The organism is Campylobacter sp. US42a (assembly GCF_004379055.1).
GTDB lineage: Bacteria > Campylobacterota > Campylobacteria > Campylobacterales > Campylobacteraceae > Campylobacter_D > Campylobacter_D jejuni.
The window spans coordinates 1-56,400 of record NZ_RYYK01000002.1 but is presented as its reverse complement, the minus strand read 5'-3'; the positions used below and the strand labels follow the sequence as shown (position 1 = coordinate 56,400).

Here is a 56,400-nt window from a genome sequence, read left to right as displayed (position 1 = left end):
CAGCCTTAAAAAGTTTATTTACTATTACGCCACTAACTTGAGGTTTTATAATAACATCATAATCGCTGACAAGTTTAGCAGGGTAAGTAAAACTAAGTGGTAAATCTTCAGATTTAGCACTCATGGTTGTTACAGGTTGAGGCGGCATTTGTATTTTTGGTGCTTCTTCTTTGCTGCAAGCAGTGAGTAAAAGCACAACACCTAAAGCTAAAATAGTATTTTTTTGAAATAATTTCATGGTTTTGCCTTGAAAAATTAAATTAAAAATTGTAATATTTATTACAAAAATTTTTGGCTAATTATATCTTAATTTTGGTTAATAAAATTATTTTTAAGCTTTGGAGCCATTGATCCCATTTAGAAAAACGTTTACAACAAATTCAACATGTTCTTTTTGTTCTTTTTTATTTTTCAAAGGAGCATTAATTAAAACATTAAGATGATGATAAGGTTCTTTTAACATAGTGCAAAAAAGAACAGCAAGTTTTTCTGCATTTTTTTTCATATAAGAATTATTTTGTTGCTTGAAAAAATCCATAAGTATGTTATAGGAAAAATTTTGTTGATTATTTTCTATCCAATTGGCAAGATGTCTATCTTTGTCATAAACTTGAGAATAGATAATTTTACCAAAAGCTACAGTTTCTGGTTGATTGAAAATTTCTATAAAAGCTAAACCAAAAGAAGTTAAAATTTCTTTTAAAGTGCCATTTTCAATTTCTTGTGTTTTGGAATAAATAAGATGAAAGTGTTTTTTACATATGTCATCTAAAATTTCAAAGAATAGCCCTTCTTTACTTTTAAAACCATCATAAATATTAGAATAAGATCCTCCAGATAATTTAATAATATCACTCAAACTTGTTTCTTGGTATCCTTTTGTTAAAAAAAGCTCTAAGGCCACTGCTTTGATTTTTTCTTGTCTGGCTAAAACTTTTTGTGATGGTGTTCTATTTGAGTTCATTTTTATCCTTTATAAGAGTGCTTTTAGGGTATACAAATATACTTTTTCTAAAAACCGAAATTTTTTCATTATCTTTTGCGTAAGCTTTTATATGTAAAGGAAAGATTACATCTTTTTTATCATTATTTGCTAAATTTTTTGTAGCCCTGATAACAACTATTTTTTTGACTTGTTCTCCTGCTTTTAATTTAAAAGGTTTGTTTGGTCTTATGATTTCAATTCCATCATTTATTCCTTCTAAATTTGCTGTAAAATAATATTCATGAGGTTTAGAATCTGTATTTTGAAACAAAAAGGTATAAGCATTTGAAATGACTAATTCACCTTTAACATTTGAAATATTATATAATTCACTACTACGATTGATGTTTAAAAGCATGCTTTCTTTTTTGCTTCCCATGATGATTAAAGCCAATAAAGCAATTAAAAGAACTATAAAATATGCTACCGTTCTAAATCTTAAATAATGAACCTTAGAACGCGTTTCAATAGCTTTTGCACTTGTCCAATTGATCAAACTTGGACGATTAAATTTGCTTTGTACTTTAGAGCAAGCATCGGCACATTCAAGACAATTAATACATTCAAGTTGCATTCCTTTGCGTATGTCAATATGAGTTGGACAGATGCTAACACAGGCTTCACAACCTATGCATTCTCCCTCAGGCGGTTTTTTATGAAGTTTGGTGTGTCCATCATAGATCAAGCCCCCGCGTTTTTCATCGTAGATCACTTGCATTGTATCATGATCGAACATTACAGATTGTATTCTTGCATAAGGACAGACATAAACACAAAATTTTTCTTGTAAGTAGGTAATATCCAAAGTAAAAAGTAAGCTAGCACAAAATAAAATTCCAAGTAAAAGTAGATGCTCGCCAGGATTTTGAATATAATTGAAAAAATCTTCAGGAGGAATAAAGTACCAAAGTAAATTACTAACAGCAACTAAAGATATAAAATAAAAAATTATTACTCCAAGAAATTTTTTAAAATATTGCCCCTCATATTCTTTTTGTTTGTTATTGATATTTTTGCGAATTTTAAGAAATTTAGTTTGTATGATATCTCTATATATAACTCTAAAAATCGTTTGTGGACAACTCCAAGCACACCAAATTCTTCCACCTAAAGTTGTAATAAAAAAAATAAATAAAAAAAGAAATATAAGAACAAAAGGCATGAGATAAAATTCTTGTGTTGAAAAAGAAATAAAAAATAGGTTTAATTTAGAATGATCAAAACTTAAAAGAAAAAAATGATTCTCATTAATTCTTATGAAAGGTAGGGCAAATATGATAATACTTGCAATTAAATATACAAAATATCGTTTTTTTGTATAGTTTGTAATGTGTCCTTGCATTTTTAGACCTTAATTATAATTTTTTAGCACTTTGTAATTAAGGATTATAACCGATAAAAACTAAAACAATTTTTAAATGCTTTCTAAGTTAGAATTAATAAGAAGTGTTTTATAATTATATTTCACAACAAAAATTTACACAGAAAGGTGGTGAGGACTGTGCCAGGAATCAAGGTGCATCCTAACGAGTCTTTTGATGAAGCGTATCGTAAATTCAAAAAACAAGTAGATAGAAATCTAGTTGTAACTGAAGTAAGAGCAAGAAGATTTTTCGAGCCTATGACTGAAATTCGCAAAAAACAAAAAATTTCAGCACGCAAAAAAATGCTTAAAAGACTTTATATGCTTAGACGCTACGAGTCAAGACTCTAACCCAAAAGCCCGAAAGGGCTTTTTTTATATCTACGAACTTCATTTGGTATTAAATTAAAAAGTATTTATTATTTTTTGTTAAAATTTCTAATTTAAATTTTCTGTTTTTAGGATAAACTCTATGAAAAAAATCAAAAAAATCATTCAAATTGGTATGATAGGTGGTTTAGCAGCTGTTGCTGGAGGTGCTTTAGCAGGTTGTGGAAGTAATAATGACAATGCAGATACTTTAAATCAAGCAGCTAATGCTCAAGGAGCTTTTGTAATTATCGAAGAAACAGCTCCAGGGCAGTATAAAATCAAAGATCAATATCCAAGTGATGAAACAAGGGTAGTTTTAAAAGATCTTAATGGTACAGAAAGAATTTTATCCAAAGAAGAAATGGATGCTTTGATTAAAGAAGAAGCAGCTAAAATTGACAATGGAACTTCAAATTTAACTAAAGATAATGGGCAAATCAGTAGTGGGGGATTGAGTTTAGGAGAAACTTTACTCGCAAGTGCCGCAGGTGCTATTTTGGGAAGTTGGATAGGTTCAAAACTTTTCAATAATCAAAATTTTGCTAATCAACAACGCGGTGCTTTTTCAAATCAAAGTGCTTATCAAAGGAGTGTCAATAGTTTTAATAAAGCAGGCACAACAAGTTCTACTTCAAGTGCTAAAAAATCAGGTTTTTTTGGTGGAGGCTCTAAAGCTGCAAGTTCTAGTTCCTCTTTTGGCTCTTAAGGATAAATAATGCAATTACTACAAGTAGATAAACTTCAAAAAGATTATTTAGAAAATATAGGTTTTTCTTGGCATACAGATGAAGATGGAAGTGATTATATTAGCAATAAGTTAGTTTGTGTTAAAGAAAGCGAAGCTAATGCTTATTATGAAGCAGTAAATGAACTTTATGATATGTTTATTGCTGCAGCGCAAGAAGTGATTGATAATGATCGTTTTGATGAGCTTGGAATTCCTTTTAATCTTATTGATGCGATTAAGATGAGTTGGGAAAATGAAGTGCATTGGCATTTATATGGGCGTTTTGATTTAGCGGGTGGACTTGATGGCAAGCCTATAAAACTTATAGAATTTAATGCTGATACCCCTACTGCTCTTTTTGAAAGTGCGATTTTACAATGGGCGCTTTTAAAACAAAATGGAATGGATGAAAGTGCGCAATTTAACAGCATTTATGAAAGTTTGATGGATAATTTTAAAAGACTTATTACCCTTGATGAAAGTGTTGAAGGGTTTGAAGAGCATTATCAAGGATGGAAAATTCTTTTTTCAAGTGTTGCAGGAAGTAAAGAAGAAGAAATCACTACAAAATTGCTTGCACATATAGCCAATGAAGCAGGTTTTCAAACTAATTTTTCCTTTGTAGATGAGGTGGAATTTAGTGAAGAGGGTGTTTTTAAAGAGGGTGAAAATTATGAGTATTGGTTTAAGCTTATTCCTTGGGAAGATATAGCCATAGAAGAGGGTGAACTTGCCATGCTTTTAACTCAAATTATGCGTAATCAAAGAGCAATTATTTTAAATCCTGCTTATACGCTTTTATTTCAATCTAAGGGAATTTTAAAAATTCTATGGGAACTTTATCCAAATCATCCATTACTTTTAGAAACAAAAGATACTCCTTTGGAAGGTAAAAACTATGTTAAAAAACCTGTTTTTGGTAGAGAAGGCGCAAATATCAGTATAATTAAAGATGGAAAAACTTTGCATGAGAATGTAGGTCCTTATGGGAATAATAAGGTTATTTATCAAGAATATGTAGAGTTTAATTCATGTGAAAACGAATACTATCAAGCAGGTGTTTTCTTTGCTTATGAAGGGTGTGGCTTAGGATTTAGAAAAGGAGGACTTGTGCTTGATAATTATTCTAAATTTGTAGGACATATTATAAAGGATTAGAAATGAAAATTGTTTGTTTAGATGCGGCAACTTTAGGGGATTATGATTTAAGTGTTTTTGAAAAATTTGGTTCTTTGCAAATTTATACTACAACAAATAAAGAGCAAACCATAGAGCGTTTAAAAGATGCTAATGTCGCCATGACAAACAAGGTTGTAATTGATAAAGATGTGATTGATGCTTGTAAAAATTTAAAACTCATTTTAGAAACTGCAACAGGGGTTAATAATATCGATATTGAGTATGCTAAAGAAAAAGGTATTATTGTAAAAAATGCTGCTGGGTATTCTACTATGAGTGTGGTGCAACATACTTTTGCGTTTATGTTTGCTTTTTTAAATCAAATACCTTATTATGACAAATGGAGCAAAGAGGGTAAATGGTGTGAAAGTCCTATTTTTACAGATTATAGTAGAATTTTAAACACCTTAAGTGGTAAAAAACATGGTATTATAGGTTTAGGAACCATAGGTAAAGAAGTGGCAAAAATTTCAAAGGCTTTTGGAGCCGAAATTTATTATTATTCTACGAGTGGAGCTAATAAAAACGCAGATTTTGTACATTTGGAATTAAAAGATTTATTAAAAACTTGCGATATTATAAGTATCCACGCACCTTTAAATGAAAAAACCAAAAATTTACTCGCCTTTGAAGAATTAAAGCATTTAAAAGATAATGTGATTTTGATTAATGTAGGAAGAGGTGGGATTGTCAATGAAAATGATTTAGCTAAAATCATAGATGAAAAAAATATTCGTGTAGGGCTTGATGTTTTAGAAATTGAACCTATGATGAAAAATCATCCACTTTTAAGCATTAAAAATAAAGAAAATCTTATTATCACTCCTCATGTTGCGTGGGCGAGCAAGGAGGCTTTAAATACTTTAATGGATATAGTTTATAATAATTTAAAAGAATGGATAGAAAATGGCAAGTGAACATAGTTTTGATATTTCAGCAGCTTTAGATAAACAAGAGTTAAAAAATGCTTTTGAACAAGCTAAAAAAGAACTTGATAGTCGTTATGACTTAAAAGGAATTAAGTGTGAGATTGATTTAAGCGAAAAAGAGAGTATTTTTAAACTCAGTTCTTCTAGTGAAGGAAAGCTTGATGTTTTAAAAGATATAGTGATTTCTAAACTTATCAAAAGAGGAATTAATCCTAATGCTATTAAAGAGCTTTCTCGTGAAAGTGGAGCAATGTTTCGTTTAAATTTGAAAGCAAACGATGCTATTGATAGTGAAAATGCCAAAAAAATCAATAAAGCTATCAAAGATAGCAAACTTAAAGTTAATTCTTCGATTCGTGGTGAAGAAATTCGTGTTGTAGCAAAACAAATTGATGATTTACAAGCTGTGATGAAGCTTGTAAAAGAGCTTGATTTAGAGTTAAATATCAGTTTTAAAAATCTTAAATAAGGTCAAATTTGAAGCATTGTTTAGCTCTGTGTTTTATTTTTTTTCTTTGTGCTTGTAGTGTGAAAAATCAAAATTTTTCGAGTCAAAGCTTGATGGTTTTGATTGCTTCTCCTATGATAAAAATCAATGACGCAGCTTTTTTAAAAAAAGAAAATAATGCTTTAAATTTAGAAGTTTATAAACTAGGGCAAGCTTTTTTTGAACTCAAAATCAAAGATAAAATTTGTATCAATGCAGTGTGTTATGATAAAAAAGTGTTTAATCAAAAATTTTTTAAAAATGTATATTATGATGATATTTTAAGTGATATTTTAAAGGCAAATGCTTTATGGCAGGGTAAAAATTTAGAAAAAACTGATTGTGGTTTTGAGCAAAATTTAAAAGCAAAAAATTATGAAATTTTTTATCAAGTTTGTGATAATAAAGTAAGTTTTTTTGATAAAATTTCACATACTAAAATTATCTTAACGCATATTCAAAATTGAAGGATAGAGTTTGAAATTTTTTTTACTGGTATTTTGCTTTGTAAATCTAGCTTTAGCGCAAGTTTATAAAGGTGAATTGTATTTTTATCATTTGCAGGATAAAGAAATTTTTGCCATAGTTTATGATAATGCACCTATGACTCCACTTTTTGACAGGGATAAAAATCAAACAAGTTCTAGTTTTTTAATTATTGATGATATAAATGGAAATTTAGAGATTCCGCTCGTTAAGACAAATGATTTTTGGCAGGATGAGCGTAAAAAATATAAAATCAATTCTTCTAAAATGCTTACATATGATAATAAAAATTTTCAAGGAGAAAATTTAGGAACAACTACTTTAGAACTTGTCGAAACGCAAGATGGCATTCGTATAAAGCGTAGTCTTGATTTTATAGGTTTTAATGATGATTTTAAAGAATTTCATCCTGTTCATAAGGGTGTATTTAGCTTTGAGCAAATTCGCCAAAAACCTATTTTTTTACAAGATGGAAAAATTAGTTTTGAAGAATGGTATTATTTTTATGAAGATGGTATGAGCCGTGCTATTTTAGAGTTAAATAATTTTGTTTATGATATTAATGCTCACGCATTTGTAAAACTAAATGATTTGTATAATACTGAAAATCAAAAATTTCAAAATCTTTTACATGAGAAGCTTAAAAATACATGTGATGAGTGTTTTGAAGATCTGCAAAATTTACAATTTAATAATAATTTTTTGCTTAACAATGGAAAACTAAAAATTTGTTATCTACCTTTTGAAGGTCATTTTTTAGATGAAAATATTTGCGTAGAATTTAATGAAGATGAGCTTAAGGAATTTAAAAAATAATGGAAAAATTAAAAAATTTTTTAAGTTTGAAAAATATAGAAGATACTCAAATTTATAAAGAGCTTAAGTGTGCTAAAAATGAAGCTTTGATTCTTAGAGAGCTTTGTAGAAATTATGTCGTTTCTATTTCTTCTATCAATGCCTTTACTTTATTATCGACAATTTTTGGAAATGATAAGTATCTTTATCTTGATGCTTTGGAGGATTTAAAAAAACTTATCGAAAGAGGTTTTGTAAATCAAAATTCGAGTTTTTTTAAAAGTTTGGAAAATAATAAAACTCAAACATTAACTCTTGCCTTATTGCAAAGTGAGCTTAGTTTAAGTGAATATTTTTTAGAATTTTTAGAAGCAAAACCTCGTTTAAACTTTGAGAAACAAGAGGCTTATGCAGATTATTTAGAATATTTAAAAGATGAATTTGTGCGTATTCAATTATACGAAAGATTAAGTTTTATACAAAAAAGTGCTTATAATAGTGAAATAAAAAATCAAATTAAACTTTATGAAAAACATATCAAAGAAAGACTAAAAAAAAGTAAATTTTATAATGTATTGGCTGATATTTTTAAAGAATACAATCTTGAACATAAAGAACAAATTATTTTTCTAGCACTTTTAAAAGAAGAATACGCCTTAAGTAATGAAAGTTCGATTTCTAGAGAAATGAATTCTTTACTTTCTTTAATCAGTGAAAATGATTTAGAAAGACACAAAAACAAAAAACTATTACAAGAAAATGCTCCTCTTTTAAACTTAATCGAGTATGATGAATATTTAAATGCTTTTGGAGATATTTCTAAAAGTTTTTTTATTATTGATGAAATTTTACAAAGAATTATAAATTTTGAACCAAAACAAAGTAAAAAAATCAAAATTGAAAGTGTTTTAAAAGATCAAGATATTTTCGAGCTTATAGAACCAAGCACTGACATCAATGATATTATTATGCCTGAAAATACAAAAGAGCTTTTAGAAAATATTTTAAAACAACAAGATAAAAAAGTCCTAGAAAGACTTCATTCTTGGGGTATAAAGAGTAATAAAAATATAGAAGCTAAAATTATTTTTTATGGTCCTGCTGGTACTGGAAAAACTATGTCAGCTTTAGCTATGGCTAAATCAATGAAAAAATCTGTTCTTAGTTTTGACTGTTCTAAAATTTTGAGCAAATGGGTTGGAGAGAGTGAGCAAAATGTAAGAAAAATTTTTGATACTTATAAAAATATCGTGCAAACTTGTAAACAAAGTCCTATTTTACTTCTCAATGAAGCCGATCAGTTTTTAAGTACGCGTGTAGATGGAAGTAGTGGTAGCGATAAAATGCATAATCAAATGCAAAATATATTCTTAGAGCAAATTGAGCGTTTTAGTGGTGTAATTATCGCTACGACAAATTTTTTAGAAAGCTTAGATAGTGCATTTTCAAGAAGATTTGATTATAAGATAGAATTTAAAAAACCTGATTTTAAAGATAGGCTTAAAATTTGGGAAAAATTTCTACCTAAAAAAGCATTATTTGAAAAAGATTTTGATATAAATATTTTATCAAATTATGAATTAAGTGGAGCACAAATTTTAATGGTGGTGAAGAATACAGCTTTGAAAGTAGCTGTATCAAAAGATGGGGTTTTTAAAATGCAAGATTTTATAGAAAGCATACAAAAAGAATTAAATTCAAGTTTTGATAAAAGTAAGATTGTTGGATTTTAACTTTTTTAATGTTTTTGTATAGCGAACTATAAAATAAAACAAAGCTATAATTAAAGCACTCCATTCCCAAAACATAGGAATTTTTGGGGTTAAAAAATAATGATAACTTGCCAAAACTAAGCATAAATATCCTAGTTTTCTGATTTTACTAAGTTTTTTAAAGATTTTAAAAGAACTTAAAAGCATTAAAAATATGATTAAAAATGCGATAAATCCACTTGCTTCTAATAAACGATGTGAAATATCATCGAAAAGCCTTAAAATTTGAGCATTTCTATCAAAAATAAAATAATTTAAAAAGTGCAAAATCGCCCAAAAAGCTGCAAAAATACCTAAAATTTTAGGATAATTTTTTGTTTTTTTAAATTTAAGTAAAGAAAATAAAAGACTTAAATTTAAAAAGATTAAAGCAAATATTCCAGTGTAAATATAGGCTTCTTTTACAAAATCAAAGGCTTTTATGATATGATAAAAGCCATAGATTAAACTTATGATAAAGCTAAAATAAGCAAGAAATTTAAAGTATTTTGTCTGCATTAAAAATTCACTTTCAAGTCCATGTTTTTATATAAACTTGCCACTTCTTTTTCATATCCATTAAACATTAAAGTAGGTTTGGTAAAGAAGTCTCCTAAAGCCCTCTCGTTAGCTTGAGACCATCTAGGATGAGAAACATTAGGATTGACATTAGCATAAAAACCATATTCACTTGGAGCGTAACTTTCCCAAGTGGATTTAGGCTGTTCTTTGGTAAATTCTATTTTAACTATAGATTTAATACTTTTAAAGCCATATTTCCAAGGAACAACAAGGCGTATTGGAGCACCATTTTGAGGCTTTAAGGCTTTTTTATACATTCCTACTGCAAGCAAGGTAAGAGGATGCATAGCTTCATCCATGCGAAGTCCTTCTACATAAGGATAGTCTATAGTTGGAAATAAAGCGTCTTGATCGGGAAATTGGCTCTTATCTAAAAGAGTGGTGAATTTAACAAATTTTGCCTCGCTTGTAGGTTTTGCCATTTCAATCAAACGACGCAATTCAAAGCCTACCCAAGGTACCACCATAGACCAAGTTTCAACACAGCGAAAACGATAAATTCTTTCTTCTAGTGGGAATTTTAAAATATCTTCCATGCTTAAAGTTAAAGGTTTTTCTATTTCTCCACTGATATCGATTTTCCAATTTTGAGTATTGAAATTTTGTGCCAATGATACAGCCTTTTTTTTATCTGTTGAAAATTCATAAAAATTGACATAATTTGTAGCAAGTTCTTCATCGCTGATTTCAAGTTTGTTTGGATTAGTATCGCTTGTGAAATTTAAAGCAGATAATTTAGAAGCAAGCACGCTTGAACTTATTAAAGCACCTGCTCCAAGTTTTAAAAAATCTCTTCTTTTTTTATATAAATTCTCAGGGGTTATAATCATAATTTTTCCTTGTTAAAAATTTTTATTATTAAAACATAACAAGGATAATGATTATTAAATTTCTTGTAGAATTTTTTCGCAAATTTTTCTAGGATTATTATCTTTATAAATAGGGCGTCCAACTACTATAAAATCGCTTAAATTTTCTCTAGCCATTGTTAAATTAGCGACGCGTTTTTGATCATCATTTTTCTCTCCAAATGGACGAATTCCTGGAGTGAGAGTTAGGAAATTTCTTTGAGTGTGTTCTTTGATGATTTTACTTTCAAAAACAGAGCATACCATACCATCAAGTCCATTTTCATAGGATATTTTTGAAAAATTAATTACAGCTTCTTCGATTTTTTGTCTATAAATACTAAAGAAATTTTCTTCATCAAAACTCGTAAGAGCAGAAACTGCTAAAACTAAAGGTCTTTTTGAAAATTTGCTAAGCCGTGTCATAACTTCTTGCATAGCTATTTTTCCAGCACTTGCGTGGATATTGATCATATCAACACCAAGTTTTGATATTTCTTCGCAAGCATCTGCCATAGTGTTGGGAATATCATGAATTTTAAGATCAAGAAATATTTTAAAATCATCAACTTTTTTAAGTTCTTCTATGAATTTAAAACCATCTCTTAAATATGCTCTTAAACCTACTTTTAACCATATGTCTAAATTTTTTAATTCTTTAGCAAGTTGCAAGCATTCTTCTTTTGTAGAAAGATCAAGTGCGACACAAAGCTTCATTTTTTAGCCTTTATCAAGGCATCTAAAACTCCATTTATAAATTTTGGAGAATTATCATTAGCAAGTTCTTTGGCAAGTTCTATAGCCTCATTGATAACAATGGCGCTAGGAGTATCGGTAAAAAGTAACTCATAAGCTCCAAGTCTTAGTATAGCTCTTTCTACATGTCCTAAAGCTGTAATTTGATTATCATTTAGAAATGAATTTAAGGTTTCATCAATATTGTTTAAATTGTCTAAAATTCCATGATATAAATTTAAAGTAAAATTTTTTTGTTCATTGCGTATTTTTTTTTCATCTAAAATTTCATCTACAAAAACGTTGTTTTGAGAATTTAATTCAAAAGCATAAAGCAAGGAGATGACGCTTTGGCGAACTTGATGACGCGTTGCCATTAAAGCTCCTTGCTTAAATTTAACATCTCGATTACAGTTGTCATAGCTTCAAAGCCTTTATTGCCTGCTTTACTTCCAGCTCTTTCTATGGCTTGTTCTATTGTATCTGTAGTTAAAACACCAAAGCTTACAGGGATATTATGATTTAAACTCACATTGGCTATGCCTTTGGTGGTTTCTGCTGAAACATAGTCAAAATGCGGAGTTGAGCCACGAATTACTGCGCCTACGCAACAAATTGCATCAAATTTTTTGCTTTCTATAGCTTTTTTTAACGCATACGGAAGTTCAAAAGCACCAGGAACAAGTATAAGGCTTAGATTTTCCTCTTTGCCTCCGTGTCTTAAAAAAGCATCTTTTGCTCCTTCTACAAGGCGATCTGTGATGATATGATTAAATCTTGCATTAATGATAGCAATTTTTGTATTTGAGTCTAAATTTAATTTTCCTTCAATAATGTTCATTTGTTTTCCTTTATGATATTTTGTATTTCTAGTAATGTATTAACGCAATTTTTAAGGCGTGTAAGATTAAGCATATTAGGTCCATCGCATAAAGCCTCGCAAGGATTAATATGTGTTTCAAAGAAAAAGCCATCTATGCCTACGGCTGCTGCCGCTCTTGCTAAAGGTTCTACAAATTCGCTTTTCCCTCCGCTACTTCCACCTGCAGCCCCTGGCATTTGTACACTATGGGTAGCATCAAAAATAACTGGAGCAAATTCACGCATGATAACTAAAGAACGCATATCTACTACTAGATTTCCATAGCCAAAGCTAGCTCCTCTTTCAGCTACAAAAACACCATTTTTTTGAGCAGCTTCATAGCCTTCATCTTCTATACCACGGGTTTGTAGAACTTTTTTAACACTGTATTTGATATCGCTTGGGTTTAAAAATTGTCCTTTTTTGATATTAACTTTTACCTTAGTTTTTGCTGCGGCTACAAGTAAATCGGTTTGACGACATAAAAAAGCAGGAATTTGCAAGACATCAGCTACTTCACTTACAGGGTTTGCTTGATTGCTTTCGTGTATATCGGTTAAGATTTTCATGCCAAATTCATCTTTTACGCTTTGTAAAATTTTTAATCCTTCTTCAAGACCAGGACCTCGAAAAGAATTAATACTTGTGCGATTAGCCTTATCAAAACTTGATTTGAAATAAAATTCTATATTTGGATTTTCATTAAAATTTTTTAACTGTTCAGCAACTTTAAAAATCAAATCTTTGCTTTCTATCACGCAAGGACCAGCAATGAGTATCATTTTTTTCATTTTTTTCCTTTGTTCTTAACTAAAATTAATCCACCAAAAATAATGCCTATTATACCTAAAAAAACCATAGTACTTGGTAAATTATCTCCTAAAATTATCCCAACTATCATACTAAATACTACATCAAGATAACTAACTCCGGCAACTACTCCTGCTTGTTTAGCGATACCATAAGCTTTAGTGACGTGAATTTGATAAATGGTGCCTAAAGTTCCCATAATGGCAATGATAAGCCAAGCTGTAAGACTTGGCATCACAAAAGGTGCTAGAATGAAATCTAAATGTAAAGAATCAAGATGCTGTGGTTCAAAAAATTCAGCACTGATCATAGAAATTAAAGGCATTAAGGTTCCTAAAAGGATAAAAGAAAAGGCAATTTGTTCTGTAGTGTAAGATTTTCTAAGTTCTCTTACACTTGTAAGAGCTAAAGCGGCTAAAAATCCACTCGTGATACCTATAACTGAATTTTTTAAATCAAAGCCTGAATGATTTAAATTATGAGCCCAAGGCTGAGCGATTAAAAGCACTCCACCAAATGCTATTAAAATTCCTATCCAGCCTTTGATGCCAATATTTTCTTTAAAAACAACAAAAGCTATTAAAGTAATAAAAATAGGAGCGGTTTTTTGAAAAGCAAAAGCTCCGCCTAGTGTAATATTTGAAACATTATAGAAAAACATATATAGTGAAAGCGTGCCTACTACTCCACGAAATACCAAGAGCCAAAAATGTCCCCCTTCTTTATGTGCCTTAGATCGTTTTAAAAGATAGACTATGAAAAAAATTCCTATGATATTTCTAAAAAACATAATTTCTATAGAACTCATTTCCTTGCTAAGAATTTTTGCACAAGCTCCCATAAGTGCAAAATCCAAACATGCTAAAATCATGAAATAAATTCCTAGATTATGCTTGATTACTTTTAGCATTTTTTTTCCTTGACTAAAATCCTGGGTTAATTCTAGTCTTTTTTTGCTTAATATTAAGCCAAATTTTATATAATTTTAAAAATATAATTTTCTAGGAAAAAAATGCAAAGCATCATACTTATAGGCAAGCCAAATGTTGGTAAATCAAGTCTTTTTAATAGAATGGCAAGACAAAGAATAGCTATTACAAGTGATATTTCAGGTACAACTAGAGATACAAATAAAACAGAAATTCATATTCATTCAAAAAAAGCCATGCTTATTGATAGTGGAGGGCTTGATGAAAGTGATGAACTTTTTAAAAATGTGAAAAAAAACACTTTAAAAGTAGCTAAAGAAAGCGATATCATACTTTATCTAGTTGATGGGAAATTAGCGCCTGATGATGAGGATAGACAGTTTTTTTATTCTTTAAAAAAACTTGGAAAACCTATAGCCTTAGTCATTAATAAAGTAGATAATAAAAAAGATGAAGAAAGGGCTTGGGAGTTTGCAAATTTTGGAGTAAAGGAAATCTTCAATCTTTCAGTAACTCATAATGTAGGCTTAGATGAACTTTATGAATGGCTTGAAAAATTTTTACATGAAGAGTTTTTAATCCCTGATGAAGAAGAAAATTTAGAAGATTTTTTAGAGCATTATGAAGAAGGAAAAGAATTTCAATTTAAAGAAGTCGATCAAAATCATATCAGAGTGGGTATTGTAGGGCGTGTAAATGTTGGAAAATCAAGTCTTTTAAATGCTTTGGTTAAACAAGAACGCAGTGTTGTAAGTTCTATCGCAGGAACTACTATAGATCCTGTTAATGAAAGTGTAGTTCATAAAGATAAAGTGATAGAATTTGTTGATACTGCAGGTATTAGAAAAAGGGGTAAAATTCAAGGACTCGAACGCTTTGCCCTAAATCGCACGGAAAAAATTTTATCTCATTCTCAAATAGCACTTTTAGTTTTAGATGCGCATGAGGGCTTTAACGAGCTTGATGAACGCATTGCTGGGCTTGTGGCTAAGCATTATTTGGGTGTGATTATTGTTTTAAATAAATGGGATAAAAGTGAGATGGATTTTGATAAGACTGTAAAAGAATTGCGTCTTGATCGTTTTAAATTTCTAGCTTACGCACCTGTGATTAGTGTATCAGCTTTAAGTGGAAAAAGGGTGCATGTTTTACTCGATAAAATTTTGCAAATTTTTGAAAATTTCACTCAAAAAATCCAAACTTCTAAGCTTAATACTTTGATAGAAAATGCCACAAGAGTACATCCTTTGCCGCATGATTATGGGAAATTGGTTAAAATTTATTATGCAGTACAATATGACTTAGCGCCGCCAAAAATTGCACTTATTATGAATCGTCCTAAGGCCTTGCATTTTAGCTATAAGCGTTATTTACAAAATCAAATCAGAAAAGAATTTGATTTTGAAGGTGTGCCTTTAGTGATTGCTTCGCGTAAAAAGGGCAGTAAAGAAAATGATGAAAGTTAAAAATATCGTTTTTATAGGATTTATGGGTTCTGGAAAAAGCACTTTGGCAAGAACTTTAGCTAAGGATTTAGATCTTGTTTTTTTAGATAGCGATTTTTTAATAGAACAAAAATTTAATCAAAAAGTCAGTGAAATTTTTGAACAAAAAGGGGAAAATTTTTTTAGAGAACAAGAGCAAAAAATGTCTGATTTTTTTAGTTCTTGTGAGAAAGCTTGTATTGCTACAGGTGGGGGTTTTGTTAATGTTTCAAATTTAGAAAAAGCAGGTTTTTGTATTTATTTAAAAGCAAGTTTTGAATATTTAAAAAAGCGTTTAGACAAAGATGAAATTTCTAAAAGACCTTTATTTTATGATGAAATTAAAGCAAAAAAATTATATAATGAGCGTTTAAGCAAGTATGAACTAAAGGCAAATTTTATTTTAAATATAGAAAATAAAAATATAGATGAGCTTTTAAGCGAGATTAAAAAGGTGATAAAATGAGAGTATTAACGGGCCTTCAGCCAAGTGGCGATTTGCATATAGGTAATTATTTTGGTGCGATTAAGCAAATGGTAGATGCACAAGAAAAAAGCCAAATGTTTATGTTTATTGCTAATTATCATGCCATGACTTCTTCTCAGGATGGAGAAAAACTTAAACAAAATTCCTTAAAAGCTGCTGCGGCTTTTTTAAGCCTTGGTATAGATCCTCAAAAAAGCGTTTTTTGGTTGCAAAGTGATGTTAAGGAAGTTATGGAGCTTTATTGGATTTTATCGCAATTTACTCCTATGGGTTTATTAGAGCGTGCGCATAGTTACAAGGATAAAGTTGCTAAGGGGCTTAGTGCTTCACATGGGCTTTTTTCTTATCCTGTTTTAATGGCAGCTGATATTTTACTTTTTGATACACAAATTGTTCCTGTGGGAAAAGATCAAATCCAACATGTTGAAATCGCACGTGATATTGCTTTAAAAGTTAATAATGAATGGGGTGAAATTTTTACCCTTCCAGAGGCTAAAGTTAATGAAGAAGTAGCTGTAGTTGTAGGCACCGATGGAGCAAAAATGAGTAAATCTTATCAAAATACTATAGATATTTTTAGCAGTGAAAAAACCTTAAAAAAACAAATTTCTTCCATAGTAACCGATAGTACCGCTTTAGAAGATCCAAAAGATTTTAAAAGCTGCAATGTTTTTAAAATCGCAAAGCTTTTTTTAGATGAATCAGGGCAAAAAGAATTGCAAATACGCTATGAAAAAGGTGGTGAGGGTTATGGACATTTTAAAATGTATTTAAACGAGCTTGTAAATGCTTATTTTAAAGAAGCGAGAGAAAAATACAATGAGCTTTTAGAAAAGCCTTCGCATTTGAAAGAAATTTTAGATTTTGGTGCGACAAAAGCAAGAAAAATCGCCCAAGAAAAAATGCAAAAAATTTATGAAAAAATCGGACTTTAAGGAGTAGAAAATGCTAGATTTAAAAAATTTGCAAAATAATTTTGATGAAGTGGCTAAAAAGTTAAAAAATAAAAAAGTTGATGAAAATATCTTAAAAAAACTTGCTGAACTTTTTGCAAGTTTAAAAAAAGAAAAAACAGCTTTAGAAGAATTTCAAGCTTTTCAAAATAAATTCAGTAAAGAGCTTGCTACGGCTCAAGATAAAGAAAGTTTAAAAGCAAAATTAAGCGAAAATAAAAGTAAAATTAATGAGCAAAGCGCTAAAGTAAATGCTTTAGAAAATGAGCTTGAAGAAATCGCTCATGCCATCCCAAATATCCCTGATGAATGTGTGCCTGTGGGTGAGGATGAAGATGAAAATGTGGAGCTTAAAAAAGTTTTAAATCCACCTAGCTTTGATTTTACTCCAAAAGAACATTTTGAATTAGGTGAGAGTTTAAATTGGCTTGATTTTGTGCGTGGGGTAAAAATTTCACAAAGTCGTTTTTGTGTGCTTAAAAACGAAGGAGCTTTATTAAGCCGTGCTTTGGTAAATTATATGATAGATTTTAATAGAAGTCGTGGATTTGAATTTGTTAATGTACCTTTTTTGGTAAATGGTGCTACTATGTTTGGGACAGGTCAGTTGCCAAAATTTAAAGAAGATATGTATAAGGTAGATGATGAGGATTTGTATTTGATCTCAACTTCTGAAATTCCAGTAACCAATCTTTATAGTGGAGAAATTTTAGCGAGTGAAATTTTACCTATAAAAATGACTTGTTATAGCGCTTGTTTTAGAAAAGAAGCAGGCAGTGCAGGGCGTGATACAAGAGGTATTATAAGACAACACCAGTTTGAAAAAGTAGAGCTTGTAAGTATCACTAAACCTGAGCAAAGTGATAGTGTGTTTAATGAAATGCTTGAGTGTGCAAGTGATTTACTCAGTTCTTTAGGTTTAGCGCATAGACATTTGATGCTTTGCACCGGAGATTTGGGTTTTAGTGCGGCAAAAACTGTAGATCTTGAAGTGTGGCTTCCAGGACAAAATAAATATCGCGAGATCAGTTCTGTTTCAAATTGTCGTGATTTTCAAGCAAGACGCGCTAAAATTCGCTATAAAAACGAACAAGGAAAAAATGAACTCGTCCACACTCTTAATGGCTCATCTTTGGCAGTAGGAAGAACCTTAGTAGCGATTATGGAAAATTATCAAGATAAAGAAGGAAAAATTCATATTCCTGATGCTTTGAAAAAATATTTTTAAAGAGTATAGATGGCTGAACAAGAAGATATAATACTAGAAAAACCCGAAGATGGCTTAAATCAACCAAGACTTGATGAGAGTTTAGAGGGATTTAAGGGGCAAGAGGGGCAAGCTCCAGAAGATGAAGAATTTGCATCATTGCCAGAAGAATTACCTCAAGAAAATAGTGATAGTGGTTTTAAATTTACAAGAGAAAGTGCGCCTGAAGATGTATCAACTTTTGAAGAAGTTGAAAGTCAAGAGCCTACGCCTTGGTATAAAGATCGTAAGTTTATGTCTCTTGTGGGTTTATCTTTGGGGATTATTTGTATTTTAGTTTTTACACTTTTTTATTTAACTTTTAGTGAAGGAAAAATTAAACCAGATATTATAGCTTCTAAGCCTTTAGAACAACCTGTTGTTATGCCTGATGAATCATATAAATACAATGATATGCAAAGAATTGATGGTATGATCCAAAAAGCAAATGCTTTATATTTAAAGGGTGAAGTTGAACAGGCTTTAAAAGTTTATGAGCAAGTTGCCGTATATAACGAATCTTTATCTAATTATAATTTAGGCGTTTCTCAAATGAATGAGAATAAATTCCAAGAAGCTTTTGAAAGCTTCAAGAAAGCTATAGCCAATGGAGAAAATCAAAGTGTAGCTGCTATTAATGCTGCTGTTTGTGCTTTAAAGCTTAATGATAAGGAAAAATTTAGATATTATATTGATTTAGCTCAAGTGTATCTTCCAAAAGAAGGAAAATCAAAATTATATGATTATTATTTAAGCTTGATTAATTATTACAAAGGATATTACCCTGAGGCTTTACAAATGTTACAAAGAACAGATATGGAGCCGTATTCTGATGTTGCAAAGTATTTGTCTGCTAAAATTTATGCAAAAATGGACTTTGATTCCAAGGCTATACAGCAATTAAATTCTCAAGGCAATTTTGAATCTAGTTTATCTTTAGGTCTTTTATACGCTAGAATAGGAGAATATGCTAAAGCTAAAGTCGCTTTAAGTACAGCGATGAAAATTGAAAGAGATTTTAATCAGAGTTTAGCGGCTTTAACATTGGTTGATATTAAAACAGGAAATTATCAAGATATGTTAGCGCGCTTGCAAAATTCTTATGATAACGATAAAGATAGATATAAGATTTTAGATACTTATAAAATTCAAGTTCGTTTAAATAAGGATCTTTTTAATATAGCAGTTGCTCAAAATTCTTTTTCAAAAGATTTGCTAAAAAAACAAAAAGATCAATTCGATTTGCTTTTTTATTTTGCACCTTATCAGGTTTTTGATAGTAAGCAGGCTGCTTTATATATTAAAAAAGCTAATGTTACAGATTTCGTTGATGATAGTACTGATGCGGGAATTTATCTTAATATAAGCAAGGCTCTTTCATCTACTAATGTAAAAATTGCCAATATTATTAACTATGCATTAAATCAGAAGTTACGCCTTGCTAACCAAGAATTTCAAAAACTTATCAAGGATTATCCAGAGCATAGTATTTTACATTATAATTTGGCTTTAACTTATGCCCAAATGCAAAATTATGAACTTGCTTATAAGCATTTTTCAAGTTCATATCATCTTAATCCTAAAAATTACTTAGCAGGTGCTTTTGCTATGTTTTGTGCAAAATTAATTGATATTGATACAACTAAACTTTACAATGAAATTCTTGATAATATAGCTGCTGATTCTAATTTTAAAGCTAATATGCAAAAAAGTATGTTATTTTTAGTTAATAATAATTATATTTCTATGCTTCCTTATTTAGATGAAACAAAAAAAGACACGCCTTTGAGTTTGATTTTTGAAGCTATTGTTGCTAAAAATAATAACCTTAATAATCAAGTAGATGTGAAAATTGCTAAATTGCGTTCAGAGTTGCCTGAAGATATTTTGGCAAATATTTTGTATTTTAATTCTTTAAATTCAAATTTAAATATTAAAGAATATGCTCAAAATGCTCAAATTCATTTTAAAAATTTAAAACTTGATTATCGTAGTGTTTTTGGTGGGCCAAATATAGCTAGGGAATTTTATGTTAATTTAATGCATATTGCAGGGCTTTTAAATTTAGAAAGACAGAAATTTAAAGAGTTGATTAATGTTTCAGGAGCAAAAGATGAGGGTATTTTGCAAACTTTAGCTTATTTGGATATTTTTGCACAGCAATACGAGGAGGCTTATGCGCTTTACAATTCTTTGATTGATGATTATGGAGCTAAAGATACTAAAACTTTATTTTTAGCAGCCGTAGCAGCCGTAGGTGCAAATAATCCAAATTCAGCTATAGCGCTTTTGCAGCTTTCTAAACTTACAGATAAAAATAACAAAGAAAGTAAAGCAGCTCTTGGTATGTTGTATCAAGAAGTAAAGAACTATGAAGCTGCGATATCTCAGTATAAAACTTTACCTAATAATTTTAAGAGTGAATTTTTTACTTTTGATATTAATAACAACTAAAAATGCTTAGAAATTTCTAAGCATTTTTAGTTAAGCTTGAAGATCTAGAGTTTTTCCGCCTAGTTCATCAATGCGATCGCTAACTTTTTTAAGTGCCGCATCTATTGTATCTTGACTGATTTGAGGAAGTTCTCCACCCCACATTTTTTCCGCTTGCTCAAATCCTTTTTTCATACCTTCAAGACCTTTTTTCAATTTTTCAACATCGTCGCCACCGCCTTTAATAACAAAATCCGCGATGCGATTGGCTGTATTTTCCACTCCAAAAAAACCATCTTCACTTACAAGTTGTTGAAGTTCATCTGTATTCATATCAAGTGGATTTTTGCCACTGTAGCCTAAGGATGCAAAATCAATATTTGTAAGTATAGATTTCGCAGTATCTAAATTGGCACCATTTAAAAGACTATCTAGTCCAGTTTGGGCATTGCTCGAACCTATTACAGCATTCATTGTTTGCTGTTGAAACTGAACTAGGTAAATTTGTGTAATGCCCTTTCCACCAAGTGCATTTAATTTTTCAAGGGTATTTTTATCTACATCCTTGCTAGAATTAGCACTTTGAACATTTTTGTCTTTTGTGTTTTCCTTAGCATCATCTGCCTTCTTATTGCTAACTTGTGTTTGTGCCATGCTAGCGATATTTGAAAAAGTATTCACTTGCATATTTGCTCCTTTGTGTGAGGCTTTAATTTATATCGACTTTTGACTTAAAAAATTTATAAGGACATTAAATTCCTTATTTTCAAAGGAATTTAATGTTTTATTGTAGATAATAAGCAATTTGCTCTTTATTGAGAATGCGGATAAGATTGCTAGTACCTTCTACTCCTGTTGGAAAGCCTGCAGTTAGAAGATAGCATTTGTCTTCATCCATAAAACCTTTTTCAACACTTGATCTTACAGAGTCTTTTAATAATTCTGTAAGTTCATTACTTTTGTTAACCAAGATCGCAGGATTAACTCCCCAAACTATACTTAAAGAGTTTAAGGTTTTTTCAGAATGCCCTACTGCTATGATTTCTATATTTGGACGATATCTTGCAATCTTAATAGCAGATTTTCCGCTACTTGTTAAAGAAAAAATAGCATCAGCGTTAAGATCTGTTGCAAGATGAGCTGAAGAACGCATGATTTTATCTGTATTGTCTAAATCATTAAAATCATTAAATTTGTTATATGGATAGCGTTTTTCTGTTTCTATTATAGTTTGGCACATTATATCAACAGCGTTTGCAGGATCTATACCAACGGCGCTTTCTTCACTTAGCATTACTGCATCTGTTCCATCTAAAACAGCATTTGCAACATCTGAAATTTCAGCTCTTGTGGCGGTTTTGCTTTTGGCTAATGAAAAAAGCATCTGAGTCGCAGTAATAACAGGCTTAGAGGCATTGTTTGCTTTTTGTATAATTTCTTTTTGGATATTAGGAACTTTATAATAAGGTACCTCAATACCTAAGTCTCCTCTTGCAACCATTATACCATCGCTAGATTTAATAATCTCATCAATATTTTCTACTGCATCAAATTTTTCAATTTTTGCAAAAATAGATATTTTTGCGTTATTTTGTGCTAAAATTTCACGAACTTCATCAATATCGTGTGCATTTTGTACGAAAGATATTGCTAAAAAATCTACTTCATTTTTTATACCCCAAAGTAAATCATTTTTATCTTTTTGTGTAATAACATCAATATTGATTTTAGTATTCGGAAAATTAATACCTTTATTTGAGTTTAAAAAACCATCATTTTCTATAATGGTTTCAATTTTTTGATTATCTATGCTTACTACTTTAGCACGAATTGATCCATCATATAGATAAATATATTCATCAATTTTTAACATATCTAAAATGGATTTTTGATTGATGCTGATTTTATAATGATTTTGAGCAATCTTCTCCCCTAAAATTGTTTCACGATAAAAATCAAGTCTATCACCCTTTTTTAATTCAAATGGTTCTTTAAGTTCACCTGTACGAATTTTAGGACCACTAATGTCTTGTAAAATTCCAATACGAGTATGCAATTCTTTAGCTACTCTTCTTATGGTATCTAAGTTTTTTTTATGATACTCATGTGTTCCATGAGAAAAGTTTAAACGGAAAACATTTACACCATTGATAATCATTTGGCGTAGAATTTCTTCCTTTTCGCTTGCTGGACCTACTGTGGCTACAATTTTTGTTTTTTTAAGCATGGTAAACTCCTTTTGAAATTATTGTAGCTAAAAATAGAAACAAAATGATTACAATAATTCTGAAGAAAATTTATCTTCGTTAAATTCCATTCCTAGGTAATTACATATAAGCTTTGCATCTCTTTCAGCATTTCCTAAACAACTTGTTGCCCCAGGACTTGGAGTCATATTGAAAATAATGCCAGGGGTTTCTGTGATGCTTGCTTCACCTAGCATTAATTCTCCTTTAGTTTTATCAATAACTTGTGGTCTTACGCCTCCAAAACCTTTTGCATAATAAATATCGCTTGCTTTAAGACTTGGGACTATTTTTTTGGCATCTTTAACAAATAAGCTTTTATCAATAAAAGGTAGTTCAAAAAGATAATTATAAAAGATGTAATTTCTAATTGTTGCATCTTTAAACATATTAAAAGTTACTTTTAAAACAGTTTTATCGAGTTTTAGTGCTTCAAAAAATTCTGGAACTGATTTTAGTCCATGATAACGTTCTAGTTTTGGAATAACAAGTGCAGTAGGTCCAAAGCGAGTGTTCATATCAGCAAGTAAATCAGGATCTCCATGAAGAGCTGCAAATGGAAGTTTAGGATTTTGTACCATATAAACTTTGCCATTTAAAAGTTTTTGTTTGGTTAAATAAAAACTTCCTGCAACAGGCCAACAAGACTTATCCATACCTAAGTTCATTTTATGTGCTAAATATAAAGAGTGCGCTCCAGCATTGACAACTACGCTTTTGGCATGGTATTCTTGATGATTTGAGGTTTTTAATATAAAAATATCATCCTTTTTTTCTATGTGAATAATTTCTTGATTAAAGGCAACGAAAGTATTTTTATTTTGTTTTTGGGCTTGTTCTATTAGATTTATACTCATTTTCCCAAAATCTACAGTTGTAAAAACCTCGCCGCTTTCAACACCCATGGCGCAGATATTTTCAGGTCTATCTTGATTGCAATCTTCTCCTAAAACAACCTTGGGTTCAATTTGTTTGATTTTTGCTTTATCGAAAAATTTTATATAAGGATAAAGTTCTTTAAATTCTTCATAGCGTTTTTTCATATAATCACATTCTATATCTCCAACAGCTAGAGCCATTTTTTGATGAGAAAACATGAAATTATTTTGCGCATTTTGCATGAGTCCATATTTAACTATCATATCAGCTGTTCTTTTTACTTTTCGCGCTTTTTCTAAAGTATAATTGGTTTCAATATCTCCACAATGAATGGTTTGAGAATTACTCGTTCCCTTAGAATTTAATGTTGCAGCTGTATTATATTTTTCTATCAAAGCAATATTTTTAATATTTGTATATCTTGCAAGCTCGTAAAATAATGCTGCTCCTGAAATTCCAGCTCCGATGACAAGCACATCAAATTCTTGTTGGCTCATTGTTTTTCCTTTTTTTATTTTAATAAACTTTTTTCTAAATAGAAGTTTAATTGAATTTGTTTTACAAAAAGTTAAATTTCATTAAGGTTTGATATCAATGAGAATTTTTGTAACATTTTTAATAAAGTAAATTGGGATTTTCTTTTATAATCTTTTTCATTCCTCGAAAGATTAAAAGTTTATCATAAATTGCGTGATCGAAATAATTTGCTAAAAATTGCCCATCTCCACCAGTGAAATAAAGCTTTTTATTTTGAGCGGCATCTTTTATCAGTAGGTAAATTCCTTTAAAAACACCATAACTTAAAGCATCCATAGTTTTTTGTGGGAATGCATCAAGACTAACTTGAGTGTTAAATTCACTTTTTAATCGTGGTGAAATATGGCTATAAATTTTTTTATAATTTGCAATACCTGGCAAGATAAAACCACCAAGATGTATAGAATTAGAAATAATATCAATTGTAATAGCACTACCTGCATCTACAACAACTCCATCTTCAATAGTATAACAAGCTGCTATGCGATCGATTCCTAATCCTTGATAAATTGTATCAAATAAAAAATAAGGTTCAAGATTGATAAAATTTTTTTGATTTTTTAAATGTTCTTTGAGATGTTCATTGACATTGATATAAAAAATTTTTTGTTCATTTTTAAATTCTAAAAACTGATCTATACTAAGAGTAAAATATTTGTTATCATCTAGGAAATTAGCATTTGAATTCCCAATATCACAGAGTAGCATAGATATTAAATCCTTTCATTTCTAGATGATTTTTTGCTTTAGAGCAAAGAGAAGCCATGCTAAAAAAATATTTGTTATTTATGTTAATTTGCTGTGCTAGATTTTCTAAAAATAAGGCATCTTTCATTAAAAATTTTGTTTTTCCTGTATACATAAAAAGAATGTTATTTTGATCTTTAGCACAAATATAACTTTTTTTTCTAGTCAACATACTTAAGTCATAGGGCTTTAAATTTAATTTTAAAGCCTTTATTGTTTGTTCTAAAATTTTTATCATAGCAAATCTAAAATTTTATCTCCGTAGTAAAATTTACCATTTCCCATGAAAGAAATTTTATCAACAGCTTCTGAAAGTTTAAATACTTGTGCATTATCTAAATTTAGATTCATTTTGATAAGATAGCCTGTTTTTTCAAAAATATATAAATAATTATTGTATATATTGCTTTTTACAAAAATAGCAAATTCAAATTTTTTTTCCGCAATTTTTCTTAAGTTATAATCAGTTTTAATAATAGTGCCATCTTTTTCTAGTATAAAAATACCATCATCGCTAAGTGCAACATCTTTTATGTCAGCGTCAAGATAAAGAGTTCTAGCAGGGCTTACAACAATGATTTTTTTAGCTGTTGCTGCTATAAGTTTATCTCCGATTACACTTAGATGGATTACATTGTTGAAAAAATTTTCTGCTGAAATAACCACATCTTTAATGATTTGAAGATTGTTTCTTGAAAGAATTAAAATTTTACCATCTAGTGTTGGATAAACGATGATATTGTCTAAAAATATAGGATTAGCGGTACGACTGTCTTGGGCTGGAGCTGAGGTTAGGGTTTGACTGAATTTAATACCCAAAGAACGATTTGCAAGAACTATAGTATTGTTTGCAAGTACAAGGGCTAAATCATCTCCATTAGAAGCTACTCCTACAATACTAGCGTCAAATTGAAAATTATAAATTTCATTATAAGGATTGTCAAAAATTTTTAAATTTCCATTATTATCTGCAGTAAAATATTCCCCATCTTGATAAGCTAGAAGCATATAATTTTTAGGAAGTTTAAACTTGTCTATGGAGATATTATTTTTTAAGATAGCTGTATTATTGCTAAGTTTTGCAGAAACTAGATTCCAATCAACGATTTTACTTTTTAAATTGCTATTATGACTTAAGTCTCCATCGGTTTGTTTTGGTTCAAAATATTGTCTTTTGGTGCCACAAGCACATAGAAATATTAAACAAAATAGTGTTAAAAATATTTTTTTCATTGTGTAATGCCTTGATAATGTTTGAGGTTTTTAGTTATTTGATTTAAACTTGAATTTTCTTTTATCTGAGAAAGTAAAACATTAGCTTCTTCGATTTTATTTTGCTCTAAAAGTTTGTAAGCTTCTAATAATTTATCATAATTTTTTAAAAATATCGATTTATCTCCTAAAGATAATGCGATAATATTTTTAAGTAAAGTGTTTGTTTGAGCATTATTATAAATTTGTTTTAGTTCATTTTGGAGAGTTGTATTATTGAAATCATTAATATTTTCTTTTAGTAAAAAGATAGCGTAAAGATTGGTATTTTTATTTTTAAGTTGTTCTAAAAGATTTTTATTACTAGGATCTTGTATTAGATTGGCATAAATTTCATTTGCTTCTTTTGTTTTATAATCGTTTATTTTTGAGATTATAAAATTTCCAGCAAACCAAGCAACTAAAATTATCACAACAGCAGATATATAAAATTTATACTTGCGTATAAATCTCTCTCCTTTGATAAAATTTTCTATAAATTGTTCTTCTGTGTTAAGTTCATTTTTAACAGCTTTTAAATTATCTTTTAGTCCCAAAATTTATCCTTGAAAAAATATTTTTATTTTTGTATAGAAAAATTATGGTATTGTATCATATAAATTGCAAAATATCCTAAACAATTTAAAGCTTTTTATGATATAATTTTCAAAATTTTAACTTTTTTATTAAGGTTTAAGAAATGCAAATCGATGAGAAATTATTAAGCAAGCTTGAAAAATTAAGTGCTTTACAAATAACAGAAAACAGAAATGAAACTATTGCACAGTTAAGTGAAATTGTTAATTTTGTTGAAAAATTAAACGAACTTGATCTAGATTCCCAAGAGATTACTGTAAGTACTATAAAAGGTGGAGCTCCTTTAAGGATCGATGAGATAAGAAATAGCAATGTTATTGATGAGGTTTTAGATTGTGCTCCAAAAAAACAAGAACATTTTTTTGTTGTTCCTAAAATCATAGAATGATTAACTTAGCATTTAGTGCTTATTTGTAGAATAAATTTAAAACAAAAAATCAGAGAGTGATTGAAATGAATTTTTATTGGTTTGATGCTTTTATTTTAGGATTTACCTTACTTTTAGGGCTTAAGGGTATTATCAATGGTTTGATAAAAGAAATTTTTGGACTTTTGGGTATTATTGGTGGTGTTTTTATTGCTTCAAAATACGCAACTCAAGCGGCTGAATTTATACAAAGTACTTTTTATAAGATAGAAAATCAAAGTTTAGCTGGATTTGCTGGGTTTTTGGTCATATTAATTATTTTTTGGATAGTTTGTTTGTTGGCAGGTAGTTTTCTTTCTAGGTTGATTAAATTAAGTGGCCTAGGTTTTTTAGATCGTATTGGTGGCTTTATATTTGGCGGGGCAAAAATCTTTTTAATTTTTGCAATTTTAGTTTTTTGTGTAGCAAAAATCGATTTTTTAAATGATAAATTAGATAATTTTGCTAAAAATAGCTATACTTTGAATTTGCTTAAAGAAACTGGATCTTTTATTATGAATCAACCTTTAACAGAAAATAGTCTAGATCATGCTAGTGAAAAGTTGCAAGATATTGTAAGTGATTTAAACAATACTCAAAAAGGGGAGTGATATGCTGATAGAAAATGTGGAATATGATGTTTTACTTGAGAGATTTAAAAAAATATTAAGACAAGGCGGACTTAAATATACCAAGCAAAGAGAAGTACTTTTAAAAACTCTTTATCACAGTGATACTCATTACACACCCGAAAGTTTATATATGGAAATCAAACAAGCTGAACCCGATTTAAATGTAGGAATTGCAACTGTTTATCGTACTTTAAATTTGCTTGAAGAAGCAGAAATGGTAACTTCCATTTCTTTTGGTTCAGCAGGTAAAAAATACGAGCTTGCTAATAAACCTCACCATGATCATATGATATGTAAAAATTGCGGAAAAATTATAGAGTTTGAAAATCCTATTATAGAAAGACAGCAAGCCTTGATTGCAAAAGAACATGGTTTTAAACTTACAGGGCATTTGATGCAGCTTTATGGTGTTTGTGGTGATTGTAATAATCAAAAAGCAAAGGTAAAAATATAAATGTTTGATAATATTTTAGAGCAGCAAAGAATAGAAAAAGCTAAGGAATTAAAAAAATTAGGGATCAATCCTTATCCTCATTTTTTAGAAAAAGAAATGTCTTTAAAGACTTTTAAGGATAAATTTTCTTATATTTTAGAGCAAGTTGAAAAAAGGGATGAAAGTATCAATGCTGTTGTTGCAGGACGTTTGAAACTTTTGCGTATAGCTGGGAAATCGATTTTTGCAAACATTGAAGATGAGGATACAAATTTACAAATTTATTTTAGTAAAGATAGCGTAGGCGAAGAACTTTATACGATTTTAAAAAAGAATTTAGAGGTGGGTGATATTGTTTTGGTTAAAGGTTTTCCTTTTGTAACTAAAACAGGCGAGTTTAGTTTGCATGCAAGTGAAGTAAAACTCGCTACAAAAGCTATTGTTCCTTTACCTGAAAAATATCATGGATTAACAGATATTGAGCAAAGATATCGTAAACGTTATGTTGATATGATAATGAATGCAGAAGTTAGAAAAGATTTTTTAGTGCGTTCTAAAGTGGTGAGTTTGATTCGTCATTTTTTTGAAAATAAAGGCTTTTTAGAAGTAGAAACTCCTATGATGCATCCGATTGCAGGTGGAGCAAACGCTAAGCCTTTTGTAACTTTTCACAATTCTTTAGGTGTAGAAAGATTTTTAAGAATTGCTCCAGAACTTTATCTTAAAAGACTTGTAGTGGGTGGTTTTGAGGCAGTTTTTGAAATCAATCGTTGCTTTAGAAATGAAGGTATGGATTTAACTCATAATCCCGAATTTACAACTATAGAATTTTATTGGGCTTATCATAATTATAAAGATTTAATGGATTTAACTGAAGAACTTTTTGCTTTACTTTTAGATAAGCTTAATTTGGGAAAAACAATAGAATTTGATGGAAAAATGATAGATTTTTCTAAACCTTTTGAAAGAATAACCTATAAAGATGCACTTTGTAAATATGGTGGTTTAGATAGGGATTTAATCGAAGATAAAGAAAAAATTCTTACTAAATTAAAAGCTGATGGTTTTGAAGCGAATGAAAAGCTTGAACTTGGACATTTACAAGCTGAACTTTTTGATAATTATGTGGAAGAAAAATTGATCAATCCTACTTTTGTGATTGATTTTCCTATTTCCATAAGTCCTTTATCAAGACGTAGCGATGAGGATTCTCAGATTGCTGAGAGATTTGAGTTGTTTATTTGTGGAAGAGAATTGGCAAATGGTTTTAATGAGCTTAATGATCCTCTTGATCAATATGAGAGATTTTTAAAACAAATTGAAGCTAAAAATGCAGGCGATGAAGAGGCTTGTGAAATGGATGAAGATTTTGTAAATGCTTTGGGTTATGGAATGCCTCCAACGGCAGGGCAGGGTATAGGCATAGATAGACTTGTTATGCTTTTGACAAATAAAAAATCTATTCGAGATGTGATATTGTTTCCTGCAATGCGTCCATTAAAATCAGAACTAAAGGAGAAAGAATGAGTTTAGAAATGTTTGATAAAGAAATTTTTGATTTGACAAACAAAGAGTTAGAGCGTCAATGTGAAGGTCTTGAAATGATAGCGAGTGAAAATTTCACTTTGCCTGAAGTAATGGAAGTTATGGGAAGTATTTTGACAAACAAATACGCAGAGGGTTATCCGGGTAAAAGATATTATGGTGGTTGTGAATTTGTTGATGAGATTGAAACTCTAGCTATTGAAAGATGTAAAAAACTTTTTAATTGTAAATTTGCTAATGTTCAGCCTAATTCAGGTTCTCAAGCTAATCAAGGTGTTTATGCGGCTTTGATTAATCCAGGTGATAAAATTTTAGGAATGGATTTAAGTCATGGTGGACATTTAACTCATGGTGCAAAAGTAAGTTCTTCAGGTAAAATGTACGAAAGTTGTTTTTACGGCGTAGAACTTGATGGAAGAATTGATTATGAAAAAGTAAGAGAAATTGCTAAAAAAGAAAAGCCAAAACTTATAGTTTGTGGAGCTAGTGCTTATGCAAGAGTGATTGATTTTGCTAAATTTAGAGAAATCGCTGATGAAATAGGCGCCTATCTTTTTGCTGATATAGCGCATATTGCAGGTCTTGTTGTAGCAGGCGAACATCCAAGTCCTTTTCCACACGCTCATGTAGTAAGTTCAACTACGCATAAAACTTTGCGTGGCCCAAGAGGTGGTATTATTATGACAAATGATGAAGAGCTTGCTAAAAAAATTAATTCTGCCATTTTTCCAGGTATTCAAGGTGGTCCTTTGATGCATGTAATTGCTGCAAAAGCAGTAGGATTTAAATTTAATCTTAGCGATGAGTGGAAAGTTTATGCAAAACAAGTAAGAACCAATGCTCAAGTTTTAGCTAATGTTTTAATGGATAGAAAATTTAAACTTGTTAGCGATGGAACGGATAATCACCTTGTTTTAATGAGTTTTTTAGATCGTGAGTTTAGTGGAAAAGATGCAGATTCAGCTCTTGGAAATGCAGGTATTACCGCAAATAAAAATACCGTTCCAGGAGAGATTAGAAGTCCTTTTATCACAAGTGGATTAAGACTTGGAACTCCAGCCCTTACTGCCAGAGGTTTTAAAGAAAAAGAAATGGAAATTGTGTCAAATTATATTGCAGATATTTTAGATGATATTAATAATGAAAAATTACAAGAGAATATTAAACAAGAATTAAAAAAACTTGCAAGTAGTTTTATTATTTATGAAAGGGCTATGTTTTGATTTCACCAATGGATATGTCGCTAATTAAAATAATTGGCGATCATTATTATATAAGACGCGATAAAATTGTAAATAAAATTACACATAGAGGTCGCTTATTTTTTGATAAATTTGAAAGAGTTGATGCTCCTTTAAATTTAAATGTCATGAGAGAACACGCTGCTAAAAAAATTGTTGTCGCTCATGATTTAATAACAAAAGATAATAAAGTAGAAAATATTGTCTTTGATTATAATGGTTTTAATGCTGAAAGATTTTATCACCGTGCGCAACTTATTTTAAGAGAAGAAGGTTTTATAAATTTTACAGCTTATAAGACTAAAACTCCAGGACATTTACATCTTTATATTCATAAAGGACATACGGCGTTAAACGAAGGTTATTCTTTAGCGTCTAAACTTTCAATGATGTTTGCAAGTAAAATGCCAGTAGAATGGAAGGTGTTTCCTAGTATGGATGTACCTAGGGAATTTAATATTTTAATATTGCCTTATGAGGTTTATCAAAAAGAACGAGGAAGTTCTTGGTCTAAGCATATGTAAGAAAGGACAAATTATGGAAAATCAAAAAAATGAATTTGATGATATTATTTTAGAAAAAAGTAATAAAAGTGAAAAAGTAAAAAAAATTCTTTTACGAGTTATTGCTTTAGTTATTTTGTTTTTAGCTATCATGATAGTTATGAAGCTTATTAATGGTAGCGGTGATGAAAATGCGCAAAATCAAAGTGTATTGCCAAGTGAACCTATAGCAACTCAAGACAATAACAATGATACTTCTTTTGAAAGTATGCCAATTACAGATAATACTTCAGCAGAAGATCAATTTGAGGCATTAAGAAAACAATTCCAAGATGAACAAAATACAACTCAAAATACAACAACCTCTAGTTCAAATAACAATGATACTACAAATTTTGCTATGCCTGATCAAGAAGTTCCAGCAGAACCAACAGCAACTACTTCAGAAAATACCACTCCGCAAGTAAGTGCTCCCAAACAAGAAGTAAAACAAACTGCAAAACCTAAAGAAGAAGCAAAAAAACAAACAGCTGTAAAAAAAGAAAAAGAAAGCGCAAAACAAACCTCTAAAAAAGAACAAAATGCAAATGATTTGTTTAAAAATGTTGATGCTAAACCTGTGCATCCAAGTGGTTTAGCATCGGGCATTTATGTGCAAATTTTCTCAGTAAGTAATTTAGATCAAAAATCAAAAGAACTTGCTTCTGTAAAGCAAAAAGGTTATGATTATAAACTTTATAAAACTACAGTTGGAGGTAAAGAAATTACCAAGGTTTTAATAGGACCATTTGAAAAGGCAGATATTGCAGCAGAACTTGCTAAAATCCGTAAGGATATTGCAAAAGATGCTTTTTCTTTCACTTTAAAATGAAATTTTTAGCAGTTATAGGCGATCCTATTTCTCACTCTAAATCGCCTAGAATGCATAATAATGCTATTAATGCCTTAGGGCTTGATAGCATTTATACACGCTATCATTTAAGAAATGCTAACTGTTTAAGAGAAGATTTTTTTAAATTAGGACTTAGTGGAGCTAATATTACTTTGCCTTTTAAGGAAAAAGCTTTAGATATTGCTGATGTGAAGGATGATTTTGCTAGAAATATTGGCTCTGCAAATACTTTATGCTTAAAAGAAGATAAAATTTACGCTTATAATACTGATGCTTTAGGTTTTTTAGAAGCTATTAAGGATTTTGATAATATAAAAAAAGCTTTGATTTTGGGTGCCGGTGGTACAGCTTTGGCGCTTGCTTACGCTTTAAAACAAAAAGGTGTAGAAGTGTATGTAGCTAATCGTAGCAAAGAAAGATTTAAAGATTTCTTAGCTTATCCAACTTATCTTTATAAAAACTTGCAAGATTTTGACTTTGATTTGGTTGTAAATTCAACTTCTGCTGGATTAAAAGATGAAAATTTACCTTGTGATAGAAAGCTTTTGGATAGAATTTTACCTAAAGCTAAATTTGCTTTTGAAGTAATTTATGGCAGAGAAACACCTTTTTATGGATTATGTAAAGAGTATCATTTAAAAATTAAAGATGGACTTGATATGCTTTTATGGCAAGGAGTTTTTGCTTTTGAACTTTTTTTTGAAATACGAGATAAAAGAGAGATGATAAAAAATGCAATGCAACAGGCATTGATTTTAAAGTAGAATGATAGTTATTTTTTTGCATAAGAAAAACTTATTTTTTGTGTGAGAAAGTTTAATTTTCCCACAAGTTTTATCATTCAAATATTTCTACTCCATCTTGATTTTTACTTTGATTATTTTGATTTGTTGAAGATGGATTTGTAGGAATATTTTGTGTAGGCGTGTTTTCAATTGTATTATTTTGATTAGAATTTGTTTGAGGCAAGCTTTCTTCAAAGGTAGCATCGCCATCAAAACTATTAAAACCACTGTTTGTATTAGGTATAGTTTTGCCTATGTCTGTTGCTTTTGGTAGATTGTTATAAAGTGTATTTAATGTATTTTTATAAAAAGCTAAAAAACTTTTATCAATTTCAAAAGCAGGTTGCTCTAAACCTTTATTGAGTTGAGTTGGTACGGTGGAGATAGTAGTTTTAAACATATTAACCCCATCATCATTTTTAATAGGATAGTTAAGCGCAACTAAAGAATCTAGTTTAGTGCTACTTGAAAGATTGGTTGAATTTTGTGGATTGTGTGCATCTATAAAATCTATTTTACCTTTAAAATTTATACCTAAATTGGATTTTACATAATCTCCACTCATAAAATTGCTTGTTTTTTGTGCATTTTTTTCTTCCGTATAAATACTGATTGAACTTTTAAGAGTGTAGTCTGGATTAGTAGTAACTATTTTATAGCCTTTTAGTTGAGCGATGGTTTTGATCTGCTCTTCTAAATTTCGTTTTAAAAGATCAATTTCTTTTTCTATGCGAATTTTAAGCACTGAATTTTCAAAATAATCAGAATAATTGTTATTTTGTTCTATATTAATAGGCTCAAGAGCAATGCTTACTCCAGAATCAATAGGTTCAACCTTTGTTGGAACTTGGGGTTTAAAATTTGGCATAGAAACATTGACAAAATTACTGCTTGTACCCCCACAAGCTGCTAAAATTAACATACTACTAGCAAGCAAAATATACTTTTTCATTTTTTACCTTTATTTAATGTGTTTGTGTTAATTATAGCAAGTTAAAGTTTTTTTGTTATATTTTTATAAAAGAAAATTAGGAAAGATATATGGAATTTTGGCAGCATATTTATTCAAATTTTAATGTTATAGCTTTTAGCATCTTTGGTTTAAAGGTGCATTGGTATGGCATTATGTATGTTATAGCTTTGCTTTTGGCTTTGCTTTTGGCTAAATTTTTTTTAAGAAAATTTCAACTAGACATTAATGAAAAACATTTGGATAGTTATTTTATATGGGTTGAAATAGGGGTTATTTTAGGTGCAAGGCTTGGATATATTTTGATTTATGATGCAAATACTATGTATTATATTACTCATCCTTGGCAAATTTTTAATCCTTATATTAATGGTGAATTTGTAGGTATTCGAGGTATGAGTTATCATGGAGCAATTATAGGATTTTTGATAGCTACTTTATTGTTTTGTAAAAAATATAAAACAAATCCTTGGATTTTTCTTGATTTGGTTGCTTTAAGTGTTCCATTGGCTTATGTTTTTGGTCGTATAGGAAATTTTTTAAATCAAGAGCTTTTTGGTCGCATTACAAATGTGCCTTGGGGAATTTATGTTGATGGAGTATTGCGCCATCCATCGCAACTTTATGAAGCATTTTTAGAAGGTATTGTTGTTTTTATTATAGTTTATTTAGCAAGATTTAAGCAAAGCTTTCAAGGGGAATTGATTCTTGTGTATGCTGGTGCTTATTCATTGGCAAGATTTATATGTGAATTTTATCGCGAGCCTGATTTTGGTATAGGTTTTGTTTTATGGGGTATGAGTATGGGACAAATTTTAAGTTTTATAATGTTTATAACAGCTTTGTTAGTTTATATTTGTATAAAGTTTAAAAAAGTAAATATTTAATCTATCTTAAAGACTTTTGTAATATAATGAAATGGATTTTTTTAATTTCTTTTTACAAAGGAGTAAAGATGCGTGAGCTTATCGAAGGTTATTTGGGTAAGAGCATTGAGGGCAAAAAAAGTAAAATGCCTGCGAAATTAGACTTTATCCAAAGTGCTTCAGGGCTTTTTTTAGGTCTTTTTATGTGGGTGCATATGCTTTTTGTTTCTACAATTTTAGTCAGTGAGGATTTTTTTAATTCTGTGGTGCATTTTTTAGAATTAAAATTTGTTTACGATAATCCTGTTATGAGTTATCTTACTTCATTTTTAGCCGCCTGTGTTTTAGTGGTTTTTTTCGTTCATGCTTTACTTGCAATGAGAAAATTTCCTATTAATTACCGTCAATATCAAATACTAAGAACACACAGTAAAAAAATGAATCACAGCGATACTTCGTTATGGTGGGTTCAAGCTTTTACAGGTTTTATTATGTTTTTCTTAGGTTCTGCTCATCTTATTTTTATTGTAACCAATGCAGATAAAATCAGCGGCGATATGTCAGGAGATAGGGTTGTAAGTCATTTTATGTGGCTTTTTTATGCTGTTCTTTTAGTCTGTGTTGAACTTCATGGAAGTATAGGGCTTTATAGACTTTGTGTTAAATGGGGTTGGTTTGAAGGAAAAAATGTAAAAGAAAGTCGTAAAAAGCTTAAAACTGCTAAATGGATAATCAGTATTTTCTTCCTAGTTTTAGGTGCGTTAAGTCTTGCAGCATTTATAAAAATAGGTTATGAAAACTACCAAAATCAAACCCAAACTACTGCGATGATAAAAAACTACAATGGAGCAAATTATGAATATACAATATAGTGATGCTTTAGTAATAGGCGGAGGATTAGCAGGTCTTAGAGCGGCTATTGAAGTAGCAAAGAGTGGCCAAAGTGTAACACTTTTAAGTATTTGTCCAGTGAAGCGTTCTCACTCTGCAGCGGTGCAAGGAGGTATGCAGGCAAGTTTAGCAAATGGGGCAAAAGGTGAGGGTGATAATGAAGATCTTCACTTCGCAGATACAGTAAAAGGAAGTGATTGGGGCTGTGATCAAGAAGTAGCAAGAATGTTTGCTCAAACTGCACCAAAAGCAGTGCGTGAACTTGCGGCTTGGGGTGTGCCTTGGACTAGAGTTACTAAAGGTCCAAGAACTGTTGTAATCAATGCACAAAAAACTGTGATTGAAGAAAAAGAAGAAGCGCACGGGCTTATTAATGCTAGAGATTTTGGTGGAACTAAAAAATGGAGAACTTGCTATATCGCAGATGCAACAGGGCATTGTATGCTTTATGGTGTAGCAAATGAAGCCATTAAGCACCAAGTAAAGATCATCGATAGAATGGAAGCGGTAAGAATCATCCATGATGGTAAAAAATGCTTAGGTGTAATTGCTAGAGATTTAACTAATGGACAACTCATTGCTTATATTGCAAGAGGAACCATGATAGCAACAGGGGGCTATGGTAGAATTTATAAACAAACTACAAATGCGGTAATTTGCGAAGGAACGGGTGCAGCCATCGCTCTTGAAACAGGGCTTTGCAGACTTTCAAATATGGAAGCAGTGCAATTTCATCCAACTCCTATTGTACCAAGCGGTATTTTGCTTACTGAAGGTTGTCGTGGTGATGGTGGAATTTTACGCGATGTGGATGGATATCGTTTTATGCCTGATTATGAACCAGAGAAAAAAGAACTTGCAAGCCGTGATGTGGTAAGTCGTAGAATGATGGAACATATTCGTAAAGGCAAAGGTGTAAAAAGCCCTTATGGGGATCATTTATGGCTTGATATTTCTATATTGGGTCGTGCTCATGTGGAAAAAAATCTCCGCGATGTACAAGATATTTGCAAAACTTTCAATGGTATTGATCCAGCAGATGAAGGTCCAAAAGGTTGGGCGCCAGTTCTTCCAATGCAGCATTATTCTATGGGTGGAATTAGAACTAAACCAACAGGTGAAAGTCAATGGCTAGAAGGACTTTTTGCTTGTGGAGAAGCAGCTTGCTGGGATATGCACGGATTTAATCGTTTAGGTGGAAATTCATGTGCTGAAACTGTTGTAGCAGGTATGATAGTGGGAGATTATTTTGCAGATTATTGCAAAAATAATGGTGAAGTAATTGACACAAATGTAGTAAAAGACTTCTTAACTAAAGAGTATCAATATTTAAAATCTTTAGTAGATAAAGAAGGTAAATATAATGTTTTTGAAATCAAAAACAGAATGAAAGAAATCATGTGGGATAAGGTGGCCATCTTTAGAACAGGTGAAGGTTTGAAAGAAGCAGTAGATGAACTTGAAAAACTTTATAAAGATTCTCAAGACGTTAAAGTACATTGTAAAGAACTTGATTGTGCAAATCCAGAGCTTGAAGAAGCGTATAGAGTGCCAAGAATGTTAAAAATAGCACTTTGCGTAGCTTATGGAGCGCTTTTAAGAACAGAAAGTCGCGGGGCGCATTATAGGGAAGATTATCCAAAAAGAGATGATTTAAATTGGATGAAAAGAACCAATACTTTTTGGGTAGAAGGCGAAACCTTACCACGCATAGAATACGAAGAGCTTGATATTATGAAAATGGAAATTCCACCAGCATTCCGTGGATATGGAGCTAAAGGAAATATTATAGAAAATCCTTTAAGTGAAAAACGCCAAGCTGAAGTGGATGCTATCCGTGAAAAAATGGAAGCTGAAGGTAAAGGTCGTTATGAAATTCAAAACGCTTTAATGCCTTATGAATTGCAAGCTAAATATAAAGCACCAAACCAAAGAATAGGAGTTGATTATGAGTAGAAAATTGACAATAAAGGCATTTAAATACAATCCTTTAAGCAAAATTTCTAAACCACATTTTGTGACTTATGAGCTTGAAGAAACTCCTTTTATGACGGTTTTTGTATGTTTGACTTTGATCCGTGAAAAAATGGATGCAGATCTGAGTTTTGACTTTGTTTGTCGTGCAGGGATTTGCGGATCTTGTGCAATGATGATTAATGGAGTGCCAAAACTTGCTTGTAAAACTTTGACTAAAGATTATCCTGATGGAGTGATAGAGCTTATGCCTATGCCTGCATTTAGACATATTAAAGATTTAAGCGTGAATACAGGCGAGTGGTTTGAAGACATGTGTAAACGTGTTGAAAGCTGGGTGCATAATGAAAAAGAAACTGATATTTCTAAACTTGAAGAACGTATTGAGCCAGAGGTTGCGGATGAAACTTTTGAACTTGATCGTTGTATAGAGTGTGGAATTTGTGTAGCTTCTTGTGCAACTAAACTTATGCGTCCAAATTTCATAGCTGCTACAGGACTTTTAAGAACAGCTAGATATTTACAAGATCCGCATGACCATAGAAGTGTGGAAGATTTTTATGAATTAGTGGGCGATGATGATGGTGTTTTTGGTTGTATGTCATTGCTTGCTTGTGAAGATAATTGCCCTAAAGAATTACCTTTGCAAAGTAAAATTGCTTACATGAGAAGACAACTTGTCGCTCAAAGAAATAAATAAATCTTTCCCCTTTTTAAGGGGAAGATTATGAAAGAATTATTCCAAAAAATTTGGCAAAATGAACTCCAATTTTTAAATTTTGATGCTAAATTTCAAGATAAAAACAAACTTGATACGGCCGAGTGTGCGATTATTTTAAGTGTCAATAAAGACAATTATGAAAGATATTTTCTCTTAAAAGAATTTCAAGAGCTTTGCAAAAAAATTGATTTAAGAGTGGATATTTTTAGTATACAAAATGCTCAAATTTGTATTTTAAATCTTTTTAAATCAGGTTTTGTTCCAAAGCAAGATTTACTTAAGGCTCTAAAAATTTTAGAAAAAATTTCGAAAAATACCGAAATATTTGATTTTATTTCACAAGAAAAAGTTCAAAGTATAGATCAAAAAGCTTTATTTCAAAATGATTTTAAAGAATTAAACACCATTAATTTAGAGCTTCAAAAGCTAAGTTTTGATGAAAATTTAAAATCAAGACTTCAAAAAACTTTGGAAAAATTTCAAAATTTAGAGTTTAATATAGCCATCACTGGCGTGATGAATGCAGGAAAATCAAGTCTTTTAAATGCTCTTTTAAAAGAAGATTTTTTAGGGGTTTCAAACATACCTGAAACAGCTAATTTAACAGTATTAAGCTATGGTAAGAGTGAAGAAGCAAAGATATATTTTTGGGATAAAAAAGAATGGCAAAATATACTTGAAAGTTCGCACTTTAATGCAGATTTAAAAGAATTTATTGACAAGCTGGATAAGAGTGTAAATATAGAGGATTTTATCAAAGATAAACCTTTAATACAAAATATCGCACTTTGTGAGCTTAAAAATTTCAGTTCAGCTAAAAATAAAATTTCAGCTTTAATTAAAAAAATAGAAATTAAAAGTCATTTAGCTTTTTTAAAAAATAATATTTCCATAGTTGATACTCCAGGACTTGATGATGTTGTAGTTCAAAGAGAAATTGTTACAAATGAGTATCTTAAAGAAAGTGATTTTTTAATTCATTTAATGAATGCTTCTCAAAGCTTAACTCAAAAAGATGCAGACTTTTTGGTGCATTGTCTTTTAAACTCAAGGCTGAGTAAGTTTTTAATTGTTTTAACTAAAGCGGATTTGTTAAGCAAAAAGGATTTAGAAGAAGTCATTGTTTATACCAAGGAAAGCTTAAAATCAAGACTTGTGGATTTAGATGAAAATTTAGTGGAAAAGATTGATTTTTTATGTGTGAGCGCTAAAATGGCAAGTGATTTTTATAAAGGTTTAGCATCTAATGAAAGCTTGCAAAAAAGTGGTATGCAAGAAGTTGAAAACTATCTTTTTAACGAGCTTTATGCAGGAGAAAAAAGTAAGATTGCCTTAAGAGCTTACAAAAAAGAATTGCATTTAGAGCTTAAAAATATTCTAAGCGAATATGAAATGCAAAATCGTCTTATTAAGGAGAATAAACAAGGTGTAAGTGAAGAAAATCAAAAGCTTTTACTTGAACTTCAAAAGCAAAACACCTTATTAAAAGAAGCACAAGATGAAATTTCAAATTCCGTTGCAAAACTTAAAAATATAGATAGTGGCATAGATAATCTTGTTTTACTTTTGGCTAAAAAATTAAAAGAACGTTTGATAGATGAGTTTAAATATTTGAAAAATAATGCACAAAAGCTTAATCTTTCTCGTATTTTAAATATAGTTGATATTACCACAAAAGATGGGATTAATGATATTTTAAGAGAAATTAAATTTGAAAATATTAAAAAAATCGAGGAGCTTAAAACAAATTTATCTTTAAAATATGATTTTTTAAAAGATGATTTTGACAATGGTTTTGAAGGTTTTAAAGATGGAATTTCAAAAAATATAGATAGTATTTTTCAAAGCGAAAAATTTGCACTTTTAAGATTGAAAATTGAAAAATTAAGCAATCTAAAATCAGATTTATATGAGCTTGAAACGAATTTAGATGCGGTTATTTTTGATACTTTTAAAGAATTTAAAATGAGCGAAATTTTAAACTCTTTAAATATCAATGGAGTATTTTTTGAGTTTTTAAATGATAAATTAAAACATTATGAAAAAAATCAAAAATCAAAATTAGAAAGTCTTGAAAAAGTTTTACAGAGTCTGAAAAATCAAGATGCTAATATTTTAAATTCTTTTGAAGAAAATTTAGAAAAAATTGAAAAATTAAAACAACTTGAAATGGGGCTTTTAAATGCAGATTAATCTTTTAAATGATTTTATAAAAGCCTATGAAAATACTTATAGTGTGAGTTTTGATGATAGTTTTAAAGGGCGTATTCAAGAGCTTTGCAAGGAACTTAACGAGCCTTTTATGCACGCAAGTTATGCTTTAGAAAATGAATTAAAAGAGCTTGTGTTTTCTTTGGATAAGAATGTTAATATCGCTATTATAGGGCAGTTTTCAAGTGGTAAATCAAGTTTGCTAAATTTGATCTTAGGGCGTAATTGTTTGCCTACGGGTGTTGTTCCTGTTACTTTTAAACCTACTTTTTTACGCTATGCAAAAGAATATTTTTTAAGAGTAGAATTTGAAGATGGAAGTGATATTATCACAAATATAGAAAAATTAGCCTTTTATACGGATCAAAGAAATGAAGTAAAACAAGCAAAAAGTTTGCATATTTTTGCACCCATTCCTTTACTTGAAAAAATCACTCTTGTAGATACTCCAGGTTTAAATGCAAATGAAAATGATACTTTAACAACTCTTGATGAGCTTAAAAATATTCATGGGGCGATTTGGTTAAGTTTAATTGATAATACAGGTAAAAAAAGTGAAGAAGATGCCATAAAAGCAAATTTAGAACTTTTAGGAGAAAATAGCATTTGTGTATTAAATCAAAAAGATAAATTAAGCACAGAAGAACTAGATAATGTTTTGAATTATGCAAAAAGTGTGTTTTTAAAATATTTTAATGAGCTTATTGCTATTTCTTGCAAAGAAGCTAAAGATGAGCAAAGCTATGAAAAATCTAATTTTCAATCTCTGCTTGATTTTTTAACTCAGCTAGATACAACAGCTTTAAAAGAAAAATTTGTTAAAAGAAAAATTTTAAATTTATGCGAAATTTTAGAAGATGAAAATCAACTTTTTGTAGGTATTTTTGATCGTTTATTAAATCAATTTCAAAGTTATGAAAAGCATTTACTTTTAGCGTATGAAAATTTTTTAAAAGAGATTGAAATTTTAAATCATCAGATTTTAGAACAGCTTAAAAGCATTAGCGAAAGAATTTCTAGTGAAATTTTTGCAAGTGTTAAGGAAAAAGATGCTTATTTTTACAAAGAAAGCAAAGGATTTTTAAAGAAAGATTTATACACAAGATATGATTATAAAGCGCCTTATATTTCAAGCGATGATGCTTTTTTGGCGATGTTTTATAATAGTGATGTGATGAGTAAAGAGTTTAAAAAAATCAAAAATGAACTTTATAAATCTTTTGAAGAAATCAAGATGAAATTAAAAGACTTTATAAACATACTTGAGAGAGAAATTTTGCTTTTTAAAGCAGAATTTTCAAATATACAAAAAGATCACATTTTCCAAAGTGATAAAAATTTTAGTGAATTAAGAGCTTTTTGCAATGCAAGTGATGAGTACTTTTTGAAAGATTTTAAGGAGCTTTTATTTAAAAGTATTTTAGAGCTTGATTTATTTTTTGAAAAATTAAATCTTAAGGCTTTTACAAATTATGAAAATGCTACGAAACTAAGCCTTGCATTTTTTAGTCGTAAAATCAATGAAAGTCGTGTTCTTTATGAGCTTGATAGTTCTGAATTCGTACTTTTTTATCCTAAAAAAAGCGAAATTTATGAAAGAGTTTTAAATGAATTAAATGTTTATGAGTTTGAAACTTTGCTTATTAATAAGCCTATTTTGACAAAAATTGCAAAAAATTTTTTAGAACAAAGTCAAAATTTAATCCAAGAAAAAAATAAATTTTTAGATCTTAAAAAAGCAGAACTTCAAAAAAGAAGAGCACAGATTTTAAATGTTAGAGAAAGTATAAAGGAAGATTAATGAGAATATTTTTAACTTTATTTTTATTTTTTAATTCATTATTTGCATTAAGTGAACTAGAAGAGGGTTTAAAACTTTACGAGGCAAATAAATTTGATAAAGCTTATGAAATTTTTAAAAGTCTTTGTGAAAAAGATATTTCTAAAGCTTGTTTTTCTTTAGCTTTTATGCATGAAAGTGCTAGGGGTGTGAGTAAGGATTTAAATCAAGCTTATAAATTTTATGATAAAGCTTGTAAATTGGGTTTAGCAAATGCGTGTTCTAATATGGCTTTGCTTTTGCAAAATCAAGGTTATAAAAATGAAGCTCTTTTGGCTTTTAATAAAGCTTGCACTTTAGGAGAATCGTTAAGTTGTAATAATATAGCTTTATTTTATGAAAAAGAAAAAGATGGACAAATGGCCTCAAGTTTTTATAAAAGATCTTGTGACTTAAAAAATGCAAGAGCTTGTTATCAGTTAGGATCTTTATATGATAAAGGAGAGCTTGTTAAAGCAAGTGTAAAATCTGCTCTTGCTTTTTATTCTAAATCTTGCACTTTAGGTTTTGGTGAGGCTTGTTATTTGCTAGGACGCTATAATCAACTAGAAAAACAAGATCTAACAAAGGCAAAAAGATATTTTGGTATGGCTTGTGATCAAAAACATCAAGAAGCTTGTGCAGCTTATAAAGAACTTAATTCTAAAGATATAGAGCTTTATTAAAAGTTCTATTTTCATTACTTTCAAAGATATACTTAAATAAAATTAAGAATAACACAAAATTTATCGCTTTTTAAAGTTAAATTTATATTAATAGGACTAATATAGTCTTGTTTAAATTATTATCAAGGAGAAGTAATGCAAGACAATATTATTGATCGCAGAAGCTTTTTTAAACTAGGGCTTCTAGGTGGTTCTGTAGTAGCAGCTAGCACTATAGGTGGCGGTGCTGTTTTAAAGGCAGCAGAACTTACGCATTCGCATCAAGCTTCACAAGGGAAATCAAATAAAGTTAGAGGTAGAATGTTTTTTCAAACTCAAACTGAATTTGATACCTTAAGTGCAGCCTGTGAAAGAATTTATCCTAAAGATGAGCAAGGAGAAGGAGCTATAGGTTTAGGCGTGCCTTATTTTATCGATAATCAGCTAGCTAGTGCTTATGGTTATAATGATAGAGAATATATGCAAGGGCCTTTCATGGAGGGCAAAGCCGAACAAGGCTATCAAACTCCTATGCAACGCAAAGATATTTTTTTAGAAGGTGTGCATGCTCTTGAAGAAAATGCTCAAAAGCGTTATAAAAAATCTTTTTCTTTGCTTAAAGGTGGAGATCAGGATAAAATTTTAAGCGATTTTAAAAAAGGAAAAATTCAAACTACAGGTTTTAAATCTTCTTATTTTTTCACACTTTTAAGAGATATGACAGTAGCTGGAGTTTTAGCTGATCCAATTTATGGCGGAAATGATAATAAAAATGGTTGGAGAATGATGCAATATCCAGGCGCACAAATGAGCTATGTGGATAAAATTGCAAGTGATGAATTTTTTAACATTGAACCTATGGGTTTAGCAGATATGGAGAGTTAAAATGGCTGAAGTATTAAAAAAAGTAGATGTGGTAACAGTTGGAGCAGGATGGACTGGAGGTATAGTGGCTGCAGAGCTTACTAAAGCAGGTTTGAATGTACTTAGTTTAGAACGCGGACATATGCAAAGTACTGAAAATTTTAATTTTATCCATGATGAGTGGAGATACGGGATTAATTATGGTTTGATGCAAGATTGCTCAAAAGACACTGTGACTTTTCGCCATGATCCTAGTGGTTTAGCCTTGCCTTATCGTAAAATGGGTTCGTTTTTATTGGGTAATAATGTTGGCGGTGCAGGGGTGCATTGGAATGGTTGGACTTTTAGGTTTATGCCTTATGACTTTGAAATTCAAACCCTAAGCAAACAAAGATATGGTAATAAATTAGGTAATGATTATACCTTGCAAGATTGGGGTGTGACTTATAAGGATATGGAGCCTTATTATGATAGATTTGAAAAAACCTGCGGGGTATCAGGTGAACCAAATCCTTTAGCGGAAAAAATGGGAGCTTTTAGATCTAGTCCTTATCCACAAGAACCTCTTGAAAATACTAAAATGCTTAAACGATTTGAAAGTGCAGCAAAAAGTTCAAATTTACACACTTATCGTTTGCCAGCTTCAAATTCTAAAGGTGGCTATACAAACCCTGATGGTCAAGATTTAGCTCCTTGTCAATACTGTGCGTATTGTGAGCGTTTTGGTTGTGAGTATGGCGCAAAAGCAAGTCCTTTAAACACAGTAATTCCAAAGGCTATGAGCACAGGTAAATACACCATACGCACTTATAGCAATGTAACGCAAATTCTTAAAAAAGACGGAAAAGTAACAGGGGTAAAATTTGTCGATACTAGAACGATGAAAGAGTATATCCAGCCTGCTGATATAGTTGTACTTACAAGTTATATGTTTAACAATGCTAAGCTTTTAATGGTAAGTAACATAGGCGAGCAATACGATCCAAAAACAGGTAAAGGAACTTTAGGTAGAAATTATTGTTATCAAATGAACATGGGCACAACAGCTTTCTTTGATGAGCAATTTAACACCTTCATGGGTTCAGGTGCTTTAGGAACTACGAGTGATGATTTTAACGGAGATAATTTTGATCATTCTAAGGAAAAATTCCTTCATGGAGCTATGATTTATAGCGTTCAGCTTGGAACTCGCCCTATACAATCAGCCCCACTTCCAGCAGGAGCTCCAACTTGGGGTGCCGAATTTAAAAAAGCATTAAACTATAATTTCACAAGAGCTATTACCGTAGGAGGGCAAGGTGCTTCTTTGCCTCATAAGAATAATTATTTAAGTCTTGATCCAACTTATAAAGATGCTTTTGGTATGCCACTTTTACGCTTAACTTATAATTTCACCGATCAAGATAGAGCTTTACATAAATTTATCACAGATAAAACAGCTGAGGTAGCAAAAAGAATGCAAGGAGTAAAATCAATCAAAAAAGGTGCTTATCTTAAGGATTATAGCGTTGTGCCTTATCAATCTACTCATAACACAGGTGGAACAACCATGGGCGCAGATAGAGAAACTAGTGTGGTTAATACTTATTTACAACACTGGGATGCGGATAATCTTTTTGTTGTAGGAGCAGGAAATTTCCAACACAATAGTGGATATAATCCAACTGATACTGTGGGAGCTTTGGCTTATCGCTGTGCTGAAGGTATTTTAAAATATCATAAAAGTGGAAAAAGCTTAGCTTGATAATAACTTGAGAGTTTTTGAAAACTCTCAAGATTATAAATTTTTAATTTTCTTCCGATATAGTATATAATATCAAGGAAGGCAAAAATGATTAATGGTATAAATTCTTATTCAAACTACAATTACACAAAAAGGCAAATGTAGTCTGCTCTTGGAGGGTGGTATGCAAGATGATTACTTTAAGTTTTTTTAATAGATATTTTGGAAATAATCCCCTGCAGACACTTACTAAAATTAGAGATGAAAGTATTGAAAATGCAAAAATTTAAATTATAAAAAGGATAAAAAATGTTAAATATTTTACATGCAAATTCAAGTCATCGTTTCCATAAATGTATGCCTAAGGAAGTTCATCAAATATATGATACTTTAAAGCTTATGGAACAGCAAGAAGATACAAAAAAAGTAGAAGCCAAAAAAGAAGAGCAAAGTAATTCTACAAATACAGATAAAGCAGATAATAAAAAAGATAAATTTTTAGACATGTCCGTTTAGTTTTAAAACAAAGCTTTATTTATAAGGAAGATTGGCATAATTTTTTTTATTTAAATTAAGAATTTTAAGATGCGATATTGAATTTAATGTCGTTATTTTGTGAGTTTTGTTGATAAGTTCTAGCGACAAAATTTTTAAAGTCTTTATCAAAATTTGAATTTTTATCGTTGTTTTTTGAATCTTTATCTGTTTTTTCTAAGCTATTTTCTGAATTTTTGTCATCTTTTTCTTTATTTTCTTCTTCTTTTTCTTTGGCTTCTTCGGCTTTAAGTTTCATTGCTTCAGCTCTTGCTTCAAATTCCATTTTTGTAGCATTTGCTGCAACTTTATAGTCTTGTGGGCTAGGATCAGCAGGAGCCATAGCTGCTGCTGCGATTTGTCTTGCATTGGCTATAGTTTCTTCTGGTGTGTTTCCTTTTTGCATGCTGATAGGAACTTCGCCCGCTGTAGCATACATTTGATTATCAGGGCCTCTTGTGTAAGTAAAACTTGCAGCACCTGCTAAGCCGCCACCCGCTGCTTGATGTGCAGCTTCATGAGCCTTTACATTTCTATCGATACTTTGGAGTTCGCGAACTTGAGCTACTTCTTTTTGGCTTAGCTCTACGCCATTAACCATTTGGGTTTGTTCGCCATTTTTTTCTTTATCATCTTTATTTTCACTAAGATTTTTTTCATCTTTTTGAGTGGAATCAGATTGATTTGTTTTATCAAAAGAAGGTTTGCTAGAGTAGTAATCATAAGAGTTATAACTTGAACTAATTTGCATTTATCCTCCTTTTTGTTTTTTAAATTTTAGGAATTTTAACGCATTTTGACTTAAAAATTTGATAAATTTTGTAAAATAATCATAAATACAATTTCAAAGGAATGTAATGATTTATGAAAATGATTTGATTTATATAGAGAAAGAGGAGGCTCAAGTGCCTTGGCTTAAAATTTTTACTAAAGAAAATTATAAAGAATTTAGCGATTGTCCTTTAGAGTTGCAAAAGGAACTTTTTGAAAAAATTTTACTTTGTGAAAAGGCTATGATAGAATTTTACAAACCTGAAAAAATCAATATCGCCTCTTTTGCAAATTATGTGCCAAGGGTGCATTTTCATGTTATGGCAAGATTTAAAGAAGATGCGTTTTTTCCAGAGTGTATGTGGGGAAAACAGCAAAGAGAAGCAATAAAGCTTGATTTGCCTAAATTTGAAGAATTTGTAAAATTTTTAAATAGTAAAATTTTTTAATTTTTATTAATGATTTGTTATGTTTTATCTAATAAAATTTTTATATTGAAAATTACTATAAAAAAGGAAAAAAATGAAAAAAGTTTTATTAAGTTCATTGGTTGCGGTGTCTTTGTTAAGCACAGGTTTGTTTGCTAAAGAATATACTTTAGATAAAGCACATACAGATGTAGGTTTTAAAATCAAACATTTACAAATTAGCAATGTAAAAGGAAATTTCAAAGATTATTCTGCGGTGATTGATTTTGACCCTGCGAGTGCTGAATTTAAAAAGCTTGATGCAACTATAAAAATCGCATCTGTAAATACAGAAAATCAAACAAGAGATAATCACTTACAGCAAGATGATTTTTTCAAAGCAAAAAAATATCCTGATATGACTTTTACAATGAAAAAATATGAAAAAATCGATAATGAAAAAGGTAAAATGACAGGAACTTTAACTATAGCTGGAGTTTCTAAAGATATCGTTTTAGATACTGAAATCGGCGGTGTAGCTAAAGGCAAAGATGGAAAAGAAAAAATAGGCTTTTCTTTAAATGGAAAAATCAAACGCTCTGATTTTAAATTTGCGACAAGTACTTCAACTATTACTTTAAGTGATGATATTAATTTAAATATCGAAGTTGAAGCAAACGAAAAATAATTTTTTAGTCTAAGAGTCTTGCTCTTAGACTTTGTAAATTTTTATCCAAATTTTCTTCACTTTCTTGCCAAATTAATTTAAAATCTGGTTTAAAATTTTCATTTTCTAAATTAAATTCCGTGTTTTTCAAGGTGGATTCTAAAAAAGCAAGATGATTTAAAGCTTGATTTTTATCATTAAAAATTAAAATAAAATCATTGTCTACGATGAAAATTTTTGCTCTAAAGCGTTTTAAAATTTTTGCAATTTGTTTTAAGATGAGTTTGGCATAGCTTTCTTTAGTATCTTTTAGTTCATTAAAATGAAGCAAGGCAATGATATAGTTGTTTTTTCCCTTTGTAAAGCGTGTAAGGCTTTTTTCATTAGGTAGTTTTGTTAAGATGTCAAAAAAAGCCAATTTATAAGCGTGATTTAAAAGATAAAAACAAAAAACTAAACTTGCAAATTCAAAATACCTTATTCCTGCTCCTTCTTGGAATAAAAACTGAAAATATGCAGCAAAAAATGCGATAATAAGATAATATTCTTTAGTTTTAAAAGTTTTGATAAAAATGAGTATTAAGCCGACTAAAAAAAATAAAAATCCTAATTCACTCACAGGCTTAAAAAAATCTAATGCAATAAAATGAAATTCTAAACCAGCGCTATTAAAAGTAGTATTTCTAGGTAAAATGATGCTTAAAACGCCTATAAAAATAAGGGTTGTAATTGAAGCGATATTTTTTTTACTTAAAATTAAAGCATGGTGTTTTCCAAGGCAAAATAGAGTAAAAATCATAGGTAAAAACAAAGCCACAAATAAATTAGCTTGAAAAAAACTTGTATAAAAATAAGGCAACTTAGCTCCTAATAGCACTAAAGTTAAAAAGAAAATTCTTGAATTTTTAAAGTAAAAGGATAATACAAGTGCTGAAATTTCAAAAATAAAACTCAATGATATTAAAAAATCTAATAAAAACATTTCAAATCCTTGATTTTAATAAAAGTGATAATTGTATAGAAAAAAGCTTAAAAGTGGACTTTATTTAAATTTAGCAATCTCATCTTGTATAGTTTGTTCTATATGAAGTAATTCTTCATGAGTTTTTTTACTATTTTCTAAAAGTTCATCAAATTTAAAGCCAAGCATAACAATACGATATAAATTGGGTTTATATTTTCTCCAATTATATAAAGTGCTAACATCAATCTCTAGTTCATATGCCATATCACGCTTGCTCTTTTTTGTCATTTTTTACCTTAAAAATTTAGCCTTTAAAAAATTTTACATTAAAATTTCTTTATTAAAAACACTTGAAATATTCAATCTTTTATATAAAATATATTTAATATTTCAATATTAATTAAGTTATAGTATGGAATAATTCGAGATATTTTTTAATTTTCAAGGAGTAGTTATGGATTTCAATTCGGTTCTTTTCAGCATTGGCGATAAATTGCCAAAAGATGCAACATCTACCGTGATGCTAAAAGAGAAATTTGATCGCTTAAATGAGGATAAACAAAAAGAAGTAGTAGCACAGCTTCCAATGATAAAGCTAAAAAGTCCCGCTCTAGTATTTTGGGTAGGGACTTTTTTATTTGGTGCTTTTGGAGTGGGTCGTTTTATGATAGGAGATTGGGTTTTAGGGCTTATACGCTTGGGAATTACAATTGTAGCTATGTTTTGCGGTATTTTAATGATTACATATAGTGCTTTAGGGATAATATATGGTTTGTTGTGGCTTGTTAATTGGATTTGGTGGATTGTAGATATGTTTTTAGTGGGTAAAAAATTAAGAAAACAAAATTTTGAAAAGATTGCAAATATTATACAATAATTTCGAGTTTTTATGAAAAATAATCAAAAATAAGTTTGCAAAATATTTTTATCAAGTTTTTAGTAAATTTTGTTTTTGTGGCAAGTGAGGTTTAGAATTCTTAAGCAATAAAGAAAATTGCTTTTAAATATTTTGTCTGTTGTTCTAAATATTGCACAGGTTTTTTTAGAGATTACAAGTAAAATGGTGAACTTGGTACAGATGAAGAGAAACTAAAATATTATTTAGGTGAACAAAAAAGGAGGAAATTAATGAAATGTTTTAATGCGAAATTTATGTTTGTTGGAATTTTGGCAGTATTTTTGAGTGCTTGTGGTAGCGGTATTCCAAAATGTAGTGATCAAGATGTACAAAATGTTTTAACTGAGATTATTTTAGAACACAATTTTGGTAGATTTTCTGAGGTTGATCGTAAAAAGTTGAAATTTACTTATAGCGGTTTTATGAGCGATTTAACCGATAAGGAAAGTAAAACACAGTATTGTAAAGCTCAAGTAAAAGCAAATGGAAGTATTGATTCTCGCCCTTACAAATGGGATGCTTGGATCGAGTATTTTGCTAGATATACTGATGATGGTATGGTATATGTAGAAATTACCAGATAACTTTTTAAGGCAAAAATGCCTTAAAAAGTTAATTTTGAGGAGACTGGATATGGACTATAATGTTTTTCTTTTAAATATACAAGATAAAATAAATCAAGAAGATTTTTTCAATTTAAAGCTTAAGTTTGAACAATTACAAAATAAAAAAGAAGCTTTATCAAATTTGGTATTTTTAAGACTTCAAGATCCTATAAAACCTCTAATTATGAGTATGATATGTGGTTTTTTAAGTTTAGGTTGGTTGGCAATCGATAGATTTATGATAAAAGACTATGCATTAGGAATATTGCGTATAATATTATCTTTATTTCCTTGTGTGTTATTTTTGATACTAGGAATTAGCTATGAAAATGATTCTAACTTGGATATTTCTGAAATTTTTTTCGGGTTGTTTGGAATTTTTCTATTATTGGGCATTATTTGGTGGGGAGTAGATTTATTTTTAGTCTATAAAAAAATTAAAAAACAAAATTATAATAAAATTATAGAATTTATTTTTAACTATCAAAAAATTTAATTTTAAAATTAAAAATTCAAGCCTTTTTCGCTACAATTTCTTAAAAATTTTTATAAGTAAAAAATTTAAGGAAAATCATGGTTGAAGTAAAAAATCTTACTATGCGTTTTGCAAATCAGCTTTTATTTGAAAATGTTAATTTAAAACTTGTTCGAGGACAAAGATACGGACTTATCGGTGCTAATGGTGCGGGAAAATCGACTTTTTTGAAAATTCTTTCAGGAGAAATTGAGTCGAGTAGTGGTGAAATAGTATTTGATGAAGGTTTAAAAATCGCAGTTTTAGGACAGGATCAATTTGCCTTTGAAAACTACACCATCAAAGATGCGGTGATGTGTGCAAATAAGCGTTTATATGAGGCTTTAAAAGAAAAAGAAAAGCTTTATATGAGCGAGGAATTTACAGATGAGATCAATGAGCGTTTAGGTGAGCTTGAGATAATAACGGCTGAAGAAGATCCAAATTATGATTGTGAAACGCGTTGTGAAAAAATTTTAAGTTCTTTAAAGATTAAAGATTTTGATGCTTTGATGAGCACCTTGCAAAGTGCGGATAAATTTAAAGTCTTACTAGCTCAAGTTTTATTTTTGGGTGCTGATGTGCTTTTTTTAGATGAGCCTACAAATAACCTTGATTTAGAGGCGATTTCTTGGCTTGAAAATGAGCTTTTAAGACATGAAGGAACTTTAGTTGTCATCTCTCATGATAGGCATTTTTTAAATAAAATTTGTACAAGAATTTTGGATGTGGATTTTAAACAAATTCGTGATTTTGCGGGAAATTACGATGATTGGTATATGGCTTCAACGCTTTTGGCAAAACAAGTTGAGCTTAAACGCGATAAAACCTTAAAAGAAAGAGAAGAATTAGAAAATTTTATTCGCCGTTTTAGTGCAAATGCTTCTAAGGCAAAACAAGCCACAAGCCGTGCTAAGGCACTTGAAAAACTAGAGCTTGAAGAGATTAAAATTTCAAGCCGTAGAGATCCTAGTATAGTTTTTAGAACCAATCGTGAAATAGGTAATGAAGTTTTAGAATTTAAAGGTATAGGCAAGGCTTATGATAAACAACTATTTTCAAATTTGGAGCTAAAAATAGAAAAAAATGATAAAATCGCTTTGATCGGGGCAAATGGTGTGGGCAAAAGTACTTTGGCAAAAATCATTGCCCATGCTATAAGTCCAGATAGTGGATCTATACATCTTGGGGCAACTATAGAGCTTGGATATTTTCCTCAAGATACAAGTAATTTAATTTGTGAAAATTTGAAACTTTACGAATGGCTTATGAGTGAAAAATTTAAAGATCTAGATGAAATCCGTAAGTGTTTAGGTAGAATGCTTTTTAGTGGCAGTGATCAAGAAAAGATGGCAGCAAGTTTAAGTGGGGGTGAAAAACACCGTTTAATGCTTTCTCGTTTAATGCTAGAGCGTCCAAATTTCTTGCTTTTAGATGAGCCTGATAACCATTTAGATCTTGAAAGTATTATTGCACTAGGTGAAGCTTTGTATAATTTCAAAGGTGTAGTGCTTTGTATCAGCCACGATAGGGAGTTAGTTTCTGCTTTTGCTAATAGAATTTGGCATTTAGAAAATGGTAAGCTTACAGATTTTCATGGAACTTATCAAGAATTTTTAGGAGAAAATGATGGCTAAATTTAGAATTCAATACAGCGCAGGTTTTGGGCACTATACGCAAAATCACAAGGGTTTTGGGCCTACGATTTATATAGAAGAAGTGGTAGAGTTTGATAATGGCAAGGATTATTTTGATTATATAGATTTTTATAAAACTTATTCAAAGAGCGATGATACTTATTTTCATATTAGTTTTTTAGAAGATAGACCTCTAAGCGATAAAGAAATCACGATTCGCAATGAATACCGCAAAATGCGTGATGAAAACTGTAAAAAAGCCAAGGAAGAATTTATAGCCAATAATGAGCTTGATGTGGAGCATTTACCTACTCATCATGATTGAAAAACATTAATTTTTGCATAAAAAAGGAACACTTTTTGCTTGTATAGTTTTTGCATATTTTGAAAGGAGAAAACTATGCAGGTAAATTATAGAACGATCAGCTCGTATGAATACGATGCTATTAGTGGTCAGTATAAACAGGTGGATAAACAGGTTGAAGATTATTCTTCATCTGGAAATTCTGATTTTATGGATATATTAAATAAGGCGGATGAGAAGTCAAGCGGAGATGCTTTAAATTCTAGCAATAGTTTTCAAAGCAATGCGCAAAACTCAAATTCAAATTTAAGTAATTATGCTCAAATGTCAAATGTTTACGCTTATCGTTTTAGACAAAATGAAGGCGAGTTGTCTATGAGAGCTCAAAGTGCTAGCGTTCACAATGATCTTACACAACAAGGTGCAAATGAACAAAGTAAGAATAATACTTTGTTAAATGATTTATTGAACGCAATTTAATCAAAAGCTCCATTTTGGAGCTTTTGTATTTACTTGCAAGAATTTATAATTTCTCTATTTCAAAAGGTGCAAAATTTTTACAAAAAATTTCAAATTCTTGCTCCTCTTTTTCATTTAATTTGATATGTAATATAGCTTTGCAATCCTTAAAATCTTTTGTGAAATTAAAAGAATAAGTTTTTAAAAAATGTTCAAAACGATTTAAATTTTTTAAATCAATAGCAATGGTTATATTTTTTTTCAATTCGAATGAAAGTAAAGAAGAATTATTAATCACGGCATTTGCCGCATCACTATAGGCTCTTACAAGTCCCCCTGTACCAAGTTTTATACCGCCAAAATATCTTACAGTGATTAAAGCCGCATTGATAAGATCATAGCCCCTTAGAACATTTAAAGTTGGCATTCCAGAAGTTCCTTTAGGCTCTCCATCATCGCTTTTATCTTCTACAATTTGATTAAAATCATTTAAAACACGATAAGCATAGACAAAATGAACAGCTTTTGGATGCTCTTTTTTTAGCGTTTCTATTAAAAATTTAAAATCTTTAAAAGGGCAAAGAAAAGATAAGAAAATAGATTTTTTAATATCGATTTGTGTTTGAAAAATTTGATCAATAGTTTGCATTTTTGCCTTTTTTGTTTAAAATTATACTTATAAAAACTAAAATCAATTTGATGTTAATTTTTAAGATATTTGATATTTATATGATTTGCATTGATATTTTAAGTTTAATTTTGTAAAATTTTCATTATGGAAAAAATCAAAAATTATAAACTTATCATCATTTTACTTAGTCTTGATTTGTTGGCTTTGCTTTATGGAATTTCAACACTGAGTATTAGTGCTGATGAAGCTGATATTTATTTTGGTGAGCAGGGTAAATCACTTATTTTTTCCCATAGTTTGCTTTATTATATATCTCATTTTGGAACTTTTATTTTTGGGCAAAATGATTTTGGTTTAAGGCTTCCTTTTTTATTTTTTCATTTTTTAAGTTGTTTGCTTTTGTATTTGCTAGCTTTAAAATATACTAAAACTAAAATTGATGCTTTTTTTTCTTTATTGTTATTTGTTTTATTGCCGGGTACTGTTGCAAGTGCTTTGCTGGTTAATGCCGCATCTTTGGTGATTTTTTTAACCCTTGCTATATTATGTGCTTACGAATATGAAAAAAAATGGCTTTTTTATATATTATTGATTATAGTATTATTTGTTGATAAATCTTTTAATATTTTATTTTTAACTTTTTTCTTTTTTGGGATTTATAAAAGAAATGCTATTTTATTTACCTTATCTCTTGTTTTGTTTGGAGCGAGTATTAGTTTTTATGGTTTTGATACAGGTGGTCGTCCAAGAGGTTATTTTTTAGATACTTTAGGAATTTTTGCTGCATGTTTTTCTCCTTTGGTTTTTGTGTATTTTTTTTATACTATTTATCGTTTGACTTTTCAGAAATATAAAAATTTATTATGGTTTTTAATGAGCGTAACATTTGTATTTTGTTTGTTGCTTTCTTTAAGACAAAAACTTTTTTTAGATGATTTTTTGCCTTTTTGTGTTATTTGTACCCCTTTACTTATAAAAACTTTAATGCAAAGTTATAGGGTGAGATTACCAGTTTTTCGATTAAGGTATAAAATCTTTATAGAATGTTCTATAATTTTTTTGATATTTTGTTACTTTTTAATCGTCGCTAATCAATTATTGTATTATTTTATAAACAATCCAAATCGCCATTTTGCCAATAATTATCATTTTGCTAAAGAATTGGCGCTAGTATTAAAAAAACAAGATGTTTTAGAGCTTGCAACAGCCCCAAGTTTGCAAAAAAGATTGCGATTTTATGGAATAAAAAATAGCAATAAGTTTTATTTAAAAGCTTTAAAACAAGCCGATAAGCATGATATGGACAAAAAAATTGTTAAAGTAAAACTTGGAAAATATGAAAAAGTATATCAGATTTTAAACTATGATTAAAGCTTTCAGTTTGTTGGAATTTGTGTTTATAATTCTCATTTTAGGTATAGTTTTTAATTTAGGCAGTCTTTACTTAAAAAAAGACAATCTACTAGAAGGTGCAATACAAATTCTTAATGATATCCAATATACCCAAAGTTTAGCCATGATGCAAGAAGGCATAAGAGTTGATGAGCTGGCTATCGCAAAAAGAGAGTGGTTTAAAAGTAAATGGCAGATTTATTTTATAAAATCAGCTGCCACAGGTTATGATCAAACATATACTATTTTCTTGGATAAAAATGGCGATGGAAATGCTAATTTAGGTAAAACTGAAATCAATATAGATAGAGAAATTGCTGTTGATGTAATCAATCATAACAAATTAATGAATTCAGGTCAAAGTGGAGTTATTAGTAAAGATGATGAAAAAACTACACAAAGATTTAATCTTACAAAAAGATTCGGAATAGAAAAGGTTGAATTCAAAGGATCTTGTTCAGGATTTACTAGATTAGTATTTGATGAAATGGGCAGAGTGTATTCTCCGTTAAAAAATGCCAATTATGCATATGAAAAAACTTTAGCAAAGAATAATTCAGATTGCATTATACGTTTGTTATCAAAAAAGCATGCTCTTTGTATCGTTATAGATACGCTTAGCGGTTATGCTTATATTCCAGATTTTAAAACACTTAAAAGTCAATTTGTTAATATAAAAAATAAAAATTACGAGTGCTCTAAAATATAACCCCCATTTTTCAACCCACCAAATACTTATATAAATACTTACACAAATATTTATATTATTTAATCCT

General features: G+C 29.9%; 62 protein-coding genes and 2 pseudogenes (1 of these 64 only partly in view). 42 read left to right on the top strand and 22 right to left on the bottom strand.

Annotated features, from left to right (window positions below):
• From cmeA to ccoG, 3 genes are all read right to left on the bottom strand, one after another.
• Window positions 1-238 carry the 5' end (the start) of a multidrug efflux RND transporter periplasmic adaptor subunit CmeA gene (gene cmeA / locus ELQ10_RS02425; protein ID WP_134250146.1) on the bottom strand. It extends 866 nt beyond the left edge of the window, so 238 of the gene's 1,104 nt are visible here — the first part of the coding sequence; the start codon lies at window positions 236-238; its stop codon lies off the left edge, out of view.
• Window positions 239-331: 93 nt separating this feature from the next.
• Window positions 332-964, bottom strand: coding sequence for a multidrug efflux system transcriptional regulator CmeR (gene cmeR, locus ELQ10_RS02420; protein ID WP_134250145.1), 633 nt, complete (start codon window positions 962-964; stop codon window positions 332-334).
• Entirely contained in the window at window positions 951-2,327 is a 1,377-nt protein-coding gene (ccoG, locus tag ELQ10_RS02415; protein WP_134250144.1) for a cytochrome c oxidase accessory protein CcoG, read from the bottom strand. Before ccoG ends, cmeR begins: the two co-directional genes overlap by 14 nt.
• Before the next feature lie 159 nt (window positions 2,328-2,486).
• On the opposite strand from ccoG, the gene rpsU reads away from it, so the two are divergent.
• From rpsU to ELQ10_RS02370, 8 genes are all read left to right on the top strand, one after another.
• Window positions 2,487-2,699 carry a 30S ribosomal protein S21 gene (rpsU, locus tag ELQ10_RS02410; protein ID WP_002780697.1) on the top strand — a complete coding sequence of 71 codons (213 nt, stop codon included), beginning with the start codon at window positions 2,487-2,489 and terminating at the stop codon, window positions 2,697-2,699.
• A 121-nt stretch (window positions 2,700-2,820) separates the two neighbouring features.
• The gene (locus ELQ10_RS02400) at window positions 2,821-3,426 is read left to right on the top strand and encodes a UPF0323 family lipoprotein (RefSeq protein WP_002866630.1); all 606 of its coding nucleotides are present in this window, start codon (window positions 2,821-2,823) and stop codon (window positions 3,424-3,426) included.
• 9 nt (window positions 3,427-3,435) lie between these two features.
• Complete coding sequence (locus tag ELQ10_RS02395; RefSeq protein WP_134250143.1) at window positions 3,436-4,605, top strand: glutathionylspermidine synthase family protein; 1,170 nt, start codon at window positions 3,436-3,438, stop codon at window positions 4,603-4,605.
• Window positions 4,606-4,607: 2 nt separating this feature from the next.
• Window positions 4,608-5,543, top strand: coding sequence for a D-2-hydroxyacid dehydrogenase (locus ELQ10_RS02390; protein ID WP_134250142.1), 936 nt, complete (start codon window positions 4,608-4,610; stop codon window positions 5,541-5,543).
• Window positions 5,533-6,024 (top strand): YajQ family cyclic di-GMP-binding protein, encoded by a 492-nt coding sequence (locus ELQ10_RS02385; RefSeq protein ID WP_002854188.1) that lies wholly within the window; start codon window positions 5,533-5,535, stop codon window positions 6,022-6,024. Before ELQ10_RS02390 ends, ELQ10_RS02385 begins: the two co-directional genes overlap by 11 nt.
• Before the next feature lie 8 nt (window positions 6,025-6,032).
• Complete coding sequence (locus ELQ10_RS02380) at window positions 6,033-6,509, top strand: hypothetical protein (RefSeq protein ID WP_002854442.1); 477 nt, start codon at window positions 6,033-6,035, stop codon at window positions 6,507-6,509.
• Between the two features lie 10 nt (window positions 6,510-6,519).
• On the top strand, window positions 6,520-7,344 hold the full coding sequence (locus ELQ10_RS02375; RefSeq protein ID WP_002933966.1) for a hypothetical protein: 825 nt from the start codon (window positions 6,520-6,522) through the stop codon (window positions 7,342-7,344).
• The gene (locus ELQ10_RS02370) at window positions 7,344-9,056 is read left to right on the top strand and encodes an ATP-binding protein (RefSeq protein ID WP_004305420.1); all 1,713 of its coding nucleotides are present in this window, start codon (window positions 7,344-7,346) and stop codon (window positions 9,054-9,056) included. The genes ELQ10_RS02375 and ELQ10_RS02370 overlap by 1 nt, the downstream gene beginning before the upstream one ends.
• On the opposite strand, the gene ELQ10_RS02365 is transcribed toward ELQ10_RS02370, so the two are convergent.
• From ELQ10_RS02365 to ELQ10_RS02335, 7 genes and pseudogenes are all read right to left on the bottom strand, one after another.
• On the bottom strand, window positions 9,021-9,593 hold the full coding sequence (locus ELQ10_RS02365) for a sulfite oxidase heme-binding subunit YedZ (RefSeq protein WP_002857273.1): 573 nt from the start codon (window positions 9,591-9,593) through the stop codon (window positions 9,021-9,023). The two genes, ELQ10_RS02370 and ELQ10_RS02365, sit on opposite strands and share 36 nt — an antisense overlap.
• Window positions 9,593-10,486, bottom strand: coding sequence for a protein-methionine-sulfoxide reductase catalytic subunit MsrP (gene msrP, locus ELQ10_RS02360; protein WP_002857634.1), 894 nt, complete (start codon window positions 10,484-10,486; stop codon window positions 9,593-9,595). The genes ELQ10_RS02365 and msrP overlap by 1 nt, the downstream gene beginning before the upstream one ends.
• Window positions 10,487-10,543: 57 nt before the next feature.
• Window positions 10,544-11,221, bottom strand: a pseudogene (gene pyrF / locus ELQ10_RS02355) (orotidine-5'-phosphate decarboxylase); the annotation flags it as partial.
• Complete coding sequence (gene nusB, locus ELQ10_RS02350) at window positions 11,218-11,616, bottom strand: transcription antitermination factor NusB (RefSeq protein ID WP_002854405.1); 399 nt, start codon at window positions 11,614-11,616, stop codon at window positions 11,218-11,220. The pseudogene pyrF and the gene nusB, both read right to left, overlap by 4 nt.
• The gene (gene ribE / locus ELQ10_RS02345; protein ID WP_002854278.1) at window positions 11,616-12,080 is read right to left on the bottom strand and encodes a 6,7-dimethyl-8-ribityllumazine synthase; all 465 of its coding nucleotides are present in this window, start codon (window positions 12,078-12,080) and stop codon (window positions 11,616-11,618) included. Before ribE ends, nusB begins: the two co-directional genes overlap by 1 nt.
• Window positions 12,077-12,892 (bottom strand): 3-deoxy-8-phosphooctulonate synthase, encoded by an 816-nt coding sequence (kdsA, locus tag ELQ10_RS02340; protein WP_133401547.1) that lies wholly within the window; start codon window positions 12,890-12,892, stop codon window positions 12,077-12,079. Before kdsA ends, ribE begins: the two co-directional genes overlap by 4 nt.
• Window positions 12,889-13,821 carry a DMT family transporter gene (locus ELQ10_RS02335; protein WP_002877515.1) on the bottom strand — a complete coding sequence of 311 codons (933 nt, stop codon included), beginning with the start codon at window positions 13,819-13,821 and terminating at the stop codon, window positions 12,889-12,891. Before ELQ10_RS02335 ends, kdsA begins: the two co-directional genes overlap by 4 nt.
• Window positions 13,822-13,923: 102 nt before the next feature.
• On the opposite strand from ELQ10_RS02335, the gene der reads away from it, so the two are divergent.
• The 5 genes from der to pflB are packed head-to-tail and all read left to right on the top strand — an operon-like array spanning window position 13,924 to window position 20,464.
• The gene (der, locus tag ELQ10_RS02330) at window positions 13,924-15,306 is read left to right on the top strand and encodes a ribosome biogenesis GTPase Der (RefSeq protein WP_134250141.1); all 1,383 of its coding nucleotides are present in this window, start codon (window positions 13,924-13,926) and stop codon (window positions 15,304-15,306) included.
• Entirely contained in the window at window positions 15,293-15,790 is a 498-nt protein-coding gene (locus ELQ10_RS02325) for a shikimate kinase (RefSeq protein WP_134250140.1), read from the top strand. Before der ends, ELQ10_RS02325 begins: the two co-directional genes overlap by 14 nt.
• On the top strand, window positions 15,787-16,746 hold the full coding sequence (gene trpS / locus ELQ10_RS02320; RefSeq protein ID WP_002937048.1) for a tryptophan--tRNA ligase: 960 nt from the start codon (window positions 15,787-15,789) through the stop codon (window positions 16,744-16,746). The genes ELQ10_RS02325 and trpS overlap by 4 nt, the downstream gene beginning before the upstream one ends.
• A 10-nt stretch (window positions 16,747-16,756) precedes the next feature.
• Entirely contained in the window at window positions 16,757-17,992 is a 1,236-nt protein-coding gene (gene serS / locus ELQ10_RS02315) for a serine--tRNA ligase (RefSeq protein WP_133401545.1), read from the top strand.
• Window positions 17,993-18,001: 9 nt separating this feature from the next.
• On the top strand, window positions 18,002-20,464 hold the full coding sequence (pflB, locus tag ELQ10_RS02310; RefSeq protein WP_134250139.1) for a motility protein PflB: 2,463 nt from the start codon (window positions 18,002-18,004) through the stop codon (window positions 20,462-20,464).
• Window positions 20,465-20,494: 30 nt separating this feature from the next.
• Here pflB and ELQ10_RS02305 read toward each other — a convergent pair whose 3' ends face one another.
• The 7 genes from ELQ10_RS02305 to ELQ10_RS02275 all read right to left on the bottom strand — a co-directional run bounded on the left by ELQ10_RS02305 (window position 20,495) and on the right by ELQ10_RS02275 (window position 26,660).
• Entirely contained in the window at window positions 20,495-21,130 is a 636-nt protein-coding gene (locus ELQ10_RS02305) for a hypothetical protein (protein WP_002860276.1), read from the bottom strand.
• A 97-nt stretch (window positions 21,131-21,227) separates the two neighbouring features.
• On the bottom strand, window positions 21,228-22,670 hold the full coding sequence (gene pyk, locus ELQ10_RS02300) for a pyruvate kinase (RefSeq protein ID WP_002865887.1): 1,443 nt from the start codon (window positions 22,668-22,670) through the stop codon (window positions 21,228-21,230).
• A gap of 48 nt (window positions 22,671-22,718) precedes the next feature.
• Complete coding sequence (locus tag ELQ10_RS02295) at window positions 22,719-24,065, bottom strand: FAD-dependent oxidoreductase (protein WP_002869934.1); 1,347 nt, start codon at window positions 24,063-24,065, stop codon at window positions 22,719-22,721.
• Between the two features lie 118 nt (window positions 24,066-24,183).
• Complete coding sequence (locus ELQ10_RS02290) at window positions 24,184-24,813, bottom strand: type III pantothenate kinase (RefSeq protein ID WP_002854234.1); 630 nt, start codon at window positions 24,811-24,813, stop codon at window positions 24,184-24,186.
• Complete coding sequence (locus tag ELQ10_RS02285; RefSeq protein ID WP_002938172.1) at window positions 24,800-25,090, bottom strand: hypothetical protein; 291 nt, start codon at window positions 25,088-25,090, stop codon at window positions 24,800-24,802. Before ELQ10_RS02285 ends, ELQ10_RS02290 begins: the two co-directional genes overlap by 14 nt.
• The gene (locus ELQ10_RS02280) at window positions 25,087-26,085 is read right to left on the bottom strand and encodes a hypothetical protein (RefSeq protein WP_134250138.1); all 999 of its coding nucleotides are present in this window, start codon (window positions 26,083-26,085) and stop codon (window positions 25,087-25,089) included. The genes ELQ10_RS02285 and ELQ10_RS02280 overlap by 4 nt, the downstream gene beginning before the upstream one ends.
• Window positions 26,082-26,660, bottom strand: coding sequence for a hypothetical protein (locus ELQ10_RS02275; RefSeq protein ID WP_134250137.1), 579 nt, complete (start codon window positions 26,658-26,660; stop codon window positions 26,082-26,084). Before ELQ10_RS02275 ends, ELQ10_RS02280 begins: the two co-directional genes overlap by 4 nt.
• Before the next feature lie 143 nt (window positions 26,661-26,803).
• Here ELQ10_RS02275 and gatC point away from each other — a divergent pair, with 143 nt between their 5' ends.
• From gatC to ELQ10_RS02235, 8 genes are all read left to right on the top strand, one after another.
• Window positions 26,804-27,088, top strand: coding sequence for an Asp-tRNA(Asn)/Glu-tRNA(Gln) amidotransferase subunit GatC (gene gatC, locus ELQ10_RS02270; protein WP_134250136.1), 285 nt, complete (start codon window positions 26,804-26,806; stop codon window positions 27,086-27,088).
• Window positions 27,089-27,153: 65 nt separating this feature from the next.
• Window positions 27,154-27,717 carry a CvpA family protein gene (locus ELQ10_RS02265; RefSeq protein ID WP_134250135.1) on the top strand — a complete coding sequence of 188 codons (564 nt, stop codon included), beginning with the start codon at window positions 27,154-27,156 and terminating at the stop codon, window positions 27,715-27,717.
• Window position 27,718: 1 nt separating this feature from the next.
• Window positions 27,719-28,192 (top strand): Fur family transcriptional regulator, encoded by a 474-nt coding sequence (locus tag ELQ10_RS02260; RefSeq protein WP_002854230.1) that lies wholly within the window; start codon window positions 27,719-27,721, stop codon window positions 28,190-28,192.
• Window positions 28,193-29,698, top strand: a complete 1,506-nt coding sequence (gene lysS, locus ELQ10_RS02255) for a lysine--tRNA ligase (RefSeq protein ID WP_134250134.1) — start codon at window positions 28,193-28,195, stop codon at window positions 29,696-29,698.
• Entirely contained in the window at window positions 29,695-30,939 is a 1,245-nt protein-coding gene (locus ELQ10_RS02250; protein WP_134250133.1) for a serine hydroxymethyltransferase, read from the top strand. Before lysS ends, ELQ10_RS02250 begins: the two co-directional genes overlap by 4 nt.
• Window positions 30,936-31,481: a DUF1882 domain-containing protein gene (locus tag ELQ10_RS02245; protein WP_002859481.1), complete on the top strand. Its 546-nt coding sequence runs from the start codon at window positions 30,936-30,938 to the stop codon at window positions 31,479-31,481. Before ELQ10_RS02250 ends, ELQ10_RS02245 begins: the two co-directional genes overlap by 4 nt.
• Window positions 31,482-31,494: 13 nt before the next feature.
• A complete protein-coding gene (locus ELQ10_RS02240; RefSeq protein WP_134250132.1) occupies window positions 31,495-32,331 on the top strand; it encodes an SPOR domain-containing protein in 837 nt (278 codons plus the stop codon).
• Entirely contained in the window at window positions 32,328-33,116 is a 789-nt protein-coding gene (locus tag ELQ10_RS02235; protein WP_134250131.1) for a shikimate dehydrogenase, read from the top strand. Before ELQ10_RS02240 ends, ELQ10_RS02235 begins: the two co-directional genes overlap by 4 nt.
• A 73-nt stretch (window positions 33,117-33,189) precedes the next feature.
• On the opposite strand, the gene ELQ10_RS02230 is transcribed toward ELQ10_RS02235, so the two are convergent.
• Window positions 33,190-34,089 carry a membrane lipoprotein lipid attachment site-containing protein gene (locus ELQ10_RS02230; RefSeq protein ID WP_002861157.1) on the bottom strand — a complete coding sequence of 300 codons (900 nt, stop codon included), beginning with the start codon at window positions 34,087-34,089 and terminating at the stop codon, window positions 33,190-33,192.
• Between the two features lie 89 nt (window positions 34,090-34,178).
• Between ELQ10_RS02230 and lgt the strand changes: the two genes are divergently transcribed.
• From lgt to ELQ10_RS02175, 11 genes and pseudogenes are all read left to right on the top strand, one after another.
• On the top strand, window positions 34,179-34,994 hold the full coding sequence (gene lgt, locus ELQ10_RS02225; protein ID WP_134250130.1) for a prolipoprotein diacylglyceryl transferase: 816 nt from the start codon (window positions 34,179-34,181) through the stop codon (window positions 34,992-34,994).
• A 68-nt stretch (window positions 34,995-35,062) separates the two neighbouring features.
• Window positions 35,063-35,845, top strand: a complete 783-nt coding sequence (locus ELQ10_RS02220; protein ID WP_133401538.1) for a fumarate reductase cytochrome b subunit — start codon at window positions 35,063-35,065, stop codon at window positions 35,843-35,845.
• Window positions 35,829-37,820 carry a fumarate reductase flavoprotein subunit gene (locus tag ELQ10_RS02215; RefSeq protein ID WP_070304920.1) on the top strand — a complete coding sequence of 664 codons (1,992 nt, stop codon included), beginning with the start codon at window positions 35,829-35,831 and terminating at the stop codon, window positions 37,818-37,820. Before ELQ10_RS02220 ends, ELQ10_RS02215 begins: the two co-directional genes overlap by 17 nt.
• Window positions 37,813-38,538 carry a fumarate reductase iron-sulfur subunit gene (locus ELQ10_RS02210; protein ID WP_002854302.1) on the top strand — a complete coding sequence of 242 codons (726 nt, stop codon included), beginning with the start codon at window positions 37,813-37,815 and terminating at the stop codon, window positions 38,536-38,538. The genes ELQ10_RS02215 and ELQ10_RS02210 overlap by 8 nt, the downstream gene beginning before the upstream one ends.
• A gap of 27 nt (window positions 38,539-38,565) precedes the next feature.
• Window positions 38,566-40,752, top strand: coding sequence for a dynamin family protein (locus tag ELQ10_RS02205; protein ID WP_134250129.1), 2,187 nt, complete (start codon window positions 38,566-38,568; stop codon window positions 40,750-40,752).
• Window positions 40,742-42,571, top strand: a complete 1,830-nt coding sequence (locus ELQ10_RS02200) for a dynamin family protein (protein ID WP_134250128.1) — start codon at window positions 40,742-40,744, stop codon at window positions 42,569-42,571. Before ELQ10_RS02205 ends, ELQ10_RS02200 begins: the two co-directional genes overlap by 11 nt.
• Window positions 42,571-43,275 carry a tetratricopeptide repeat protein gene (locus ELQ10_RS02195; protein WP_044778528.1) on the top strand — a complete coding sequence of 235 codons (705 nt, stop codon included), beginning with the start codon at window positions 42,571-42,573 and terminating at the stop codon, window positions 43,273-43,275. The genes ELQ10_RS02200 and ELQ10_RS02195 overlap by 1 nt, the downstream gene beginning before the upstream one ends.
• Before the next feature lie 135 nt (window positions 43,276-43,410).
• On the top strand, window positions 43,411-44,139 hold the full coding sequence (locus ELQ10_RS02190) for a gluconate 2-dehydrogenase subunit 3 family protein (RefSeq protein WP_134250127.1): 729 nt from the start codon (window positions 43,411-43,413) through the stop codon (window positions 44,137-44,139).
• A gap of 1 nt (window position 44,140) precedes the next feature.
• Window positions 44,141-45,862, top strand: coding sequence for a GMC family oxidoreductase (locus ELQ10_RS02185; protein WP_002865876.1), 1,722 nt, complete (start codon window positions 44,141-44,143; stop codon window positions 45,860-45,862).
• A gap of 170 nt (window positions 45,863-46,032) precedes the next feature.
• Window positions 46,033-46,119, top strand: a pseudogene (locus ELQ10_RS08615) (hypothetical protein); the annotation flags it as partial.
• Between the two features lie 31 nt (window positions 46,120-46,150).
• Window positions 46,151-46,357: a hypothetical protein gene (locus ELQ10_RS02175; RefSeq protein ID WP_002866324.1), complete on the top strand. Its 207-nt coding sequence runs from the start codon at window positions 46,151-46,153 to the stop codon at window positions 46,355-46,357.
• Window positions 46,358-46,421: 64 nt separating this feature from the next.
• Here the strand turns inward: ELQ10_RS02175 and ELQ10_RS02170 are convergent, their stop codons facing one another.
• Window positions 46,422-47,126, bottom strand: a complete 705-nt coding sequence (locus ELQ10_RS02170) for a putative metalloprotease CJM1_0395 family protein (protein ID WP_002861166.1) — start codon at window positions 47,124-47,126, stop codon at window positions 46,422-46,424.
• A 106-nt stretch (window positions 47,127-47,232) separates the two neighbouring features.
• Between ELQ10_RS02170 and ELQ10_RS02165 the strand changes: the two genes are divergently transcribed.
• Complete coding sequence (locus tag ELQ10_RS02165; protein WP_002933160.1) at window positions 47,233-47,595, top strand: HIT family protein; 363 nt, start codon at window positions 47,233-47,235, stop codon at window positions 47,593-47,595.
• A gap of 73 nt (window positions 47,596-47,668) precedes the next feature.
• Window positions 47,669-48,241, top strand: coding sequence for a YceI family protein (locus ELQ10_RS02160; RefSeq protein ID WP_002870418.1), 573 nt, complete (start codon window positions 47,669-47,671; stop codon window positions 48,239-48,241).
• Between the two features lie 4 nt (window positions 48,242-48,245).
• Here the strand turns inward: ELQ10_RS02160 and ELQ10_RS02155 are convergent, their stop codons facing one another.
• Window positions 48,246-49,202 carry a hypothetical protein gene (locus ELQ10_RS02155; protein WP_070316760.1) on the bottom strand — a complete coding sequence of 319 codons (957 nt, stop codon included), beginning with the start codon at window positions 49,200-49,202 and terminating at the stop codon, window positions 48,246-48,248.
• A gap of 60 nt (window positions 49,203-49,262) precedes the next feature.
• Complete coding sequence (locus ELQ10_RS02150) at window positions 49,263-49,472, bottom strand: transcriptional regulator (protein WP_134250126.1); 210 nt, start codon at window positions 49,470-49,472, stop codon at window positions 49,263-49,265.
• 166 nt (window positions 49,473-49,638) lie between these two features.
• Here ELQ10_RS02150 and ELQ10_RS02145 point away from each other — a divergent pair, with 166 nt between their 5' ends.
• The 6 genes from ELQ10_RS02145 to ELQ10_RS02120 all read left to right on the top strand — a co-directional run bounded on the left by ELQ10_RS02145 (window position 49,639) and on the right by ELQ10_RS02120 (window position 53,622).
• Window positions 49,639-50,061, top strand: coding sequence for a hypothetical protein (locus tag ELQ10_RS02145; RefSeq protein WP_002778403.1), 423 nt, complete (start codon window positions 49,639-49,641; stop codon window positions 50,059-50,061).
• 251 nt (window positions 50,062-50,312) lie between these two features.
• Window positions 50,313-50,666 carry a hypothetical protein gene (locus ELQ10_RS02140; RefSeq protein WP_134250125.1) on the top strand — a complete coding sequence of 118 codons (354 nt, stop codon included), beginning with the start codon at window positions 50,313-50,315 and terminating at the stop codon, window positions 50,664-50,666.
• Between the two features lie 49 nt (window positions 50,667-50,715).
• On the top strand, window positions 50,716-51,183 hold the full coding sequence (locus ELQ10_RS02135; protein WP_002866020.1) for a hypothetical protein: 468 nt from the start codon (window positions 50,716-50,718) through the stop codon (window positions 51,181-51,183).
• Between the two features lie 77 nt (window positions 51,184-51,260).
• A complete protein-coding gene (locus tag ELQ10_RS02130) occupies window positions 51,261-52,838 on the top strand; it encodes an ABC-F family ATP-binding cassette domain-containing protein (RefSeq protein WP_133401532.1) in 1,578 nt (525 codons plus the stop codon).
• Complete coding sequence (locus ELQ10_RS02125; RefSeq protein ID WP_002859498.1) at window positions 52,828-53,163, top strand: hypothetical protein; 336 nt, start codon at window positions 52,828-52,830, stop codon at window positions 53,161-53,163. Before ELQ10_RS02130 ends, ELQ10_RS02125 begins: the two co-directional genes overlap by 11 nt.
• A 75-nt stretch (window positions 53,164-53,238) precedes the next feature.
• Complete coding sequence (locus ELQ10_RS02120) at window positions 53,239-53,622, top strand: hypothetical protein (RefSeq protein WP_002895392.1); 384 nt, start codon at window positions 53,239-53,241, stop codon at window positions 53,620-53,622.
• A 43-nt stretch (window positions 53,623-53,665) separates the two neighbouring features.
• Here ELQ10_RS02120 and ELQ10_RS02115 read toward each other — a convergent pair whose 3' ends face one another.
• Window positions 53,666-54,250: a YigZ family protein gene (locus tag ELQ10_RS02115; protein WP_002881678.1), complete on the bottom strand. Its 585-nt coding sequence runs from the start codon at window positions 54,248-54,250 to the stop codon at window positions 53,666-53,668.
• A 126-nt stretch (window positions 54,251-54,376) separates the two neighbouring features.
• On the opposite strand from ELQ10_RS02115, the gene ELQ10_RS02110 reads away from it, so the two are divergent.
• Both ELQ10_RS02110 and ELQ10_RS02105 read left to right on the top strand, forming a co-directional pair.
• A complete protein-coding gene (locus ELQ10_RS02110) occupies window positions 54,377-55,603 on the top strand; it encodes a hypothetical protein (protein WP_134250124.1) in 1,227 nt (408 codons plus the stop codon).
• Window positions 55,596-56,333, top strand: coding sequence for a hypothetical protein (locus ELQ10_RS02105; protein WP_002933178.1), 738 nt, complete (start codon window positions 55,596-55,598; stop codon window positions 56,331-56,333). The genes ELQ10_RS02110 and ELQ10_RS02105 overlap by 8 nt, the downstream gene beginning before the upstream one ends.
• Window positions 56,334-56,400 lie beyond the last annotated feature (67 nt).

Excerpts from the sequence above, each read along its gene's own strand:
- ELQ10_RS02190 (WP_134250127.1), top strand. The coding sequence starts at position 43,411 with ATGCAAGACAATATTATTGATCGCAGAAGCTTTTTTAAACTAGGGCTT.
- ELQ10_RS02135 (WP_002866020.1), top strand. The coding sequence starts at position 50,716 with ATGGACTATAATGTTTTTCTTTTAAATATACAAGATAAAATAAATCAA.
- kdsA (WP_133401547.1), bottom strand. The coding sequence starts at position 12,892 with ATGAAAAAAATGATACTCATTGCTGGTCCTTGCGTGATAGAAAGCAAA.
- ELQ10_RS02130 (WP_133401532.1), top strand. The coding sequence starts at position 51,261 with ATGGTTGAAGTAAAAAATCTTACTATGCGTTTTGCAAATCAGCTTTTA.
- ELQ10_RS02285 (WP_002938172.1), bottom strand. The coding sequence starts at position 25,090 with ATGATAAAAATTTTAGAACAAACAATAAAGGCTTTAAAATTAAATTTA.
- ELQ10_RS02210 (WP_002854302.1), top strand. The coding sequence starts at position 37,813 with ATGAGTAGAAAATTGACAATAAAGGCATTTAAATACAATCCTTTAAGC.
- ELQ10_RS02195 (WP_044778528.1), top strand. The coding sequence starts at position 42,571 with ATGAGAATATTTTTAACTTTATTTTTATTTTTTAATTCATTATTTGCA.
- serS (WP_133401545.1), top strand. The coding sequence starts at position 16,757 with ATGCTAGATTTAAAAAATTTGCAAAATAATTTTGATGAAGTGGCTAAA.
- ELQ10_RS02220 (WP_133401538.1), top strand. The coding sequence starts at position 35,063 with ATGCGTGAGCTTATCGAAGGTTATTTGGGTAAGAGCATTGAGGGCAAA.
- ELQ10_RS02265 (WP_134250135.1), top strand. The coding sequence starts at position 27,154 with ATGAATTTTTATTGGTTTGATGCTTTTATTTTAGGATTTACCTTACTT.
- lgt (WP_134250130.1), top strand. The coding sequence starts at position 34,179 with ATGGAATTTTGGCAGCATATTTATTCAAATTTTAATGTTATAGCTTTT.
- ELQ10_RS02370 (WP_004305420.1), top strand. The coding sequence starts at position 7,344 with ATGGAAAAATTAAAAAATTTTTTAAGTTTGAAAAATATAGAAGATACT.
- ELQ10_RS02110 (WP_134250124.1), top strand. The coding sequence starts at position 54,377 with ATGGAAAAAATCAAAAATTATAAACTTATCATCATTTTACTTAGTCTT.
- msrP (WP_002857634.1), bottom strand. The coding sequence starts at position 10,486 with ATGATTATAACCCCTGAGAATTTATATAAAAAAAGAAGAGATTTTTTA.
- ELQ10_RS02120 (WP_002895392.1), top strand. The coding sequence starts at position 53,239 with ATGCAGGTAAATTATAGAACGATCAGCTCGTATGAATACGATGCTATT.
- ELQ10_RS02165 (WP_002933160.1), top strand. The coding sequence starts at position 47,233 with ATGATTTATGAAAATGATTTGATTTATATAGAGAAAGAGGAGGCTCAA.
- pflB (WP_134250139.1), top strand. The coding sequence starts at position 18,002 with ATGGCTGAACAAGAAGATATAATACTAGAAAAACCCGAAGATGGCTTA.
- ELQ10_RS02260 (WP_002854230.1), top strand. The coding sequence starts at position 27,719 with ATGCTGATAGAAAATGTGGAATATGATGTTTTACTTGAGAGATTTAAA.
- ELQ10_RS02240 (WP_134250132.1), top strand. The coding sequence starts at position 31,495 with ATGGAAAATCAAAAAAATGAATTTGATGATATTATTTTAGAAAAAAGT.
- ELQ10_RS02160 (WP_002870418.1), top strand. The coding sequence starts at position 47,669 with ATGAAAAAAGTTTTATTAAGTTCATTGGTTGCGGTGTCTTTGTTAAGC.
- ELQ10_RS02105 (WP_002933178.1), top strand. The coding sequence starts at position 55,596 with ATGATTAAAGCTTTCAGTTTGTTGGAATTTGTGTTTATAATTCTCATT.
- cmeR (WP_134250145.1), bottom strand. The coding sequence starts at position 964 with ATGAACTCAAATAGAACACCATCACAAAAAGTTTTAGCCAGACAAGAA.
- ribE (WP_002854278.1), bottom strand. The coding sequence starts at position 12,080 with ATGAACATTATTGAAGGAAAATTAAATTTAGACTCAAATACAAAAATT.
- ELQ10_RS02170 (WP_002861166.1), bottom strand. The coding sequence starts at position 47,126 with ATGCAAATTAGTTCAAGTTATAACTCTTATGATTACTACTCTAGCAAA.
- lysS (WP_134250134.1), top strand. The coding sequence starts at position 28,193 with ATGTTTGATAATATTTTAGAGCAGCAAAGAATAGAAAAAGCTAAGGAA.
- trpS (WP_002937048.1), top strand. The coding sequence starts at position 15,787 with ATGAGAGTATTAACGGGCCTTCAGCCAAGTGGCGATTTGCATATAGGT.
- ELQ10_RS02230 (WP_002861157.1), bottom strand. The coding sequence starts at position 34,089 with ATGAAAAAGTATATTTTGCTTGCTAGTAGTATGTTAATTTTAGCAGCT.
- ELQ10_RS02150 (WP_134250126.1), bottom strand. The coding sequence starts at position 49,472 with ATGACAAAAAAGAGCAAGCGTGATATGGCATATGAACTAGAGATTGAT.
- ELQ10_RS02290 (WP_002854234.1), bottom strand. The coding sequence starts at position 24,813 with ATGCTACTCTGTGATATTGGGAATTCAAATGCTAATTTCCTAGATGAT.
- ELQ10_RS02385 (WP_002854188.1), top strand. The coding sequence starts at position 5,533 with ATGGCAAGTGAACATAGTTTTGATATTTCAGCAGCTTTAGATAAACAA.
- ELQ10_RS02145 (WP_002778403.1), top strand. The coding sequence starts at position 49,639 with ATGGATTTCAATTCGGTTCTTTTCAGCATTGGCGATAAATTGCCAAAA.
- ELQ10_RS02335 (WP_002877515.1), bottom strand. The coding sequence starts at position 13,821 with ATGCTAAAAGTAATCAAGCATAATCTAGGAATTTATTTCATGATTTTA.
- ELQ10_RS02400 (WP_002866630.1), top strand. The coding sequence starts at position 2,821 with ATGAAAAAAATCAAAAAAATCATTCAAATTGGTATGATAGGTGGTTTA.
- der (WP_134250141.1), top strand. The coding sequence starts at position 13,924 with ATGCAAAGCATCATACTTATAGGCAAGCCAAATGTTGGTAAATCAAGT.
- ELQ10_RS02250 (WP_134250133.1), top strand. The coding sequence starts at position 29,695 with ATGAGTTTAGAAATGTTTGATAAAGAAATTTTTGATTTGACAAACAAA.
- nusB (WP_002854405.1), bottom strand. The coding sequence starts at position 11,616 with ATGGCAACGCGTCATCAAGTTCGCCAAAGCGTCATCTCCTTGCTTTAT.
- ELQ10_RS02305 (WP_002860276.1), bottom strand. The coding sequence starts at position 21,130 with ATGCAAGTGAATACTTTTTCAAATATCGCTAGCATGGCACAAACACAA.
- ELQ10_RS02390 (WP_134250142.1), top strand. The coding sequence starts at position 4,608 with ATGAAAATTGTTTGTTTAGATGCGGCAACTTTAGGGGATTATGATTTA.
- ELQ10_RS02365 (WP_002857273.1), bottom strand. The coding sequence starts at position 9,593 with ATGCAGACAAAATACTTTAAATTTCTTGCTTATTTTAGCTTTATCATA.
- ELQ10_RS02185 (WP_002865876.1), top strand. The coding sequence starts at position 44,141 with ATGGCTGAAGTATTAAAAAAAGTAGATGTGGTAACAGTTGGAGCAGGA.
- ELQ10_RS02200 (WP_134250128.1), top strand. The coding sequence starts at position 40,742 with ATGCAGATTAATCTTTTAAATGATTTTATAAAAGCCTATGAAAATACT.
- gatC (WP_134250136.1), top strand. The coding sequence starts at position 26,804 with ATGCAAATCGATGAGAAATTATTAAGCAAGCTTGAAAAATTAAGTGCT.
- ELQ10_RS02235 (WP_134250131.1), top strand. The coding sequence starts at position 32,328 with ATGAAATTTTTAGCAGTTATAGGCGATCCTATTTCTCACTCTAAATCG.
- ELQ10_RS02140 (WP_134250125.1), top strand. The coding sequence starts at position 50,313 with ATGAAATGTTTTAATGCGAAATTTATGTTTGTTGGAATTTTGGCAGTA.
- ELQ10_RS02205 (WP_134250129.1), top strand. The coding sequence starts at position 38,566 with ATGAAAGAATTATTCCAAAAAATTTGGCAAAATGAACTCCAATTTTTA.
- ELQ10_RS02175 (WP_002866324.1), top strand. The coding sequence starts at position 46,151 with ATGTTAAATATTTTACATGCAAATTCAAGTCATCGTTTCCATAAATGT.
- ELQ10_RS02395 (WP_134250143.1), top strand. The coding sequence starts at position 3,436 with ATGCAATTACTACAAGTAGATAAACTTCAAAAAGATTATTTAGAAAAT.
- ELQ10_RS02155 (WP_070316760.1), bottom strand. The coding sequence starts at position 49,202 with ATGTTTTTATTAGATTTTTTAATATCATTGAGTTTTATTTTTGAAATT.
- ccoG (WP_134250144.1), bottom strand. The coding sequence starts at position 2,327 with ATGCAAGGACACATTACAAACTATACAAAAAAACGATATTTTGTATAT.
- pyk (WP_002865887.1), bottom strand. The coding sequence starts at position 22,670 with ATGCTTAAAAAAACAAAAATTGTAGCCACAGTAGGTCCAGCAAGCGAA.
- ELQ10_RS02295 (WP_002869934.1), bottom strand. The coding sequence starts at position 24,065 with ATGAGCCAACAAGAATTTGATGTGCTTGTCATCGGAGCTGGAATTTCA.
- ELQ10_RS02325 (WP_134250140.1), top strand. The coding sequence starts at position 15,293 with ATGATGAAAGTTAAAAATATCGTTTTTATAGGATTTATGGGTTCTGGA.
- ELQ10_RS02215 (WP_070304920.1), top strand. The coding sequence starts at position 35,829 with ATGAATATACAATATAGTGATGCTTTAGTAATAGGCGGAGGATTAGCA.
- ELQ10_RS02280 (WP_134250138.1), bottom strand. The coding sequence starts at position 26,085 with ATGAAAAAAATATTTTTAACACTATTTTGTTTAATATTTCTATGTGCT.
- ELQ10_RS02125 (WP_002859498.1), top strand. The coding sequence starts at position 52,828 with ATGATGGCTAAATTTAGAATTCAATACAGCGCAGGTTTTGGGCACTAT.
- ELQ10_RS02115 (WP_002881678.1), bottom strand. The coding sequence starts at position 54,250 with ATGCAAACTATTGATCAAATTTTTCAAACACAAATCGATATTAAAAAA.